Here is a 56988-nt window from a genome sequence, read left to right on the forward strand (position 1 = left end):
GACCCGCATGAACATGCGGGTCCGATCGCCCTGCGCCTTTCGGGTTTCCAGGACCGAGCGGACGCATACGGCCCTGGGGGCAAGGCCTGTCCCACTATTGAGCCGTTTTCTGGCCAAATCCTCACCGATGAGGGGGATATCCCCGGGCGGCGGGGAACCGGCGGACCCTTTTCCCCCTCTCTAGGGACGAGCGTCCGCACAGCGTCGTGCGGACGCCGTGATCCACGTATGCGCACCCCCGACCACCTGCCGGAACAAGGGCTTCATACCCTGTGCCTGGTCTTGCGCCGAGTGTCCCCTTCCTCATAGGTCACACCCGACCCTTCATCACCGCACAGGAGAGCCCCGTATGCCCAGTCGTCGCCGCTTCATCGCCGGGTCCGCCGCCGCGCTCGGCGTCACCGGGACGGCAGCGGCCTGCACCGCGGATGAGGGCGAGGAGAGCCCGGACGACGCGGCGAGACCACAGGCCGCGGTCCTGCCCGTGGCGCAGTCCCCCGCGAACGGGCTCAACTTCGTCGTGATCCTGGCGGACGACCTCGGCTACGGCGAAATCGGCGCGTACGGACAGAAACTGATCAGCACCCCGCGACTGGACGCCATGGCCGCCGAGGGCCTGCGCTTCACGGACGCCTATGCGGCCGCACCGGTCTGCGCCCCTTCGCGCTGCTCCCTGCTCACCGGTCTGCACAGCGGTCACGCGACCGTACGCGAGAACCCGTACGGACCCGGTGGCCAAGGCCGCCTCACCGACCGGGACTTCACCTTCGCCGAGGCGCTGCGGGCCTGCGGCTACCGCACCGGACTGATCGGCAAATGGGGCTTCGGGCCCGAGGAGCCGAATCAGCCGAGCCACCCCAACCACCGTGGATTCGACGAGTTCTACGGGTATATCTCGCACCGCCACGCGCACGACTACTTTCCGACGTATCTGTGGCGGAACGAGACCCGCGAGGAGATCCCCGGGAACAAGGACGGGGCCAGGCAGGTCTACGCCCCCGACCTCATTGAGCGCCGGTCCCTGGACTTCATCGACAGGCACAAGGACGAGACCTTCCTCCTCTACCTCGCCCCGACGGTGCCCCACGCGCCGAGTCGCGACCCGGAGCTCGGCGAGTACGCCGACCGTCCCTGGACGCACCCGAACAAGGCGCACGCCGCGCAGGTCAGCGGTTTCGACTCACTCGTCGGCAAGGTTGCCGACCGGCTGGCGGCGCTCGGCATCGCGGACCGTACCCTCGTGCTCGTCACCAGCGACAACGGCCCGCACGAGGAGGGCGGCACCGACCCCGACCTCTTCGACGGCAACGGCGAGTTGCGCGGCTACAAGCGCAATCTGTACGAGGGCGGCATCCGCGTCCCGCTCATCGCCTGGTCCCCGAAGCGCGTGCCGTCCGGCACCACGGACCGCCCGACACCGCACACCGACCTACTGCCGACGCTGGCCGAACTCGCGGGCGCGCCCGCCCCGTCGGACGTCGACGGTCTCTCCCTCGCACCGCTGCTGCGCGGCGGCACGAACGCCGCCCGCCACGACCGCCTGTACTTCTACCGCAACCACAACGGCATGACCCCGCGTGCCAACGCCGTCGACCAGGGCCGGGGCCGGCGGCTCGCGGAGGCGCTGCGCCGGGGCGACTGGAAGGCGGTGCGGTTCGCACCGGGCCAGAACCGGCGGGCGCCCGACGACCGCTGGGACGTCGAGCTGTACGACCTCGCCAGGGATCCCGGCGAGCAGGACGACCTCGCCGCCGCACGGCCCGCCGAGGCCGACGCGATGGTGAAGTTGATGCGCTCGTCGTGGGTGGACACCTATGAGCGCAAGCCTTTCGGCGTCACACTCGAAGTGACCCCCAAGGACGGCGAGTTCACCGTCACGGCCACCCTCGCGAACGGCTCCGCCAAGCCGTGGACCGCGGCCCGGCTCGTCCTCGAGCCCCCAAGTGGCTGGCGCGCGCGGGAACTTGACCCGGTGACCGCGGACCGTCTCGCCGCCGGCGCTCGCCTCACGGCGCGCTGGACGGTCACGCCAACAGGCAAGGGCGGTTGGTTCACCTGCCGTGGCACCGCCACCCACGTGGGCGCCACGGTGACGTACACGGCCCACGCGTCCGTCTAGGCCCTGACGTCGAACTCCCCTCCGACCACGATCCCGACTCCGACTCCGACCCCGAGCCCTCAGGACGGCTCGGGCTGCCACCCCAGCGCCCGTGAGATCCCGCGCGCCGCGAGCCGTACCGCCGGGATCAACGCCGGTGTCTGGGCGTCTCGTTCGGGCACCACGACCGAGACGGCCGCGATCACGGAGCCACCGGCCCCACGGACCGGTGCGGCCACCGACAGCGCGTCGTCGGTGACCTGGCGGCTGCTCACCGCCACGCCCGAGCGCCGGACCTCGGCGAGCACGCGGCGCAGGGTGGCCGGGTCCGTGATCGTGTGCGGGGTGAACCGGGCGAGCGGCTTGCCGCTGTACGTCTCCTGGAACGCCGCCTCGCTGTGCGCGAGCAGCGCGAGGCCCACCCCGGTGGCGTGCAGGGGCCAGCGGGCGCCCACCCGGATGTGGACGCCGACCGCCGACCGCCCGGAGATCCACTCGATGTACACGACCTCGGAGCCGTCGCGGACCGCCAACTGCACGTTCTCGTGCGTGGCTTCGTAGAGGTCCTCCAGATACGGGAGCGCGATCTGCCGCAGTGCGAGGCCGCGCGGGGAGAGCGCCGCGACCTCCCACAGGCGCAGGCCCACGTGGTACACCCCGGACGCGTCGCGCTCCAGGGCGCCCCAGTCGCTGAGCGCGCCCACGAGCCGGTGCGCGGTGGTGAGGGAGAGCCCGGCCCGGCGGCTGATGTCCGTGAGGGAGAGCGCCGGGTGGTCGTGGTCGAAGGCGGCGAGCACGGCGAGGAGGCGGTCGGGCGCCGAGCGCGCGGACTGCGGCGGAACGGCATCCGCGGTCATGGGCATGGCATCAGCTCAGCTCGGCCTCGGCGACCCGCTGCAGCAGGCCGTGCAGTACGTCCCGCTCGGCGGGGTCGAGGGGATGCAGCAGGTCGTTCGTCACGCGCAGGCCCGCCTCGTCGGTGTCCCTGAGGAAGGCGCGGCCGTCCTTGGTCAGGACCACTGTGCGGCTGCGGCGGTCGTCGGGGGAGGGGCGGCGCTCGGCGAAACCCAGCTTCTCCAGGTCGTCGACCAGGCCGACGATCGCACTCGGGTCGTAGCCGAGCCGCGAGCTCAGCTCCCGCTGGAGCGCGCCCTCCGAGGTGGCCAGGAAGCGCAGCAGCGCGTAGTGGCGCAGTCGCAGCCCCGACTCCTGGAGGAACGTGTTGAACAGCTGCCCGGAACGCAGCCCCAGCCGGTACATCAGGTAGCCGGTGTCCGCGTGCAGTCCGCGCATCCATGGCTCCTGGTCGTCGATGGGGGCAGGGCCCACGGCATTTTCTGTGGCGTGCTGCTGGCCTGCGATGACGGGCTCCCTGGGCCGGGCCCCGGGCGGGGCGGTTCGTACGTACTGAGCACAGCATGACGCACGGACGAGTGAGCAACAACTATTGACGTCAACAATTATTGTCCTTAGCTTCTATCTCAGGGTCGCGGCCATGTCGCGATTCGCAGCCGCATCTGCTGCTCGAAGTCCGCTTGAAGCCTGTTTGTCTGCTCGAAGCCTGTTTGAAGTCTGTTTCTCGAAGGGACACCGTCGTGCCCAGCATCGATCTCACCGGCAAGGTCGCCGTCGTCACCGGCTCGGGCCGTGGCCTCGGCCTGGCCTATGCGCACGCCCTCGCCGCCGCAGGCGCCTCCGTGGTCGTCAACGACGTGGACGAGGCCGTCGCCGAGCAGGCCGTCAAGGCGATCACCCAGGAGGGCGGCACCGCCGTGGCCGAGGTGGTCCCGGTCGGCACCAGCGAGGCCGCCGACCGGCTGGTCAACCGCGCGGTGGAGGAGTTCGGCCGCCTCGACATCCTGGTCACCAACGCGGGCATCCTCCGCGACAAGGTCCTGTGGAAGATGACCGACGAGGACTTCGACGCGGTGATCACCACCCACCTCAAGGGCACCTTCACCTGCGCCCGCGCCGCCGCCGTGCGCATGCGCGAGCAGGGCGAGGGCGGCACCCTGATCCTGGTCGGCTCCCCGGCCGGACAGCGCGGCAACTTCGGCCAGACCAACTACTCCGCCGCCAAGGCAGGCATCGCCGCCATGGCCCGTACGTGGTCGATGGAGCTGGGCCGCGCCGGCATCACCGTCAACGCGATCGTGCCCGTGGCCGCCACCGCGATGACCGAGACCATCCCGGCCTTCGCCCCCTACATCGAGGCCATGAAGCAGGGCGAGCCGCTGCCGGACTTCCTCCGCAAGGGCGAGGGCTTCGGCAGCCCCGAGGACTGCGCCGCACTGGTCCCGTTTCTCGCCTCCGAGGCCGCTCGCGGCGTGACAGGCCAGGCCATCGGCATCGGCGGCGACAAGGTGACCCTCTGGTCCCACCCCCAGGAGATCAAGGCGGCGTACGCTGACGGTGGCTGGTCCCCCGACACCCTCGCCGACGCCTGGCCGACCTCCTTGGGCGCCGAGCCGCAGACCGTCGGCATCCCCGCCCCGAAGTTCCCGGAGGCGTAAGCCATGACGACCCTCAACGTCGAGGAACTCGTCGCGATCGACGTCCACACCCACGCCGAGATCTCCTCCAAGGGCACGTCCTCGCTGGACGACGACCTGCACGACGCCTCCAGCGCGTACTTCAAGGTCGAGGGCAAGCGGAAGCCGACCCTGGAGGAGACGGCCGCGTACTACCGCGAGCGGAAGATGGCCGCCGTGATCTTCACGGTGGACGCCGAGTCCGCCACCGGTACCGAGCCCGTCCCGAACGAGGAGGTCGCCGAGGCGGCCGCCGCCAACCCGGACGTGCTGATCCCCTTCGCCTCGATCGACCCCTTCCGCGGCAGGGCCGGCGTCAAGCAGGCCCGCCGGCTGGTCGAGGAGTACGGGGTGAAGGGCTTCAAGTTCCACCCCAACATCCAGGGCTTCTTCCCCAACGACCGCTCGGTCGCGTACGAGCTGTACGAGGTGATCGAGGAGACCGGCACCATCGCGCTCTTCCACACCGGTCAGACCGGCATCGGCGCGGGTGTCCCGGGCGGCGGCGGAATCCGGCTGAAGTACAGCAACCCCCTGCACGTGGACGACGTCGCCGCCGACTTCCCGCATATGAAGATCATCCTGGCGCACCCGTCCTTCCCCTGGCAGGACGAGGCGCTGGCGGTGGCCACGCACAAGCCGGGCGTGCACATCGACCTGTCCGGCTGGTCGCCGAAGTACTTCCCGCCGCAGCTCGTGCAGTACGCGAACACGCTGCTCAAGGACAAGGTGCTGTTCGGCTCCGACTACCCGGTCCTCACGCCGGACCGCTGGCTGGCCGACTTCGCGAAGCTCCCCATCAAGGACGAGGTCAGGCCGAAGATCCTCAAGGAGAACGCGGCCCGTCTGCTCGGGCTGACGAAGGCATAAGGGGCACCCCATGTGCGACGAAGGACAGGGGCACGGACATGCGCAATGAGGGACTGGGGTCCTGGCCCGCTCGCCGGGCCCGAAAGACCCCGCAGCGCACCGCGCTGATCCACGGCGACACCACGGTCACGTACGCCCGGCTGCACGAGCGCACCACCCGCCTCGCGCACGCCCTGCGCGCGGCCGGTGTCCGGCGCGGCGACCGGATCGCCTATCTCGGCCCGAACCACCCCTCGTACCTGGAGACGTTGTTCGCGGCGGGCACCCTCGGCGCGGTCTTCGTGCCGCTCAACACCCGCCTGGTCGGACCCGAGATCGCCTACCAGCTCGCGGACTCGGGCGCGAAGGCCCTCGTGTACGCACCGTCGTTCGCGGGGCTCGTCGCGGGACTGCCGGGCAACAGCGATGTGCGTACGTACATCGAAGTGGGCGCCGACTACGAGGGGCTGGTCGCCGGAGCGTCGGCCGAGCCGATCGACCAGCCCGTCACCGCCGACGACACCTGCATCATCATGTACACCTCGGGCACCACGGGCCGCCCCAAGGGCGCGATGCTCACCCACGGCAATCTGACGTGGAACGCGGTCAACGTCCTCGTCGACCACGACCTGATCGCCGACGAACGCGCCCTGGTCTCCGCCCCGTTGTTCCACACGGCCGGGCTGAACATGCTCACCCTGCCGGTCCTCCTCAAGGGCGGCACCTGCGTCCTGGTCGAGGCCTTCGACCCGGCGGCAACCTTCGACCTGATCGAACGGCACCGGATCACCTTCATGTTCGGGGTGCCGACGATGTTCGACCAGGTGGCCCGCCATCCCCGCTGGGCCGACGCCGACCTGTCCTCGCTGCGCATCCTCACCTGCGGCGGCTCACCCGTGCCGACGCCGTTGATCACCGCGTACCAGGAACGAGGGCTCACCTTCCTCCAGGGGTACGGCATGACCGAGGCGGCGCCCGGCACGCTCTTCCTGGACGCCGAACACGCGGTCGCCAAGGCGGGATCGGCGGGCGTGCCGCACTTCTTCAGCGACGTACGCGTCGTACGGCCCGACTTCACGCCGGTCGAGGTCGGCGAGACGGGCGAAGTGGTCGTGCGCGGGCCGCACGTCATGCCCGGCTACTGGGGGCTGCCCGAGGAGACCGCCGCCGTGTTCGGCGACGGCTGGTTCCGCAGCGGGGACGCCGCCCGGATCGACGAGGACGGCTATGTCTTCATCGTCGACCGCATGAAAGACATGATCATCTCGGGCGGCGAGAACATCTATCCCGCCGAGATCGAGGACCAGCTCCTCGCCCACCCCGACATCGTCGAGTGCGCGGTCATCGGTGTCGCCGACGACAAGTGGGGCGAGGTGCCGCGCGCGGTCGTCGTGCCCCGGGAGGGCGCGGGCCTCGACCCCGACGAGGTCCTCGCGACGCTGGCCGGACGCCTCGCCAAGTACAAGATCCCGAAGTCGGTGGTGGTCGCGGACGAGCTGCCGCGCACGGCCTCCGGCAAGCTCCTCAAGGCCCGTGTCCGCAAGCGGTACGGCACCAGCTCCTAGCCCCGAACTCTCGGCCCCGAACGCTTGGCCTCAACTCCCATCTAAGGAAAGCCATATGAGCATCACCGTCAACGGCATCGACGAACTCAAGAAGCTCGCCGGCAGCGACCTCGGCACCAGCGAGTGGATCGACGTCACGCAGGAGCGCATCAACACCTTCGCCGATGCCACGGGGGACCACCAGTGGATCCACGTCGACGAGGAGAAGGCCAAGGAGGGACCGTTCGGGGCGCCCATCGCCCACGGTTACCTGACCCTCTCCCTCTTCATTCCGCTGTTCACCGAGCTGCTGGACGTCCAGGGCGTCACGACCAAGGTCAACTACGGGCTGAACAAGGTGCGTTTCCCCTCGCCCGTGAAGGTCGGCTCCCGCATCCGGCTGGTCGCGAAGCTGGTGGAGGTCGAGGATGTGAAGGGTGGCGTGCAGATCACGGTCGACGGCACGGTCGAGGTCGAGGGCGGAGCGAAGCCTGCGGCCGTGCTGCAGAGCCTGTCCCGCTTCTACGCGTAAGCGCTCCGCTGGTTCGCCGACTATGTCCGCGGGTTCGTTGTGGCTGGTCGCGCCCCGCGGCGGAGCCGCAAATGTCACAGCCCCGCGCCCCTTTCAGGGCCGTACCGGCACCAAGTCGAGAAGCCGTTCCGCCGACTCCCGCGCCAGCGGGGTCAGGCGGTCGTACACCGTCCGGAACGTCTTCTCGGCCTGCTCCGCGGGCCAGTCGTCCGGCAGATGCTTGACCGGCAGCCGCGGATCCTGCCGGATGACCTGGAGCCACTGGGTCGACAGGCGCAGCCGTAGCGCCAGCGCCTCGTCGGGCTCGGGTGTCGTCGTCTCCCAGTGTTGCCAGCCGCGCACGAACACCTCGTAGCGCGCGGCCAGTTCGCCCAGCTCCCAGGTCTCCTCGATCATCGCGCCGATGTCCATGCCCGCGTCCGCGTGGGCCCGGAAGACCTTCACATGGGCGGACAGACCGAGCTCGGCGACGAGCGTGGACACGTCGACCTCGCCGGGTGCGATCCACAGTCCGCCGAACAGCGGGCCGAAGCCGGTCCAGGTCAACTGCGCGCGCAGATCGTGCCGTTGACGCTGCCAGGACTCGGGCAGGGAGAAGCCGAGCAGCGTCCAGGTGCCGTCCCAGTGGCGGTTGACCGCCCCCGCCTCCCAGATCCGCTGCTCGCCGTCGCGCAGCACGGCCTCCGAGCGCTCGGTCAGTCCGAAGTACATGCGCCGCCCTTCGCGCTGCCGTCGCAGCAGGCCGCGGCCCACCATGCGGGTCAGCGTCGAGCGGGTCGCGTGTTCGCCGACGCCCGCGCGTCCGAAGACGTCGATGACGCTCCCGGAGTACACGCAGACGTCACGGCCGAGCACCTGGTCGCCCAGGAACGACAGCATGAGGGACTGGGGTCGCAGCGCCTCGTCAGTGGTCACCGTGGTCACCCGGCCCACGGTACGCCAGGCCGATCAGCTTGTGACCAGGAGGTACGGGCTCACATGCCGCTCCCGTACCTCCCTCACCGGCCTCGCCCGCACCCTTCTCAGTGGCCTCCCGCCACCTCCACGAACACGGGGTTCGAGTAGAACCAGGTGTCGATCCACGGGTCACCGTTCCCGGGCTCGTGCGCGATCGGCCCGTGGGGGTCGATCGAGGCACCCAGGTACCCGGCGCCGTGTCGGTTGCCGTCGCTGCCGCGCAGCCGCACGTAGAAGGATTCGTCGCCGGCGACCAGCGGAATGCGCAGGGTGTACGTGCCCTTGCGGCCGGACACGTCGGCCGTGTGCACGACCTTCGTGTCGGGCGCCCGCCAGTCGTCCCGGTCGGCGGCCGGTCCGCGTACCGCGCCGCGGATCACGTCGACGTGGGCGAGCTCGGGCAGGATGTCGTGCGGATTGGGGCGCGAGGCCGTGGTCACGGTCACGTTCAGGGTGAGCTTGTCCCCGGGGCGCACGCGCAGGCGGCCGCCCAGAGTGACGCCCGGGCCGACGTCGCGGGACCGCTTCAGCCGTACGTCGAGTCCGTCGAGCAGATGCCCGTGGTCGAGCCAGACCCGGCCCGCGCGCAGGCCCGCCATCACCGAGCGGTAGCCGTAGCGGGTCACGCCCACATGGGTGCGGCTGAACTGGCCGGGCCAGAAGTCGCCGCCCGGCTGCGGTTCGGTGGTGTTCACCGGGTCGGGCAGCCGGCCGGTGTTGTCGAAGGTCTGGCCGGGCAGCCAGTCACCGTTCTTCCAGGTGTCGAACACCACGCGGTGCACATCGGAGTTGGTGGTGATCGTGAACAGCTTGCCCTCGGCGAGCATGGCGTCCCACATGCCGCCGACGGTGGCCGTCATCCAGTCGAAGCCGCCGTACGTGAGGTACCCGTCCGTGGGGTAAGCGGGCCAGGAGTTCTCCGACGGCTTGTTCTCGTACTCGCCGCGTATCGACGTCGGACCGCGCCAGCCGGGGATGCCGCCACCCTGTGCTCCGGGCGCGCCCTCCATGCCGATCATGATCTCGGGGGCGGCGTCCCGCCAGCCCCGCATCTCGTGCGGGGAGTCGATGCCCAGGCGCATCGGGTGGTTGGCGAAGACCAGTACGTCGTCGACGTATCCGGTGCGGCGCTGTTCGGCGAGCCACTTGATGGCCTTGACGGCGTGCGCCTCGTTGCGCGGGGTGTCGGGGTGGCCCGGGCCACCCGCCGTGTAGCCCAGCAGCTTGCCGTCGTAGGCCAGCTCGAACTGGGTGAGGAGGTCGACCTCGTGGGGACCCGGCGCCGCGAAGATCGTGCAGTGCTCGGCGCCCGGGATGTACCACTCCAGGCCCTGGAAGATCAGCTGACGCGGGTTCGCGGCGCGCGCCTTGAGGATCTCCTCGTGCTCCGCCTTCGCCCCGAACTGGGCGTGCCCGAAGTTGGAGTGCTCGTTGAACACCATCCAGTCGAGGCCGTACTCGGCGGCCCCCTGGGCGATTTGGTCGAACGTGTACTTCGCGTCGTGGCTGTAGACGGTGTGGAGGTGGTGGTCGCCGACGAGGTAGGCGAGGCGGGGGTCGTTGCCGCCCAGGCGTGTGTCGCTCGCCGCCGCGGGTGCGGCGAGCGGGCCGACGGCGAAGGCGGCGCCGAACAGGCCCGCGCGGCGCATGAGCTGACGTCTGGAGAGGCCTTGCGGATCGAGGGCGGCGGGGGAGACGGACGGATCCGCCCAACTGGGCAGCTGCTGCTCGGACATGGGTGATCTCCTTCTCAAAGAGTCGGATACGCGTCGAGCATGGGGGGTGGATGGGGTTTGAGGGTGTTTCAGTGGTTCATGAACGCCGATATCGGCAGGGCCCGTTCGACGATGCGCACGTCACCGAGCCGCCCGTGCAGGATCTGGTCGATCTTTCCGCCGTACTCGTAGCCGCCGAGCAGCCACGGCAGCCCGACCGAGGTGAGCCCCACGGAGCGCGCGGTGGGATTGCGGGCGACCGGGCACCCCTGGACGTACAGCGTGGTGTGCGAGCCGTCGTTGACGACGGCGACGTGCCACCACACCTCCGGGCGCGTCTCGTCGCCCCAGTTGGTGGCGATGCCCTCCTGGTTGAGCGGCCGCACGGCCCACTGCGGGCCGGGGCCGTCGGAGAGCGACAGCGTGGCGAGCGGCTCGTCCGGGTCGCCCTCCGTCTTGCCCGCCGCCCCGCCCGTACCGGTGCGGCTGACCAGTCCGCCCCAGGCGTTGCGGGACGCGTCCCAGTCGGCGGGCAGCTGGTAGAAGGCCTCGAAGGTGTAACCACGGCTGAACGTCGCCGAGTTGAGCGGGGCGTTCTCGACAGTCCGCAGATAGGCGCCCCGCAGCGGCGACTTGTCGCCGTGGAAGAACAGGCTGCCGTGTCCCGGCTGGTCGGGGTGGTGCTCCGACGACCAGGTGAGGGCGCCGTCGGCGACCTTGACCACGGTCAGGTCGTTGCCGCGTCCCGACAGGTCGCGGACCGTGCCGTCCATGGCCGCGCCCTCGGCGTGCCCGTCGAAGCGCCAGTACGCGGCCGTCCCCCGCACCAGCATCTCGGAGACGGGCCGGGGCCCCCGCACGGGCACCGGGGCGAAGCCGGAGAAGCGCTTCTCGAAGTCGATGGCCACCGAGAACCGGTCCTCGGGGCCGGACAGTTCGATCTCCTCCCGCTCCAGCTCGTTGAGGCCGTCGCCGGCCCGGCCCAGGATCCACGGGGAGATCGTCTCGACGTCGATGGTGTCCCGGTCGAGGTCGAAGCGGTACAGGCGGATCATCGCGGCGCCGCCGTAGTACCGGTTCTGATAGTTCGTCAGGTGCAGGTGGACGTCGTTCCCGGCCGCGTTCTTGCGCAGGGCGCGGCCGGCCGGCCAGTTGTGCCCGTTGAGGGTGAGGAAGATCTGGTCGTGCTCCTTGACCAGCCGGTCCCAGAGCTGCTGTCCGTACGTGGAGAGGGTGTCGTCCTCGTAGAGCAGTTCATGGGTGGTGAGGATGACCGGCGTCTTCGGGTGCTGCGCGATGACGTCCTTGGCCCATGCGTACCCCTTCGCGGACAGCCGCCAGTCCAGGGCGAGGACGAGCCACTGCCGGCCGGCGGCCTTGAAGAGGTGGAAGGTGTTGTAGCCGTCCGGCGAGGCGCCGCCGAAGGTGGACTTGTCCTTGAACCGCTGCGGGCCGAAGGCCTCCAGGTACGGGGTCGGGCCCCGCTGGTCGTCGGTGGACGACCGGACGTCGTGGTTGCCCGCGAGCACGCTGTAGCCCACGCCCCGACGGTCGAGCAGCTCGAACGCCTTGCTCGCCGCGGCTACTTCGGCCTGCGCGCCGTTCTCGGTGATGTCGCCCAGGTGCGAGAGGAAGACGATGTTCTCGTCCTTCCCCTGCTCCAGGATGTAGCGCAGCGACGCCTCGATCGGGGCGGGGTTGATGCTCGGTCCGTCGAAGAGGTACTGCGTGTCGGGCATCACGACGAACGTGAAGCGGCTGCTGTCGGCGTCGGGTCTCCAGCGGACCTTCGAAGCGGGCGCCGCCTGTGGCGCCGCCTGGGCGGTGGCGGTCGGCAGCGCGACGGCCGCCGTTGCGGCGCCGATCAGCGCGGTCGCCCGCAGGAAGTTCCGTCTGCCGGCGCCGGCCTGCTCGGCCTCGGCCGCCGGGTCGTGCTCATGCGAATTGCACACGTCTGCTCCGTGAAGTGATATGCGCGGAAGGGGGCTTGAGGGGGGCGGCGTGATGAGGGAGGCGGCGTAAGCAGGGTTGCGTAACCGGGGGTCAGAGCACGCGCAGGGTCCAGACCCAGCGGTGGATGCCCGGCGCGACGAGATACCGCGCCGAGGTGTCGGGCCCGCACGACGCCGTGCCGAGCCCGCGGTGCGCGGCGTCGAGGTGCACGACACAGCCGGACCGCGCCGCCAACTCGTCGTGGTGCGCGACGGCGGCGAGGTCCTGCGCCCGGTAGCGGTTGACGGAGACCTGGCTCGGCGCCCCGAGCTCGACGGTGAGCCCCGTGGCGTCCGGCGCCGACAGCGTGAACCGGCGCACACCGTGCCGGCCGCCGCTCTCCTGCGGCCGCAGATAGGGAGTGAACAGCTTGTCCACGGCGAGCGAATGATGCCCCACGGGCGCGCCCGCGCTCCGGTCCGGGTAGGACTCCCAGGGCCCCTGCCCGTACCACTCCAGGACGTCGAGCCCGGCGACCGTCTCGAAGACCGTGCCGACCCGCGCCACGTCGTCGAGCCCGTCCGGAAGTTCGGCCGACTCCTCGATACGGAGCCCGCCCGCGACCGGCGTGAACACCTGCTCATGGCGCACGGGGCCGGCTCCGGTCGCGTACTCGGCGAGCACGACGACCCGCGCGCCCTCACGGCGTACGTCCAGGACCTTGCGTACGAGCGCGTCGAGTCCCCAGTCGCGCCAGCGGGCCGCCATGCCGCCGATGTCGTCGTTGTCGGTGGGCGCCCGCCACAGCGAGAGCACGGGCGCGGACGGCAGCAGCGGATGGACCAGCAGCGCGTCCTCGTCCAGGGTGACGGCCGCGTCGGAGGCGTGCTCGGGCGGTGCTTCGGCGACCGCCGCCGCCCGAAGCCGGACCTGTGGCAGGCACACCTCCGTGCCGCGCGGCGCCCACGCCTCGTCGTCCGCCGTCGTGACCCGCAGCGTGAGCCAGGCCTCGCCGTCGGGAAGCGCGAACGGCAGCGGAACCGCCGCCGACTCACCGGGGAGTACGTCCGGAAGCTCGGCCGGCACCGTCTCCGTACCGCCGTCCGCGCGCACGAGGTGCCACTCGGCGGTCAGCCACTCCAGGCCGCGGAAGTGCTGCCGGTTGTGGACCAGGAGGACTCCCTGGTCGTACGTGAGCCGCACCGGCGCGGCGATCTCGCGGTGCTCGTACATCACGGGCTTGGGCGTGCGGTCCGGGAACACCACGCCGTCGGCGATGAACGCCCCGTCATGGACCGTCTCGCCGAAGTCGCCGCCGTACGCCCAGCGAAGGCCGGGCGCGGCGACACCGTTGTCATAACGGCCGGTGCCGGCGCGTCCGGCCGGTCTTCCGTCGTTCACGATCTGGAGAATGCCGTGGTCCCAGAACTCCCAGATGAAGCCGCCCTGAAGTCCCGGGGTGGACTCGATGGCGGCCCAGGTGTCGGCGAGCGTGCCGTTGCTGTTGCCCATGGCGTGCGAGTACTCGCACTGGATGAGCGGCTTGGTCTGTGTCCCGGACAGGGCGTGGTCGACGCAGTCCTCGATCGGCGCGTACATCGGGCAGGCGATGTCCGAGGCGACCGTCGGGTCCGCCCAGCCGAGCTTGGCCGCGCCCTCGTACTGGATGGGCCGGGTCGGGTCGTGGCGGCGTACCCAGCCCGCCGCCGCGTCGTGGTTCGCGCCGTAGTCGGACTCGTTGCCGAGCGACCAGACGATGACGCAGGGGTGGTTCTTGTCGCGCAGCACCATGCGCGAGACCCGGTCCACGAAGGCGCCCAGATAGCGGGGGTCGTCGGCGATCTCGTGGGCGTGGTCGTGCGACTCGATGTTCGCCTCGTCCACGACGTAGAAGCCCAGCTCGTCGGCGAGGTCGAGGAGTGTCGGGTCGTTCGGGTAGTGGGCGGTGCGGATCGCGTTGAAGCCGAAGCGCTTCAGGACGACCAGGTCGGCGCGCATGTCGTCCGCCGTGACCGTGCGCCCGGTCAGCGGGTGGAAGTCGTGCCGGTTCACGCCCCGGATGAAGACGCGCTCACCGTTGACGAGCAGATCCCGGCCGCGGATCTCGACGTCCCGGAAACCGACGCGGTGGTGGGAGGTGTCGGCGACCGAGCCGTCGGCGCGGTGCAGCCGCACGGTCAGGCCGTACAGCTCGGGCGTCTCGGCGGTCCACGCGCGCACGTCCCGTACGGTCGTCCGCAGCCGGGCCTCGCCGAGGAAGTCGGACACCCGCTCGTCCTCGGCGTTGAGACGGTCGAACTCGGTGTCCTGGACGAGGAGTTGACCCTCCAGCGAACCGGTGACGTACCAGCCCTCGGGCAGCGGTCCCGACGCGTCCCGCACCTGGCAGTCGACCCGCAGCCGCCCGTCCCGCCACGCCCTTACGCTCACGTCGGCGAGATGCAGCGGGTCGGTGGCGTACAGCAGCACGGAACGGGTGATGCCCGCGTGCCACCACTGGTCCTGGTCCTCGATGTGCGAGGCGTCGGACCACTTGATGACGGTGAACCGCACGGTGGCGGGGTCCCCGGGGCGTACCAGGCCGGAGAGATCGAACTCGGCCGCGAGGTGGGAGTCCTTGGAGACGCCGACCGGCTTGCCGTTCACGTGGACGAGGAGCACGCTCTCGGCGGCGCCCACCTGGAGCACGATCCGGCGTCCGGCCCAGTCGGCGGGTATGTCCACCGAACGCTCGTATATGCCCGTCGGGTTCGCGGCGGGCGAGCCGGGCGGGAAGTCGCTCCACGGCATCCGGACGTTGGTGTACTGCGGCAGGTCGTCGGTGCTCTGCATCGTCCAGGCGCCCGGCACCTCGATCCGCGTCCACTCGCCGGAGCAGCCGCTGGGGGAGGACAGCAGCTGGAAGTGCCAGGAGCCGTCCAGGGACAGCGCGCCGGAGCGCCGGTCCACCGCGTTCATCGGCAGCCGCCCCCAGGAGGTCACCTCCGGTGTCTCCCAGGGGCGCAGGGCGATCAGGTGATCGCGTCGCATCAGCGGATGGCTCCCTTGCCGAGGTCCGCGATGATCTGCTTGGCGCCGATCGCGAACACGATGAGCAGGGGGATCAGCGCGAGGAGCGCGCCCGTCATGACCATTCCGTAGTCGGTCGTGCCATGGACACCGTTGAGTTGTGACAGTGCGACCTGAAGTGTCACGTTGTCCGGGTTGGTGAGGGCGATCAGCGGCCAGGCGTAGTCGTTCCACTGGCCCATGAAGGTGAAGATGCCCAGGAAGGCCAGACCCGGGCGGACCACCGGGAGCGCCACGTGCCAGTACTGGCGCAGGAAACTCGCCCCGTCGATCTTCGAGGCGTCAAGCAGCTCGTCGTGGATCGCGCCCTTCATGTACTGGCGCATCCAGAAGATGCCGAACGCGTTCGCCGCGGCCGGCACGATCAGCGCGGTCATGGAGCCGATCCAGCCCAGCTTCGCCATGATGACGAACTGCGGGATGGCCTGGAGCTGCGCGGGGACCATGAAGATCGCCATCATCCCCGCGAACAGCATCCGGCGGCCCGGGAACTGGAACTTGGCGAAGACGAACGCGGCCAGCGAGTCGAAGAACAGGACCAGGAAGGTCACCGAGGTCGCGACCAGCAGAGAGTTGAACATCGATCCGAAGAAGTCGATGTTGTCGAAGAGACTGCGGACGTTCTCCAGGAAGTGCGTGCCCGGCAGCAGCTTCGGCGGGTAGGAGAAGATCTCGGTCGACGAGTGCGTCGACATGATCACGGCCCAGTAGAACGGGAAGACCGAGAGCAGCAGGCCGATGATCAGCGAGAAGTGGAGGGCGATGCCCCTGCGCTGGTCGCCCTTGATGCCTTGGCCGGAACGTGTGCCGGATGCGCCGGAACGTGTACCGAATTTGATGGATGCCATGGTGACGGGGCCTCCCTAGTCTTCGCCCCGGCGCTGCACCAGGCGCCAGTTGATGATCGAGAAGATGATGACGACGAGGAAGATGCCCCAGGCCACGGCGGCGCCGTAGCCGAAGTCGTTGTTGTCGAAGGTCTGCTGGAAGAAGTAGAGGACCATGGTCTGGCCGGAGTGGCCCGGACCGCCCGCGAACGACGAGTTGTTGTCGGTGGTCTGCAGCAGCACCTGTGGTTCGGAGAACGTCTGCAGTCCGGTGACGGTCGAGATGACGAGCACGAAGAGCAGCACCGGACGCATCATCGGCAGCGTGATGCGGAAGAACGTCTGCACGGGCCCGGCGCCGTCCATGCGCGCCGCCTCGTACAGCTCGCCCGGGATCGTCTGGAGCCCCGCGAGGAAGATGATCGCGTTGTAGCCGGTCCACTGCCAGGTCATGAGCGTGGCGATGGCGACCTTGATGCCCCAGGGGGTGTTCAGCCACGCCACCTGGTCCAGGCCGACCGCCTGCAACAGGGCGTTCATCAGGCCGAAGTTGGTGGAGAAGACCGAGCCGAAGATGATCGCGACGGCCACGATCGAGGTGACGTTCGGCAGGAAGAAGGCGAAGCGGTAGACGTTCTTGAAGCGGACCGCCGAGTTGAGCATCACGGCCGTGACCATCGCCAGGAAGATCATCGGGATGGTGGCCAGTGCCCAGATGATGAGCGTGTTCCCGATCGAGTCCCAGAACTGGGTGTCGGAGATCAGATAGCGGTACTGCGAGAGACCGGCGAACTCCATCGAACCGAGCCCGTCCCAGCGATGGAACGACAGGTACAGCGAGAAGCCGACCGGGATCAGGCCGAAGGCCAGGAACAGCAGGTAGAAGGGGGAGATCGCGGCGTACAGCCGCCAGTAGCTCCGGATGCCCTTCTTGGGCTGGACCGCCGGCGGCTCGGCCACGGGCGGCGGGGGTGTCTCCAGCACGGGTGCGGTAGCCATCAGTAGCTCACCCCCAGGTGGTCGGCGATACGCCGGCACTTGCTCATGGCGTCCTTCCAGGCCTTCTCGGGGTCCTTGCCGAGGACGGAGAAGTTCTTCAGCTCGTCGTCGATCGGGGTCTTCAGCGCGACGTCGTACGGGCTGTTGTAGGCGACCGGGATCTTCTCCGCCGCCGGGCCGAAGACGTCCATGGTGATCTGGTCGCCGAAGAACGGGTCCGGCTCGCGCAGCTTCTTCAGGTCGTACGAGGCCGGGGTCGACGGGAACAGCACCGAGTCGACGAAGCCCTGGGCCTGGTTCTCGGCGTTGAGCATCCAGGTGATCATCTCGAAGGCCTTCTCCGGGTCCCGGCAGGCCTTGGTGATCGCCAGGAACGAGCCGCCGATGTTCGACGGGCCGCCCGGACAGTTGGCCACCCGCCACTTGCCCTTGGTCTTCGGCGTGTTGAGCTTGATGTCACCGGCCGCCCAGGAAGCGTTCAGCTGGCTGGGCAGCAAGCCTCGCTCCGTGGCCGAGATGTTGTCCGGCGTGCCGTTGATGATCTTCGAGACCAGGCCGCGGCGGGTGGCCTCGACGGCCCGGTCCCAGGCGATGCGCACATGCTCCTGGTCGCCGATGAAGTTCCGGTCCTTGTCGACGAACCGCTTGGTCGACTGGTTGACCGAGATGCCGTAGATGCCGAGGGCGTCCGTGAGGATGAACGACCCGGGGGCGCGCTTCTTGAGCTGCTCGCCGGCCGTCATGAACTTCTCCCAGGTGTCCAGCTCCCTGGAGACGTCCTCGGGCTCGTACGGCAGTCCGGCCTTATCGAAGGTGGCGGGCTGGTAGTAGTGCGCGACCGGACCGCAGTCGATGGGGAAACCCACCATCGAGCCGTCATCGGCGATGCCCTGGTCCCACTTCCAGGGCAGGTACTGGTCCTTGAGCTTCTCGGCACCGAGCGTGCGCAGGTCCACGAACTGGTCTGCGTTCGGCAGGTACTGGGCCATGTCCTCGCCCTTGAGCCCGGCGATGTCCGGGATGTGGGCGCGCCCGGTCATCGTGGTCATCAGCTTCGAGCGGTAGTAACCGCCGATCTGGATGGCCTGCAGGTTCACCGCGCTGTCGTAGCGGGCCTCGGCGTCCTGGACGACCTTGGGGCTCAGCCCGCCGCTCCAGTACCACAGCACCATGTTCCGGCCGGTCGAGCCGGTCGGAACGCCGCAGCCGGAGGTCAGGCCGCCGAGCGCGGTGGCGGCCGTGCCGGCCAGGCCCGCGCGCAGCAGGCCCCTTCGTGAGAGCCGCACAGCTCCCACCGCCTTTCGAATGTGTTCGGTCTTCGCGTGGGGGGAGATCAGTACTGCCGGGTGGGAGCCGGTGGGGTCACCGGGGCGTGGCGGGCCGGCGGTCCGGGGTCTGCGGGTATGCGGTCGGCGAGGAAGCCGTACGCGCGTCGCAGTTCCGGGTCTTCGACCGTCTGCCACCACTCGTGGACGCCGTACCAGCCGGGCGCGGCCAGCGCCCCGCCGTGCCGCTGGACGGAGAGTCCGGCGGCGAGCACCGCGAAGCGCAGCCGCTCCTCGAGCGGCCAGCCGTCGAGCGAGGCGGCGACGAAACTCGCGCCGAAGACGTCTCCGGCGCCCGTCGCGTCCAGGACGTCGATGTCCAGGGCGGGTACGTCGGCGTACTCGCCCGTGGTCTGGTCGACGGCCACCGCGCCGTCGCCGCCGCGGGTGACCACGGCCACGGGCACCAGGTCGGAGAGCTTGGCGAGCGCGTCGGCCGCCGTGTCGGTGCGGGTGTAGGCGGTCGCCTCGCCCTCGTTCGGGAGGAAGGCGTGGCACAGGGCGAGCTGGTCGAGGAGGTCCGAGGACCACTGCTGGGTGGGGTCCCAGCCGACGTCCGCGTAGATCTTCGTGCCGTTCGCCGCCGCCTTGGCGAGCCACTCGCGCGGTTCGGCCTCGATGTGCACGAGGGCCGTGCGCGCCGCCGGCGGGTCGCCCATCAGCGCGTCCTGCGAGTACGGGGGTTCCTGGCCGTGGGTGACCAGGGCCCGGTCGTGGCCGTACGCGAGCGAGACGGTGACGGGGGTGTGCCAGCCGTCCGCCGTACGGGACAGCGAGAGGTCGATGTGCTCCTGGCCGGCGAGGACGTCACGGCAGTACGCGCCGTAGTAGTCGTCGCCGAACACCGTGGCCAGGGATGTCTTCAGGCCATAACGTGCCGTGGCCACGGCCAGGTTCGCGATCCCGCCCGGGCTCGTGCCCATCCCTTCGGTCCAGATCTCCTCGCCGGGGGTCGGCGGCTTGCCGAGTCCGGTCAGGACGAGGTCGTAGAAGAGCAGCCCGGTCAGCAGGACATCGGGCCGTTCGTCGCCCACGAGCACAATCCTCTCGTCAAAACTCTTCAATTTCGTGGACAGGATCGTGCGCGCCTCTGGCTGATTTGGCAAGAGTCGAGCAGAACTGCGCATGGAAATGATTGGCAATGACGAGTACTGTTCACGTCGTGCTGGCAGAGCGACGACATCAACTCATCCTGCGGTCCCTGCGCTCCGGAGGCCCCGCGGCAGTGACCGACCTCTCGGAGCAGCTGGGCGTGAGCCCCGCCACAGTCAGGCGTGACCTGCTGAAACTGGAGGAGGAAGGCCTGCTCACCCGCGTCCACGGCGGGGCGGTCGCCGAGGAGGGCGACCAGCCCTTCGCCGAGGTCGCCGAGGTGCGCGTGGGCGAGAAGGACGCCATCGCCGAGCGTGCCGCCTCGATGGTCGAGGACGGCCAGTCGGTGCTGCTCGACATCGGTACCACCGCGTACCGGCTGGCCCGGCAGCTGCACGGCCGCCGGATCACCGTGATCACCAGCAACCTGGTGGTCTACGAGGAGCTCGTGGACGACGAGGGCATCGAGCTGGTGCTGCTCGGCGGCATGGTCCGCCGCGAGTACCGCTCCCTGGTCGGTTTCCTCACCGAGGACAACCTGCGCCAGCTGCACGCGGACTGGCTCTTCCTGGGTACCAGTGGAGTACGGCCCGGCGGGCAGGTGATGGACACCACGGTCGTCGAGGTGCCGGTCAAGCGGGCCATGATCAAGGCGGCCGACCGGGTCGTGCTGCTCGCCGACCGCGCCAAGTTCCCGGGGACGGGGATGGCGAAGGTCTGCGGGCCCGAGGAACTGGACGTGGTGGTGACCAACGGACCGGCGGACGCCGGGACGCGGTCCGCCCTGGAAGAGGCGGGCGTGCGCGTGGTGCTGACGTGAGCGGCGTGCGCGCCGGCACGAGGACCTCGATGACGTCGAGGACCCCGATGAACATCGAAAGGGCAGTTGCGTGAAGCTGACGATTCTGGGCGGCGGCGGGTTCCGGGTGCCGCTCGTGTACGGGGCGCTCCTCGGGGACCACGCCGAGGGCCGCGTCACCGACGTCGTGCTGCACGACCTGGACGCGGGGCGGCTGTCGGCCGTCGCCCGGGTCCTCGCCGAGCAGGCGGCCGGTGTCCCGGACGCGCCCGCCGTGACCGCCACCACCGACCTCGACGAAGCGCTGCGCGGCGCCGACTTCATCTTCTCCGCGATCCGTGTCGGCGGCCTCGAAGGCCGCGCGGCGGACGAGCGGGTCGCCCTCGACCAGGGCGTCCTCGGCCAGGAGACGGTCGGCGCCGGAGGCATCGCGTACGGCCTGCGCACGGTCCCGGTCGCCGTCGACATCGCGCGGCGGGTGGCCCGCCTCGCCCCCGACGCCTGGCTGATCAACTTCACCAACCCGGCCGGCCTGGTCACCGAGGCCATGTCCCGCCACCTCGGCGACCGCGTGATCGGCATCTGCGACTCACCCGTCGGACTCGGCCGCCGGATCGCCCGCGTCCTGGGCGCCAACCCGCGCGAGGCCTGGATCGACTACGTCGGCCTCAACCACCTCGGCTGGGTACGCGGCCTGCGCGTCGCCGGACGCGACGAGCTCCCGCGGCTGCTCGCCGACCCGGACCTCCTCGGCTCCTTCGAGGAGGGCAAGCTCTTCGGCACCGAATGGCTCCAGTCCCTCGGCGCGATCCCGAACGAATACCTGCACTACTACTACTTCAACCGGGAAACGGTCCGCGCCTACCAGGAGACCGAGAAGACCCGCGGCGCCTTCCTGCGCGACCAGCAGGCCCGCTTCTACGAGGAGATGCGCCGCGCGGACGCCTCCGCCCTGACCGCCTGGGACCGGACGCGCGCCGAGCGCGAGGCCACGTACATGTCCGAGAACCGGGACGCGGCCGGCGCGGGCGAGCGCGACGCCGACGACCTCTCCGGCGGCTACGAGAAGGTGGCGCTCGCCCTCATGCGGGCCATCGCCCGCGACGAGCGCACCACGCTGATCCTCAACGTCCGGAACCAAGGCACCCTCTCGGTGCTCGACACGGACGCCGTCATCGAGGTGCCGTGTGTCGTCGACGCCAACGGGGCGCATCCGGTCGCCGTCTCCCCGCTCCCGGACCACGCGACCGGTCTGGTGTGCGCGGTGAAGGCGGTCGAGCGCGAGGTGCTCGCCGCGGCCGAGTCGGGCTCCCGGACGACGGCTGTGAAAGCCTTTGCCCTGCACCCGCTCGTCGACTCCGTGAACGTCGCCCGTCGCCTCGTCGAGGGCTACACCGCCGCCCACCCGGGCCTCGCGTACCTGAAGTAGAGCCTCCTGAAGTTGATCCTCCCGAGGAGACCCGCACATGCATGACGAAAGCCGCCGGATCGAGGAGCGCGTCCAGCGCGTCCACGACCAGCGCATCAAGCCCGCCATCTACGCCGCCGCCGTACCGTTCGAGGTAGAGGCCTGGCAGGCGCCGGGGGAGCCGGTCTCCTTCGAGGAGGCCGCGTCCGCCTCGTACGCGCCCTTCGCCATGGACACCCCGTGGGGCCCGCCCTGGGGCACGACCTGGTTCCGGATGCGCGGACAGGTGCCCGCCGAGTGGGCCGGCAAGCGCGTCGAGGCCGTCATCGACCTCGGTTTCGTCGGCGACTGGCCCGGCAACCAGGCCGAGGCGCTCGTCCACCTCGCGGACGGGACGCCTCTGAAGGCCGTCAACCCGCTCAACCAGTACGTGGCGATCGCCAACCCCGCCACCGGCGGCGAGCAGATCGACTACCTGGTGGAAGCGGCCTCCAACCCGGACATCCTGGCCGACAACTTCTCGAAGACCACACCTTTCGGTGACATCCTCACCGCGGGCGACAAGCCGCTCTACACCTTCCAGCGCGCCGACATCGCCGTCCTCGACGAGGAGGTCTGGCATCTCGACCTGGACATCCAGGTGCTGCGCGAGCTGATGCTGGAGCTGGGCGAGCACGACCCGCGCCGTCACGAGATCATGCACACCCTGGACCGGGCCATGGACCTGGTCGACCTCGACGACGTCTCCGGTTCGGCGGCGGACGTACGGGCCGCGCTGAAGCCCGCCCTGTCCAAGCCCGCCAACGCCAGCGCCCACATCGTCTCCGGCGTCGGCCACGCGCACATCGACTCGGCCTGGCTCTGGCCGATCCGCGAGACCAAGCGCAAAACGTCCCGCACCTTCTCGAACGTCACCTCGCTCGCCGACGAGTACGACGACTTCATCTTCGCCTGCTCCCAGGCCCAGCAGTACGAGTGGGTGCGCGACAACTACCCCAAGGTGTGGGCCCGCATCCAGGAGTCGGTCAAGAAGGGCCAGTGGGCGCCGGTCGGCGGCATGTGGGTCGAGGCCGACGGCAACCTGCCCGGCGGCGAGGCCGTCGCCCGTCAGCTCATCCACGGCAAGCGGTTCTTCATCGAGCACTTCGGCGTCGAGACCAAGGGCGTCTGGCTGCCGGACTCCTTCGGCTACACCGCGGCCTACCCGCAGCTCGCCAAGCTCGCCGGCAACGAGTGGTTCCTCACTCAGAAGATCTCATGGAACCAGACCAACAAGTTCCCGCACCACACCTTCTGGTGGGAGGGCATCGACGGCACGCGGATCTTCACGCACTTCCCGCCGGTCGACACCTACAACGCCCGCTTCAGCGGCGAGGAGATGGCCCGCGCCACCCGCAACTACCAGGAGAAGGGCGCCGCCACACGCTCCCTGGCCCCCTTCGGCTGGGGCGACGGCGGCGGCGGTCCCACCCGCGAGATCATGGAACGGGCGCGCAGGCTCGCCGACCTGGAGGGCTCGCCGAAGGTCGTCGTCGAGCACCCCGACGAGTTCTTCGCCAAGGCCCGCGAGGAGTACCCGGACGCCCCGGTCTGGGTCGGCGAGCTCTACCTGGAGCTGCACCGCGCCACCTACACCTCGCAGGCCCGCACCAAGCAGGGCAACCGCAGGAGCGAACACAGGCTCCGCGAGGCCGAGTTGTGGGCCACGACGGCCGCGCTGCACGCGCCGGGCTACTCCTACCCGCACGAGAAGCTCGACCGGCTCTGGAAGACGGTCCTGCTCCATCAGTTCCACGACATCCTGCCGGGGTCCTCGATCGCCTGGGTGCACCGGGAGGCGGAGGCCGAGTACGCGAGGGTGGCGAAGGAGGTCGAGGAACTCACCGCGGAGGCGATCACCGCACTCGGCGCGGGCGGCACACGCGTCTTCAACACGAGCCCGGTGGAGCGCCGGGAAGTCGTACGGACCGCCGACGGCTCCCTGGCCCACACCGTCGTCCCGGCGAACGGCAGCGCGCCCCTCGGTGCCGGTGAGGGACCCCAGCCGGTGACGGTCGCCGGTCGCGTCCTCGACAACGGCCTGGTCCGCGTCGAGGTCGCCGAGGACGGCACCCTGGCCTCCGTACGCGACCTGCGGGCGGGCGGCCGTGAGGTCCTCGCCGACAAGGGCAACCTGCTCCGCCTGCACACCGACCTCCCGAACTACTGGGACGCCTGGGACGTCGACAAGCACTACAAGAACCGTTACACGGACCTGCTGGAGGCGGAGTCCGTGACGGTGGTCGAGGAGGACCCGCTGCGGGGCGCGATCCGTGTGGAGCGCTCCTTCGGCAAGGGCTCGCGCCTCACCCAGACGATCAGCCTGCGCGCGGGCAGCCCGCGCATCGACTTCGAGACGGACATCGACTGGCACGAGGCCGAGAAGTTCCTCAAGGCGGGCTTCCCGGTGGACATCCGGGCGGCCCACTCGTCCGCGGAGATCGCCTTCGGCCACATCCAGCGGCCCACGCACACCAACACGAGCTGGGAGGCGGCCCGCTTCGAGGTCTCCGGCCACCGCTGGGTCCACATCGGCGAACCCGGCTACGGCGTCGCGGTCATCAACGACTCCACCTACGGCCACGACGTGTCCCGCACGGTTCGGGAGGACGGCGGCACGACCACCACGGTCCGCCTCAGCCTGGTCCGCGCCCCGCGCATCCCGGACCCGGAGGCCGACCAGGGCAAGCACCGCTTCACCTACGCGCTGCTGCCGGGCGCCACCATCGCGGACGCGGTCGCGGAGGGCTACGCCCTCAACCTGCCGCTGCGCGTGGCGGACGCGGCGGGCACGCCTGAACCGGTCGTGTCCGTGGACGGCGAGGGCGTGACCATCGAGGCGGTCAAGCTCGCCGACGACGCCTCGGGTGATGTCGTCGTACGCCTCTACGAGTCCTGCGGCGGCCGGGCCCAGGGCGTCCTGCGCACCGGCTTCCCACTGGCCGGAGCGCAGGTCACCGACCTTCTGGAGCGGCCCCTCGCGGCGGCCGAGACGGACGGCGACACCGTGCGGGTGTCGCTGCGCCCCTTCGAGATCCAGACGCTCCGGCTGGCCAAGCGGAAGAACTGACCGCGATTTCCACAAAGAATTAAGGAATCGGTAAGAGCCCTGGTCACGGCGGGTTTCAGGCCCGCCGTGACCACGGTGCGTTCCCTGCTGGACACCTGCGGTTTGCCCGGTACCCCTGGGATGGCGCGGCAAGGCGTGAGAAAGAAAGAGGTGTCACCGTGCGGGACCCACGCATGTCCGCTATCGGCAAGGGGCTGAAGCGCCGCGGCCGACTGATGGCCCAGGCGGTGAGCCCGCCGCGCCGGAACCTCGACGGCATGCCCGCGCCCCGGCCCACCGAGGACCCGTACGTCGCCCCGCGCGCCCCGCGCCTGGTCGACTCGCCGGTCTTCATCCTCTCCTCGGTCCGCTCCGGCTCGACCCTCCTGCGGGTCCTGCTCAACAGCCACAGCAGGATCCGCGCCCCGCACGAGATGCATCTGCGCACGCTCCACGTCCACCTGGCCCGTGACTTCACGGCGGACGCCATGGAGGCCCTGGAGCTGGACAAGGACGAACTGGAGCACGTGCTCTGGGACCGGGTGCTCCACCTGGAGCTGGACCGCAGCGGCAAGGACATCATCGTCGACAAGACGCCGCCGAACACCCTCATCTGGCCACGGCTGCACCGATGTTGGCCCAACGCGCGCTACATCCTCCTGCTCCGGCACCCCGGCGCGGTCGTCGCGTCACTCACCGATCGCCGCACCGACCCGGACCACGAAGAGATCCGTGCCGAGGTCCTCGGCTACAGCGAGAAGCTCGAGGAGGCCCGGCACAACCTCGACACCCACGTGATCACGTACGAGGACCTGACCGCCGACCCCGAGCTGACCACCCGAGGCCTGTGCGAGTACCTGGGCGTCCCCTGGGAGAGCGCCATGCTCGACTACGGGAAGAAGGACCACGGAGCCTTCCGCCCCAAGCTCGGCGACTGGAGCGAAACCATCAAGTCGGGCAAGATCCAGTCGGCCCGCCAGGCCGACCCGACGGCCGAACTGCCGCCCCGGCTCACCGAGTTGGCGAGGGCGTGGGGGTACTCGGCCGACTGACGACCGGGCACCCCCACACTCGCGGCGTCAGCCGGTGAAGCCGACCGCGATGGACGAGAACCGCAGCTGGTGTGGACCGATCAGACTGTCAAGGGGCTGTCCGATGTCTGTGACGGCTGGGCCGACTCCGCCGCCGGTGTCGACTCCGCCACGACGACCGGCTCGGGCGCGGGCTCGGGTGCCGGCACGGGCAGGTCGGCGCGCTGTGGCGGCAGGGACAAGGGCCGCAGCGCACGCGGACCGGCGACCACCGTGTAGTCCGGACCCAGGAACGGCGGAACCACGTCACCGGTTTCCTCGCCGAGCGCCAACTGCACAGCCGCCCAAGGGGCGTTGACGCCGCAGAGGGCGAGTTGGTGCAGGCCGCCCGCCGGACGCGTGTTGACGTCCATGAGGACCGGCTCGTCCCCGAGCATCCGGAACTGAATGTTCGTCAGATAGTGCAGCCCGAACGATTCCGCGAGGAGCCGCGACGGCTCGATCCACGCGGGGTTCAGGGTGAAGCCGCGGCGCCGCCCGTTCTTGGTCCGGCCCACCGCCATCCGTACCCGTCCGTCAGGACCGGTGAGGCAGTCGACGGACACCTCCGGCTGCTCCAGACGTGGCATGACCAGCCAGTCGACGGGCTCGTCGGCGCTCCGCAGGGCTTCGGTGACCATGTCCAGCGGCACGTACGGGCTGGGGAAGCCGTTGAGATGCATGAGCGAGAAAGGCGCGCGCGTGATGATGCGGAAACCGACGCCGCCCGCCCCGGAGGCCGGCTTGAAGCACGCCTTGTAGCCGTCCGCCTCCAGCTTGTCGACGGCCTCGAGGAGCTCGTCCTCGGTCCGCACCCGCCACCACGGCGGCACCGGCACCCCGAGCTCCTTGACCGCCTCGTACGCGGTCACCTTGTCGTGGAAGGTGTGCACCGCCTCGACGGGCGGCGCCAGCAGGGCCGTACCGACCGCGGCGAACTCCTCGCGGTGCGCGGTCACGGTCTCCTGGTGCAGGACGGGCACGAACACGTCGATGGAGTGGCGGGCGCACTGGTCGAGCGCGTACTCGACGTACGCGGCCCGGGACAGTCCCTCCGGCTCCAGCGCGGCGGTGTCGGCGGCGGCCAGGATGGGCGAGTCGGCATCGCCGTGCGTCGCATGGATCTCGACCGCGCGGCCGCTGGGATTTCGCCGCAGCTGATCCATGAAGAACACGTTCTCCGCGTACGTGCGGTTGAGCCAGACGCGTACGCGAGAGACCATGCAGGCCACCTTTCAGGGTTCTCGGGCACGGCGCAGCAGGCCGTGCCCGGCCAAGGAGTAGGGAGGTACACAAAACCGCCGTTCGAAAACGGGGTTCGTGGCGGTTGTGTAGGGCCGATCATAGGGCTTCCGAAGCGCCGGTGCTGCTACGTGCGTGTTACGGATTCCCCGGACGTGCCCATCAGGGCTCCCGTGGCACGTCAGGACCCTTGAGCCCCCGCTTCCCTTGAAGGACTCGAGCCCTTCCTCGATCTCCGCGAGGACGTCCGCCGCCTCGGTGCCGTCGATGACGCGATGGTCGAACGTGAGGCTCAGAGGCATCACCGGGGTGACCGTGATCCGCCCGTCGCGCAACACCGGCCGGTCGGCGATGGCGCCGAGACCCAGTGTGATCGTGGTGCCGCCGACGGAGTGGAAGGCCTCCACGGGACGGTGGCCGAGCGAGGTCACCGCGAACGTGCCCACGATCTCGGCCCGCCTGCGGAGTGGGCGCGTGGTGACGCGGTAGGGGAGAGTCGTCGATGGAGTTCACGAGCCGTCGTTTCCCGGGGTCTCGGTGAAGGTGGAGATGGAGGCGGACATTGGGGTGGGGGTGGAGACGAAGTGGACGTGTGCGGGTTGGGCAGGGAGGTGCTCGAGGTCGTGCTCGTAGGTCGCGGTAGCGGTCGCGGCGTCGTACGAGCCTGTCGGGCAGTCGTATGTGCCGGTCGTGCCGTCGCTCTCGTACGCCCCGTCGTGCCGTCCTTCTCGTACGTGCCCGTCGTGCCGTTGTTCGCGCGCGTCCGTCTCGCTCCGTCGTCCGTGACCGGGGCGAAGCCGCTCCTCGGGGAGAAGTCCCTGACCTTCGTGTTCTTCGGGGTCGCGCGGTAAATCGCGCGCACCGCTCGGCCGCCCTGTGCGCGGGCGTGTCGAAGCATGACGGCGAGCACGGTCGGCTCGATGCCTCGGGGAACACCCGGCAGCTGAGCAGGAAATTGTCGATGTGCACGGTGTCACCGTGCCGGTGGGTGAAGACCGCGCCGACGATGCCGTTGTCACCGAAGCGATCGGCGGACCGGATGGCCCACACCCGTGCCGCCGGATCGTCGATGAGGGCGCGCACCTCGGCGGGCTGCAAGCGCCGGGTCGTCTGGTTGAACTGGTTGGTGCGCAGAGTGAGTTGGGAGATCCGGGCCACCTCGGCGGCACCGGCTTCGGTCAGTCGTACCTCGACCCGCAGCTCCGCCCCGCAGTCGAACAACATCCTCGGCGACCCCCCTGAAGCTGCTCTTGTACCGTGGAGGCCGAATGTGTTCTTGTGTTCACATCGCGGGTACGCCGAGAGGGCGCCCCGGCGCGCGGAAGGGGCGAGGGTGACGTCGACGGCTGACCGTCCAGGCCGGCTGCTGGCCATCAGCGACCTGCACATCGGATACGCCGAGAACCGCGCCCTCGTCGAGGAGATGCGCCCCGAGACGGACGAAGACTGGCTCCTGGTCGCCGGCGATGTCGCCGAGACCGTGGCCGACATCCGCTGGGCCCTGGAAACCCTCAGCGCCCGCTTCCGCAAAGTGATCTGGGCCCCCGGCAACCACGAGCTGTGGACCCACCCCAAGGACACCGTCACCCTGCGCGGCGTGGCCCGGTACGAGCACCTGGTGGCCCTCTGCCGCGAACTCGGCGTGATGACGCCGGAAGATCCGTACCCGGTGTGGGAGGGCCCCGGCGGCCCGGTCGCCGTCGCCCCGCTCTTCCTCCTCTACGACTACTCGTTCCTGCCCGCGGGCTGCGCGACCAAGGAAGAGGGCCTCGCGTACGCCCACGGGACCGGTGTCGTCTGCACCGACGAGCACGTGCTGCACCCCGACCCGTACCCGAGCCGCGAGGCCTGGTGCCGGGCCCGGGTCGCCGAGACCGAGCGCAGGCTCGCGGAGCTGCCCGCCGAGCTGCCCACGGTCCTTGTCAACCACTACCCGCTGGACCGGCACCCGACCGAGGTCCTCTGGTATCCCGAGTTCGCGATGTGGTGCGGCACCCGGCTCACCGCGGACTGGCACCGCAGATACCGCGTCGCCGCCATGGTCTACGGGCACCTGCACATTCCCCGCACCACCTGGCTCGACGGCGTCCGCTTCGAAGAGGTGTCGGTGGGCTACCCCCGTGAGTGGCGCAAGCGCCCGGAACCCCCGGGCAAGCTGCGCCGCATTCTGCCGATGGAGGTCGGATCCGGTGATCGAGGAGTTGCTCCCGGACTCGGTCGTGGCCGTGGAGGCACACGGTGACGAGCGGGCCGAGGGCACGACACTGTACCCCGAGCTGTATCCCGAGGAAGCGGCGCTGATCGCGCGCGCCGTCGAGAAGCGCCGCCGCGAGTTCACCGTCGTCCGCGGCTGCGCCCGCCGCGCCATGGAGAAGCTCGGCGTGGCCCCGCGGGCCATCCTGCCCGGTGACCGCGGAGCCCCCCAGTGGCCCGCCGGACTGATCGGCACCATGACGCACTGCGAGGGCTACGCGGCCGCGGCGCTGGCCCGCGCCACCGACCTGGCCTCGGTCGGCATCGACGCGGAGCCCCACCTGCCGCTCCCGGACAACGTGCTGTCCGCCGTGGCACTGCCCGACGAGGACCGCCGGCTGAGCGGCCTCGCCGGAGAGCACCCAGCGGTCCACTGGGACCGGCTCCTGTTCAGCGCCAAGGAGTCGGTCTACAAGGCGTGGTTCCCCCTCACCGGGAAGTGGCTCGACTTCGCCGAGGCGGACATCGACGTCTTCATGGACCCCGGACACACCACGTCCGGCGGCTTCCGCGCCGGACTCCTCGTCCCCGGCCCGGTGGTGGACGGCCGTCGCGTCGGCCACTTCGAGGGGCGCTGGACGGTGAGCCGGGGTCTCGTCGCGACCTCGGTGACCGTGCCGCTCCCCGGCCTGGGCTGAGCAGGCTTCCGGACGTCGGCTGACAGAGACTCACCCCGCCTCCGGCGGAGAGCTGACCGAGGCTCATCCGGTCTCCGGGCACCAGGTGTGGAGCAGCCGGAAGAACGCCTCCTCGTTGCCGGAGAGCCCCGCCGCGGCCAGCGCTCGCTCCGCCTCCGCGAGGGCGGCGGGCGGCACGACGGGGGCTCGGCTCGAACCGGGCGGGCCGTCCAGCGCGGCCCGTACCGTCTGCAACAGGCGCAGATAGGCCTGCACTGCGGTGCGTTCGTGATCGGTGAGTACGGCGGTCGGCATCGGACGGCTCTCCCGGTTCGGCTCGGCTGCGGCGCCACAGCGCCACAAGGTCAGCGGTTCCACGCCGCCGCACAGCGGTGGCGCTGGATCCAGCTTGCCGTCCGCCACTGACAATGCCCTTTCCGTACGTGTCGGTTCGCCCGGTTAGCGGAGGCGAAACCTCACGGAAATCCCTTGTGGGACAAGGGCCCTACGCTGGAACGAGCGCTTGGAGCCGCCTTTTGCGCGGCCCGGAACGGGAGGTGAGCCAGTGGTCGACGTCCCACGACAGCGCCCGCGGCGCATCAAGCGGCTGCGCCCGGTGGGCGACGGAGAACTACGGCTGCACCACCGCGTCGTGCACGGCTACCGCCGTGCCTACCGCATGGCCGGCCAGGGCCCGGTACTCGTCCTGATCCACGGCATCGGCGACTCCTCGGCGACCTGGGCCGAGCTCATCCCCGACCTCGCCCGCACCCACACGGTGATCGCCCCCGACCTGCTCGGCCACGGCGCCTCGGACAAGCCCCGGGCCGACTACTCGGTCGCCGCGTACGCGAACGGGGTGCGCGACCTGCTGTCCACGCTCGACATCGAACAGGCCACACTGGTCGGGCACTCGCTCGGCGGCGGCGTCGCCATGCAGTTCGCGTACCAGTTCCCGGAGCGCACCGAGCGGCTGATCCTGGTCAGTGCGGGCGGCGTGGGCCGCGAGGTGAATCCGGTCCTGCGGGCCGTGTCGCTGCCCGGCGCCCATCTGATGCTCTCCGCGCTGCGCCTGCCCGGCATGGGCGTGCAAGCACGCCTGTTCGCCCACCTGATGCGACTCCTCGACACCGATCTGGGCCAGGACGCACCGGAGTTGCTCACCCTCGTGGACGCGCTTCCCGACGGAACCTCGCGCAGCGCCTTCATCCGCACCCTGCGCGCCGTGGTCGACTGGCGCGGCCAGGTGGTGACCATGCTCGACCGCTGCTACCTCACCGAGGGCATGCCCACGATGCTGATATGGGGCGACCGGGACAGCGTGGTGCCCGTACGGCACGCGTACGGGGCGCACGAGGCGATGCCCGGCAGCCGCCTGGAGATCTTCGAGGGCGCCGGGCACTTCCCGTTCCACACCGACCCCTCGCGCTTCCTCTCCCTCGTCGAGGAGTTCACGAGCACCACCAGCCCGGCCGACTGGAGCCGGGAGAACTGGAGCGGACTGCTCCGCGCCGGGCGTCCGGGCAGCGCGGCGGGACAGCCGGACACCGCGCAGAACCGGGCCGTGGAGCGGGACATGAGAGAGGCGAGCGAGCGCAGCGCGACGTGATGCCGCGCCGGCCCGGTCCCCTCAGAGGGCGCTCTCCTCGAGAGGTGGGCGTTTCCTGACGCCTCGCGTCAGCCCTCCCGTGTTCCCGACGGTTCCGGCGCACCGAGGACCGCGTCCCGTTCCTCGTTCGTCAGGGGCGGCTCGGTCAGCGGGGGCCGGCGCGGCCCGCGTAGCACCGCGAGGACGATCTCGGGCTTGAGCAGGGCGGTGGTCGGCTGGGACAGTGTGACGACGCCGAGGAACTCCTTGGCGACCAGCGGACGTCCGGTCGCCGTCAGCATCAGGCGATTGACGTAGCGCCCGAGCAGTTTCTGTATGCCTCCGGGCTGCTTGCCGATGGCGCCGGGGTACCGGATGTCCGTGCTCGTGGCCAGTTCCCACGCCGTCGCCACCGGACGCGCCACGGCACGCTGCACCCGGCGCGCGAGCCCCGGCGCCGCGAGCCCGTACTCGGCCACGTGCTCACGCAGCGCCACCGCGCCCTGCGCGGCCACCGACATGCCGTGCCCGTAGATCGGGTTGTACGTGGCGACCGCGTCGCCGAGCGCGACGAATCCCTCGGGCCAGTCCTTCACCTTCTCGAAGAAGCGTCGCCTGTTGACCGTGCTGCGGGTGATGACGACGTCCGTCAGCGGCTCGGCGCGGGCGATCAGCTCGCCCACGAGGGGATGCCTGACGTCGCGCGCGAACGTCTCGAACTCCTCGGCGGAGCCGGTCGGTTGGCCGCCGCGCGTGCCCGACAGTGTCACCAGCCAGCGCCCGCCCTCGATGGGCACGATGGTCGCGCTCCGGGCCGGCACCGGATCCGCCGCGTTCGGCTGCACATTGACTACGGGATACTCCTCCGTGCCCTCGGGCGCGCGGAAGATCCGGCTGGCGTACGCGAGTCCGGAGTCGACCTCCTCCATCGGAGCCTGCGGGACGCCCAGCGCGTCGAGCCAGGAGACGGCCCGCGAACCACGCCCTGAGGCGTCCACCACGAGATCGGCTTCGAGGACGCGCTCCTCGCCCTCGGACGTACGGACGCGCACACCCGTCACCCTGGAGGCGCCGCCTTCCAGGCCCAGAAGTTCGGTGCGCTCCATGGCGGTGATCCGCGGCTCTCGGGAGATCCGGTCCCGGATGACCGAGTCGAGCAGATCACGGCTGCAGGCGATCATGAACTGCATCTCGGGCCAGCGCCGCAGCCAGCCGTGCGGCTGCAGGGTCACGAGACCGGTCGGCAGCGCGATACGCCGGGCGCCGGCGGTGAGCCAGGCGTCGGTCACTCCTGGCAGCAGATCCTCCATCGCGCGGACGCCGCCCGACCACAGGAGATGGGCGTGGCGGGCCTGCGGGAGACCCTTGCGGGGCTCGGGCCCCTCGGGGAGGGCGTCGCGCTCGATGACGGTGACGTCGGCGTACGCGTCCAGCGCGGCGGCGGCCAGCATTCCGGCCATCCCACCGCCGATGACGACGGCACGTCTGGAGGGCCCGGCCGGGCGGGTGCTAGCGGGTACGTTCATGGAAGTCGCTCTCTGAGCTGGTCGAGGCCTGCCCACGGGCGGCCGCGACGACGGCTGACTGACGCAGGGCGATGGAAATCCGTACGAGGTCGCGGGGACCCTCATGGGACGCGTACGGTGCGCCGGTTGTCGCCGAGCTGATGATCCTGCCCTCCGGGTCGGCGGCCCTGGCCCGCACCGCCGCGGTCACCATCGCCGCGTCGGCCTCCGCCTGAGCCTGGACGGCGTCGGAGCCCGCCGCCACGGCCGCGGCATAGGCGTTCGAACGCACCTCGGGGTCGAAGTAGGGGTACAGGCTGAGCATGCCGTCGTGGATGTCGGACTCCCGCTGGGTGACCTGGAGTTCGGCGGGGGACCACCAGGAGATGCGTACGGCTCGGTCCCCGCGCCCCGAGGCCGACCTCAGCTCGCGCCACAACGGCCCGAGCCGACGGTACGTCGACCAGGTGCTCCAGCTGTCCCCGATGCGCTGACAGGCCAGCGGTACACAGAAGCCGACCGCGCTGATCTGTGCGCCGGCGGAGGCCAGCACGGGCGCCACATAGGTGCTCAGGTCATCCAGGTTTCCGCCGTTCCACCGGGCGACCACGGCGATGAACTTGGTCACCGCGTAGGGAATGTTGAACAGGAAGCCGAGCGCGATGATCAGCAGTCCGACCCGCAGCCAGCCGTGCACCTGAAGTGCCCAGCGCCAGCACATGACGTTCATCGCGACACCCGCGACGGTGAGCGACGCGAGATAGAGCACGATCATCTCGCGGATGAACGGGGTCGTCGCGTAGTAGGTGTCGAGGTCCCGCAGCCGTTCGAGTGGCGCGTCCCCGAGGATGAAGAGCGTGTTCAGCGCGACGATCACCAGGCCGTATCCGGCGATCCAGCGGCGGGAGGCGCGTCGGGTCACCTCGGGCGGCCCGCCGCGCCAGTAGATGATCAGGACCAGACAGGCGGCGCTGAACGCGCTCAGCAGCGAGTAGACGAGAGGTGCCGATATGTTCGCGATCCCGGTGAGGCGGTTGACCTCGCCGATCGTCGGCGGGGCCGCGAACAGGAACACCAGGCACGCGAGGAGGAGCAGGACACACACGGCGCGCAGCAGCGGATCGCGCCAGGAGCGCAGCAGCGAGGGCGCCTTGACGGCGAAGGCGACCGCCATGGCGGCGGCCGGTACGTAGTAGCTGGAATCGTCCATGGCGGCCGCGGCTTCAGCTCCGCGGTCCGCGATAGCCCAGGGACGCCTCGATCCGGCCGGCGAGGCCGTCGCGCCGCACGGGGCCGCGCATCGCCGAACCGGCCAGCCAGCCGCGGCACTTGCTCGCCAGCAGCAGCCCGAAGCTCTCGGCGTCCTTCTCGTCGGCCAGGTCGAACCGCGTACGCGCCGCCACCTTCAGGACGGTCGCCTGCAGATCGGCGTCGTCGGACAGTAAGCGCGCGGCGACGGCCGCGCCCTCCACGTGATGGCTGCAGTGCCCGGCCTTCATGTGCCACAGCTCATGACCGAGTATCACCAACTGGTGGTCGGGCGCGGTGCGTTCCTCGATGACCACGAGGTCCTGGTCCGCCATGTCGAGCCACAGCCCGCTGGCGGTACCCGGCGGGAACGCGGCCGTACGGAACTGCACCGGGCGGCCACGTCGTCTGCTCATGGCGTCGCACAGAGCCGCGTAGAGGTCCGCGGGCTCCGCCGGTGCCGAGAGCGAGAGCTCGTCGATCAACTCGCCGCACAGGCGGCGCATGTCCTTTCCGATGCCCACAGTTCTCCCCCGGCTCACGACTCGGGCCGTTTGACGCTCTCCAAGAGCATGTCCAGCCACTCGGCGACCTTGTCGCGGTGCTGGTCGGTGGGCAGCTGCGCGGCTCGCCAGGCGATGCCGCGGACCCCGTGGTCCTGCAGCAGCCGCTCCAGCGGGTCGTCGGCGGCCGCCAGGGCCGCCTCGCGCTCCCGGTCGGCGAGCCGCTGGAGCAACTCCTGCTCGGTGCGCTGGAGAGCGCCCGCGAGCGCCTCGGGATCCTCGGCGGTGAGGAATCCGGCGTGCACTCTGAAGAAGCGCTGGATCGCGTCGCAGTGCTCCATGGTCGGGCGCCGGTCGCCGTTGATGAGGGCGCCCGCCTGCTGCCGCGACATGCCGGCGCCGTCGGCGATCTCCTGCTGGGTGTACCGGCGGCCGTTGGGCTTCAGACGGGTGCGGCGCAGCAGATCGAGGCGCTGCAGGAAGCGTGCCTGGAGGTCCGGCTCGCCGGCCGGCCGCCCGTTCAGCAGGGACCTGACCACGACCTCGGGGACGCCGGACGCGGCGGACAACCGCCGGACGTCGAACACCTCGTCGTGCGGTGCGCCGAGCCGGTCGGCGAGCGCGGTGACTCGGGCCACGACGGCCGGCAGCAGACCCGTCGCCGTGGCGCCCGGAACGTCGAAGCCATCCGTCACCGAGCGTTCTCCTACGTCTCTCTCGACTGCTCTGGGGAACCGGGTCCTCGGGATGTGAAGTCCCTGCGGGAATCCGGGAAGTGCGGCGTGAACTGCCCGAAGACCGGAGAGTAGCCCTTTGGGTGAACCACATCCAGGTGTCGCCACAACTGTGGCGGGATTCAGTCGTCAACAGGCGTCAAATGCCACGATAGTTGACACCGCTCCGCCAGGAGTAGCAGGATCACGACGCCGCGTGAAGGCCGCATAGGCAAGAGGGGTGGACCTCCCGATGGCGTACCAGGCAGGAGGGCCCCGGCCGCAGCCGCGACCCGTCCCCGAGAGTCTCGAGGCCCAGGCGTATCTCCAGGACTACGCCGCGCTCCTGGAGGCCGTCCCCTTTCCCTCCGTCGTCGTCGACCACCGCTGGGACGTAGTCCTGGCGAACGGTGCGTTCGAGACACTTTTCCGTGGCGTCGGCCCGCATCCGACTGCCATGCCGGGCGACAACTTCCTCCGGTTCGTCCTGTTCCATCCGGACGCGGGCACGGTCCTCGTCGAGCACGAGTCCAGCTGGTGCCTGCCGATGCTGGCGCACTTCGCCGCCGCCGTGGAGCGGCACGCCCACGATCACGGACTCCAGTCGATCCTCCGGGACATCGCCCAGGACCCGATCATGGACGCGGCGTACCGGCACGGGCTGCCGCACTGGATCCGCTCCGTCGGCCCGGACGCCGTCGAGCACGACGGCGCGGTCCGGCCGCTGATGCACCCCGACCCGCGCTGGGGGCGTACGGACTGCCGGATCGTCGGCGAGACCCCCAAAACCCTTCAGGACATGGGCTATACGCGGCTGACGCTGGTCCTCCGCGAGCCCCGTCGCCCGACCGCCGCCCGACGGGCCGGCCGGGCGGGGCGCACAGCGAGTCACCTCAGCGTGGTGCCGGCCGCGGAGGCGTGACACCGGCCCGTTCCGGTGTGACACGAGCGCTGTTCCGCCGCTGAACGGCCCCGCCGATCCGGGCTGATCGCAGGCCGGTTCAGTGGGGCGGAGGCGTATCCGAAACGACGTCCTTAACGACGTCCTTGTTCAGTCGGCCCCCGGCCGCCCCGCGCTTCGCCGCCTGGATCTGCTCGTACACATGGGTCCGCAGCTCGGCGAAGCGCGGGGCCACCCGGGTGTGCAACTGGTCGCGCTCGGCCGGGAGATCGACCTTCAGCTGCTCCTGGACGACGGTCGGGGAGGAGGAGAGGATCAGCACCCGTTCGCCGAGGTACACGGCCTCGTCGATGTCGTGCGTCACGAAGAGGATCGTGATGCCCCGCTGCCGCCACAGCCCGCGCACCAGGTCCTCGAGATCGGCGCGCGTCTGGGCGTCCACCGCCGCGAACGGCTCGTCCATCAGCAGCACTTCGGGCTCGTACGCGAGCGCGCGGGCGATCGCCACCCGCTGTTGCATACCGCCCGACAGCTGCCACGGGTACGCGCCCGCGGCATCCGTGAGACCGACCGACTCCAGAGCGTCGGCGACGAGCTCACGCCGCCTCACGCTGCTCAACTTCTTCTGCTTCAGCGGGAGTTCGACGTTCTCGCGCACCCGCATCCAGGGGAACAGACTGCGGCCGTACTCCTGGAAGACGACCGCCATGTCCGGTGGCGGGCCGGTCACGCGCCGGCCCCCGATCAGCACCTCGCCCGCGGTCGGCGTGAGCAGTCCGCCCACGCACTTCAGCAGGGTCGTCTTGCCGCAGCCCGACGGCCCGACGAGACAGACGAGTTCACCCGCGTCCACGGTGAAGGTGAGATCGCGTACCGCCTCCACCCGGCGCCCGGACCCCTCGTAGACCTTGTTGAGGCCGCGTACATCCAGCATGGGCTGACCTTTCGCGAGCGTCACGACGACCGCCGGGAGGCGTCGCGCTGACCGTGGTACCAGCCGAGCACCCGCCGCTCGACCAGCTGGAAGACAACCGAGAGCAGGAAACCGAGCAGGCCGAGCACCAGGATCCCGGTCCACATGTCGGGGATGGCGAAGGTCCGCTGAAACTGGACGATGGTGAAGCCGATCCCGTTGCTGGAGACGGACATCTCGCTGATGACCATCAGGATGATGCCGATGGACAGCGCCTGGCGCAGACCCGCGAAGATCTGCGGGCTCGCCGAGCGCAGGACCACGTGACGCAGCCGGGCGGCGCCGGTGATGCCGTACGAGCGGGCCGTCTCGGACATCACGGAGTCGACCGCCCGCACGCCCTCCACGGTGTTGAGCAGGATCGGCCAGACACAGCCGATCGCGATGACGGCGATCTTCATCGTGTCGCCGATGCCGGCGAACAGCATGATGACCGGGACGAGCACCGGCGGCGGCACCGCCCGCAGGAACTCCAGGACGGGCTCGCACACCGCCCGCACCCGGCGGTACGAGCCGATGACCGTGCCCAGCGCCACGCCCGCGACGGCGGCGCACGCGTAGCCGGCGCTCAGGCGCAGCAGGCTGGGCAGCACGTCCTCGCGCAGCCGCTCGCCCGTCCAGACGTCCGGGAACGTGGTGAGGATCGTGCGCAGCGGCGGCCAGTAGATGTCCGTGCTGCCGTCGGAGGCGAACCACCACCCCACGACGAGCAGCGCGGGCAGGGCGACGACGAAGAACAGCCGCAGCAGGAAGCGCCTCACACCGCCACCTCCCCTCGCACCGACTGGTGCCAGGCCAGCGCCCGGCGCTCCACCGTGCGCGCGCCCACGTTGATGATCAGCCCGAGCAGTCCGGTGACCACCACCAGCGCGTACATCTCCGGTACGGCCTGCGAGGTCTGGGCGACGGCGATGCGGGCGCCCAACCCCGGTGCGCCGATGACGAGTTCGGCGGTCACGGCGAGGATCAACGCCACCGCCGCGGCCAGCCGGACGCCCGTCATGACGTACGGAAGGGCCGTCGGCCACAGCACATGGCGGATCCGCGCCCAGGTGCCGAGGCCGTACGAGCGGGCCGTCTCCTCGGCGACCGGGTCGACGTCCTGGACGCCGTACATCACCTGGATCAGGACCTGCCAGAAGGACGCGTACACCACCAGCAGGAGGACCGATCGGAGTTCACTGCCGTAGAGGAGGACCGCGAGCGGGATCAGCGCGACCGAGGGGATCGGGCGCAGGAACTCGATCGTCGAGGCGGTCGCCTCGCGGAGGTAGGGAGTCACCGAGATCAGCACGCCCGCGAGGATTCCGGCGGTCACGGCGATCGCCAGCCCCAGCGCCCAGCCGGTGAGTGTGTCCCCGAGCGCCGTCCAGAACGCGTCGTCCGACAGCTCCGTCGCCAGCGCGTCGGCGATGCGGCTGGTCGGCGGGAAGTAGTCCTCCTTGACGAGGCCGAGCCGCGGTACCGCCTCGCCGAGGGCGAGGAAGACCGCGAGCCCGGCCGCGCCCAGGAGGGCGTTGGTGCCTTTCACGGCAGCAGCTTGTCCAGGTCCGGGGCCTTGTCGAACAGGCCGTCCTGCTCGCCCAGTTCGGCCAGCTTCTCGAGGGATGTGCGGTCCGCCTCGGCGGGCCAGCGGGGCAGGGTGAGTGTCTCCAGCAGGGTGCCCGGGATCTTCGTGTACGTGGTGATGATCTCGCGGACCTCGTCCGGGTGGCTGTCCGCGTAGGCGAGGGACTCGGCGGTCGCCTCCTGGAACTTCTTCACCATCTCCGGGTTCTTCTGGGCGTACTGCTGGGAGGTGAAGTACATCGCCACGGTGAGATCCGGCGACACGTCGACGAAGAGCGACGCGATGGAGGTGCCGCCCTTGGCCTTGATGGTGGCGAGTGCGGGCTCGACGACACAGGCCGCGTCCACCTGGCCGTTGTCGATCGCGGCCGGCATCTGGTCGAAGGGCATCTCCACGAACTGCACCTTGGACGGATCGCCGCCGTCCTTGCGGACCGAGTTCTTGACCGAGGTGTCACAGATGTTGTTGAGCGTGTTGGCGGCGACCTTCTTGCCCTCCACGTCCTTGGCGGACTTGAGCGGGCTGCCCTTCTTCACGGCGAGCTCCGCGAAGTCGGCCCCCTCCTTGCCGGTGGACGCGACACCGTTCACCACGGCTTTGACCGGCACGTTCTTGGACTGGGCGACCAGCAGAGACGTCGTGTTGCTGAAGCCGAAATCGAACTGGCCGGAGACGACACCGGGCACGATCGCCGCCCCGCCCTGCGCGCTCGTCAGGGACAACTTGATGCCGCGCTCGCTGTAGAAGCCCTTTTTCTGGCCCAGGTACATGGGGGCGACGTCGATGATGGGGATGACGCCGACCTTGACGGTGGTTGTACCGCCGGACGACGGTTCGTCCGACCCCGACCCCGACCCCGACCCCGACCCCCCGGAGTCGGATGAACCGCAAGCCGTCGCGGCGACGAACACCGCGCCGGTCGCGAGGCCGATGAGCAGACGACGCATGACTCCCCCTAGTGGGCCCAGCTCTGCGACAGGCTGTGCGTGGAACATGCTGTGCGCAGACCGCACAGCAGTGCTCAGCGTGAACGTAGAGGGCCGCCGTGTGGGGGTCAATGCCCTTGCCCCGCAAGGTCGTTGACAGTTGCCGAACCGTGCTCCTAGCGTGCGCAGAGCGCACTCCCGTGCGTGCCGTGGAGGCGATGATGCCTGCAGGAGCCCGCGAACCGCATTTCGTCCGGTCCTTCGAGCGCGGGCTCGCGGTCATCCGGGCCTTCGACGCCGACCATCCGGAGCTGACGCTCAGCGAGGTGGCGCGCGCCTGCGACCTGACCCGCGCGGCGGCCCGCCGCTTCCTGCTGACCCTCTTCGACCTCGGATACGTGCAGACGGACGGGCGGAAGTTCCGGCTGACGCCGCGCGTCCTCGAACTCGGCTACTCGTACCTGTCCAGTTTCACGCTGCCCGAGGTCGCCGAGCCGCATCTGGAGCAACTCGTCGCGCTGATACGGGAATCGTCGTCCCTGTGTGTCCTCGACGGCGACGACATCGTGTACGTGGCACGCGTCCCCACCCGCCGCATCATGACCGCGACGATCACCGTGGGCACCCGCTTCCCGGCCCATGTGACGTCCGTGGGCCGGGTGATCCTCGCGCATCTGCCGGACGAGGAGATCGACGCACGGCTGGCCCGCGCCGACCTGCGTCCCCTGACGGCCCGCACGATCGTCTCGGCCGACGTGCTGCGCGCCGAACTGCGCCGGGTACGCCGCCAGGGGTACGCCATCGTCGACCAGGAACTGGAGGAGGGGCTGCGCTCGGTCGCCGCCCCGGTGCGCGACCGGGACGGCGAGGTGGTGGCGGCGGTGAACGTTCCCGTGCACGCCGGCCGCAACTCCGTCGCGTCCGTGCGCTGTGACCTGCTGCCCCACCTGCTGGCCACGGTCGCCCGGATCGAGGCCGACCTGTGGGTCACAGGTCGAGCACGAGGCGCTTCCCGCGGCACCGGGACACACAGATGAGCATGGTCTCGCCGCTCTCCCGCTCCTCGTCCGTGAGCACCGAGTCACGGTGGTCCGGGGTGCCTTCGAGGACGTCCGTCTCGCAGGTCCCGCAGGTGCCCTCGGTGCAGGAGAAGAGCACCTCGACGCCGGCGGCTCGTACGGTGTCCAGCACGGAGACGTCCGCGGGGACGGTCAGCGTGTGGCCCGACCGTTCCAGCACCACCTCGAACTCCGTGTCGGCGCCCGTCTCCTGGACCTTGGGCTGGAAACGCTCGACGTGCAGGGCGCCCTTCGGCCACACCGCGCACCGCTCCTCCACCGCGTCGAGCAGCGGACCGGGGCCGCAGCAGTAGACGAGCGTGTCCGGCTCCGGCGTGCCCAGCACCGAGCCGAGGTCGAGCAGCCCGGCCTCGTCCTGCGGAGCGACCCGCACCTTGTCCCCGTACCGGCTCAACTCCTCGGTGAACGCCATGGAGTTACGGCTCCGCCCGCCGTACAGCAGCGTCCACTCGGCGCCCGCCGCCTCGGCGGCCGCCAGCATCGGCAGGATCGGGGTGATGCCGATGCCGCCCGCGACGAAGCGGTAGCGGGGGGCCGGCTGGAGGGCGAAGTGGTTGCGGGGACCGCGGACGCGGACCTTGTCGCCCGCCTCCAACTGCCCGTGCACATAGGCGGATCCGCCGCGTCCGTCGGGCTCCCGCAGGACGCCGATCCGCCAGGCGTGCCGGTCGGCCGGATCGCCGCACAGCGAGTACTGCCGCTCCAGATCCGGGCCCAGGACCACATCGATGTGGGCGCCCGGCTCCCAGGACGGCAGCTCCTCGCCCAGCGGATGGCGGAGGGTGAGGGCGAGCACGCCGTCGGCCGCCGACTCCCGCTGGGCCACGACGAGTTCGGCTTCGTACTGGGTCATCGTTCGTGTCCTCGGGCGTGCTCGGGGGAGTGGCCTTCCGGATGGCCGAGCATCCACTCCCACATCTCGATCGGGTCCTCCGACCTGTGCTCGGCTCCGCAATGGCAGGTGCCGTTCAGAACATCGGTGCCCGGCACCCAGTCGATGCGGTAGATCTCGCCGGTCGGTGTGGTCACTGGACCTTCTCCACGGGCTTCTCGCCCTCCTCGACCAGCCTGGCCAGAATCCGGCGGGCGGCGAGACCACCGGTGTCCAGGTTGATGCTCAGCTCCTGGTACCCGTGCCGCTCCGTGCCCAGCGTCTTCTGCAGCAGGTTGAGCGCGTCGACGTCCTGCATCACGACCGTGTGGTTGAAGTCGTGCAGGAACGTGGTGACTTCCTCGTCCTCGCGCGCGAAGTCCCGGGAGACCGCCCAGAAGTCGTACACCTTGCCGTCGCCGGACGGCGTGATGGCGTACGTGATCTCGGTGTGGAAGCCGTTCGGGTCGCTGCCGTCCGCCTCGGGCAGGACGCCGACCGGCGCGATGCGGCTGTGCAACAGGTAGAGGCACGGCGCGTGGTACTCGATGTCCTGCCAGCGGGTGATCCGGCCCTCGATGCCGGTCGAACGGGCGTAGAACGGCGGACACGCGGCGTCGGCCATGTGCCGGCTGACCCGCACGATGCCCGCGCCCTCGTCGACCTCGGTGGTGATCGGCGTCTCGGCGACCTCGGGCGTGCCGATGTAGCCGCCGTGCAGATACGTCTCGTGGGACAGGTCGAGGAGGTTGTCGACGAGCAGCCCGTAGTCGGCGTCGATCGGCTCCATGCCGCTGACCGTGGTCCAGTCGGGGGAGTCCATGTGACGGGCGCGCGGGATCGTCTGCGGGTCGGCGAGGGCGGGGTCGCCGATCCACACCCAGACGAACGCGTCCTGCTCGACCACCGGGTACGAGGCGACGCGGGCCGTGCGCGGTATGCGCTTCTGCCCCGGCACGTACACGCAGGTGCCTGTCGTGTCGTACGTGAAGCCGTGGTAGCCGCACACGATCTTGTCACCGTCGAGCCGGCTCGCCGAGAGCGGGAAGCGGCGGTGCACACACCGGTCGGACAGCGCGATGGCAGTCCCGTCGTCCTCGGTGCGGTAGAAGACGAGGGGCTCGCCGAGGATCGTCCGGCCGAGCAGCTCCCGCCCGACCTCATGGGTGTAGGCGGCGACGTACCACTGATTCCTGGCAAAAGCGGTCATATGAGGCATGGGCGGTCCCGTCCCGTTCAAGCGGGGCGCCATCGCCCCGCGCTGCCGTGTTGGGCACCACCCTCCTGAGGGAGGCCACGGCTCGGCAAGGCTGCTTCCGTCTGACGGAAGGCGTGGGGGGGGCGTACCTGCTCATGCCTGCTCAGGTACGGGCCGTCTCAGGTACGGGCCGTGCGTCTCGCGTATCGCCGCCTTCGCACTGGCAAGCCAGTCGTCGCGCTGCCCGCCGGGGAAAACGTGCGCCGATACTGCCCGCACCCGGCGAAGGCCTTGCCCGGCACATCGGTGCGCGGCGGGCGGGAGGGGCGGGGTGGTTCGTCCGCTCGCGTCGGGCAGGCGGAGGCGGTTGCCCCGCGACCGTCGTCGGGATGCGGAACCTCGGGTCGGTGATGCGAGAGATCGCGGCCCCTTGGCGCCTGCCGCGTTCGGCCGGAACACGTCGATCACGCTCTGGAACTTCTGGACCACGTAGAGGATCCTGCCCAGCAGCGCCATGAGGACGACACCGGGGCTCCGGCGGTCCGGGTCGCGTCTGCCTCAACTGCCTGCCGCCGCACGGCCGGTGAGGTCCCCGGGCAGGATGAGATGGGCCGCGACCGGAGCTGGATCACCGTGGAGGTGCCCCCGTGAGGTGCCGGCCGCGCACCTCACGTACCGCCGTCTTTCACACAGGCGTCATAAGACCCTTCCTTGACGTTTGTTGCTCCTGGAACACTCCTCTCGCACACGTTCCAGAAAGCACCCCCGGCAAGCGCCCGCCCCCCGCCCCGTCAGGACAAGAGGTCACCCAGCCATGCCCGAAGTCAACCGGCGTCGTTTCCTCCAACTCGCAGGCGGCACCGCGGCGTTCACCGCGCTGTCGGAAAGCATCGCCAAGGCCGCGTCGATCCCCGCGGGGTATCAGCGGGGCACCATCGAGGACGTCGAGCACATCGTCGTCCTGATGCAGGAGAACCGTTCCTTCGACCACTACTTCGGCGCTCTGAGAGGCGTCCGCGGCTTCGGCGACCCGCACCCGGTAACCCTGCCCAGCGGCAAGTCGGTCTGGCACCAGCCGGACGGCACCAAGGAGATCCTGCCCTTCCACCCGACGGCCGACGACCTCGGCATGCAGTTCCTGGAAGGACTGCCGCACGGCTGGAGCGACGGGCACGCCGCCTACAACGACGGCAAGTACGACCAGTGGGTCCCCGCGAAGGGCGCCACGACCATGGCGTACCTGACCCGCGAGGACATCCCCTTCCACTACGCGCTCGCCGACACCTTCACCGTCTGCGACGCCTACCACTGCTCGTTCATCGGCTCCACGGACCCGAACCGCTACTACATGTGGTCGGGCTACACGGGCAACGACGGCAAGGGCGGCGGCCCCGTCCTCGGCAACGACGAGGTCGGCTACGACTGGACGACCTACCCCGAGCGGCTCGAAGAGGCCGGGATCTCCTGGAAGATCTACCAGGACATCGGCGACGGCCTGGACAAGGCCGGCTCCTGGGGCTGGATCGAGGACGCGTACCGCGGCAACTACGGCGACAACTCGCTGCTCTACTTCAACAAGTACCGCAACGCCCAGCCCGGCGACCCGCTCTACGACAAGGCCCGCACCGGCACCGACGCCCGCAAGGGCGAGGGCTTCTTCGAGCAGCTGACGGCCGACGTGCAGGGCGGCAAGCTGCCGAAGATCTCCTGGGTCGTCGCCCCCGAGGCGTTCACCGAGCACTCCAACTGGCCCTCGAACTACGGGGCCTGGTACATCTCCCAGGTCCTGGAGGCGCTCACCTCCGACCCCGGGGTGTGGGCGAAGACGGCGCTGTTCATCACGTACGACGAGAACGACGGCTTCTTCGACCACCTCGTGCCGCCGTACCCGCCCGCGTCCGTCGCGCAGGGCAAGTCCACCGTCGACGTCGGCCCGGACATCTTCGACGGGAGCGCGACCCACGCCGCCGGCGTGTACGGCCTCGGCCCACGGGTGCCGATGCTCGTCGTCTCGCCCTGGAGCAAGGGCGGTTACGTCTGCTCGGAGACCCTCGACCACACCTCGATCGTGCGGTTCATGGAGCGCCGTTTCGGTGTGCGTGAGCCGAACATCTCGCCCTGGCGGCGCGAGATCTGCGGCGACCTCACCGCCGCGTTCGACTTCGCCCGCAAGGACACCAAGCCGGTCGATCTCCCCGACACCGACGGCTACGAGCCGCCGGACAACGACCGCCACCCGGACTACCGGCCCAAGCCGCCCGCGAACCCCGAACTGCCCCAGCAGGAACGCGGTCTGCGGCCCGCGCGCCCGCTGCCGTACACGCCGCTGACCGACGGCACGGCGGACCCGGCGGCCGGCACGTTCTCCCTCACGTTCGCCTCCGGCAAGAAGGCGGGCGCCTCCTTCTACGTGACCTCCGGCAACCGCACCGACGGCCCCTGGACGTACACCACCGGGGCCGGCAGGACCGTCTCGGACACCTGGAACTCCGCCTACTCGAACGGCTCCCACGACCTCACGGTGCACGGGCCGAACGGCTTCCTGCGGGTCTTCAAGGGCCCCGGCAAGGCGGCGGGACCCGAGGTCACCGCGCGGCACGTCGGTGACGACGTGCAGCTGACCTTCACGAACAAGGGCTCCGGCACGGTGAACCTGAAGCTCACCAACGGCTACGGCGGCAGGACCGAGTCGTTCAGGGTGCGGCCCGGCGCGACCGTGAAGCACACCGTGGGCCTGCGGGCGAGCAGGCGCTGGTACGACCTCACCGTCGTGTCCGACGGGGACAGTTCGTTCCTGCGCCGGTTCGCCGGTCACGTGGAGAACGGACGGCCCGGTGTCAGCGACCCGGCCATCGCCACCGCGTAGGAGATATCCAGGAGCTATCTGTGAGTCCCACATCACACGGACTGGTCATGTACCAGCCGGCCCGGGGTAGTGTGCCCCGGTGACCACGCATTCGAACACTCCTGCTGGCTGGTACCCGGACCCTCAGGGGGCGGCCCAGACGCTGCGTTACTGGGACGGCGCTCAGTGGACCCAGCACACCAACCAGGACCAGCAGCAGGCCCAGGCCGCTCAGCAGGCCCAGCCTGTGCAGCACGCTCAGCCTGTGCAGCAGGTACAGCACGCTCAGCAGGTCCCGCAGCACGCGCCCGGTTTCGACCCGCGCGTGCAGCAGCAGGTGCAGCAGCAGGCCGGGGTCACACCGAACGCTGCCGGTGGCGGCACGATGTTCACCGAGCCGGTCCTGGTGGTGAACCAGAAGGCCAAGCTGATCGAGCTCACCAACGAGTACAAGGTCATGGACCAGCAGGGCAACCAGCTCGGCTCGGTCGTGCAGGTCGGGCAGAGCGCACTGAAGAAGGTGCTGCGCTTCTTCGCCAGCCTCGACCAGTTCATGACGCACAAGCTCGAGATCCGCGACGCGTACGGCCAGCCCCAGCTGCTGCTGACGCGGCCCCGCAAGTTCATGAAGTCGCGGGTCATCGTGGCGCGTCCGGACGGGCAGCCGCTCGGCGAGATCGTCCAGCAGAACATGATCGGGAAGATCAACTTCGCGATCAATGCCGATGGTCAGCAGGTCGGCGCGATCAAGGCGGAGAACTGGCGGGCCTGGAACTTCGCGATCGTCGACCACGCGGACAACGAGGTCGCCCGGATCACCAAGACCTGGGAAGGCCTCGCGAAGACGATGTTCACGACCGCGGACAACTACGTCCTCCAGATCCACTACCAGCTTCCCGAGCCCTTGTTGAGCCTCGTGGTGGCGACGGCGCTGACCGTCGACACGGCGCTCAAGCAGGACAAGCGAGGGCTGGGCTGATCGACGGCTCGTCATGAGGAAGGGCGGCTGCGGGTTTTCCGCAGTCGCCCTTCCTCATGTATCGCGGCCCTATGGCCTCTGCCTATGCGTCCCGCAGCCTTTGCTCAGAGAGGCTCAGGGGGCTCAGGGGGGGCTCAGAGAGGGGTGAGCTGCCCCGGCTTCGGCTGCCGCGGCATCAACGAGGGTTCGCGCGACGCCGACTCGGGCTTCAACGCCAGGACCGCGGCCACCGGATGTTCCTCCACCGCCGCGGACTCCACCGTCATCGGCTCCATCGCCGCGAGTTCCACCGCCGGAGCGTCCGGAGCCGAGCGCGACAGCGTCACCACACCCAAGGCCGCGATCGCGGCCCCGGCCAGTGCCAGTAGCAGCCCCGCCGCCCCGCCCTGCAACCGCTCGCCGAGCAGCGAGAGCCCGATCACCGCGGCGGCGATCGGATTCGCCAGGGTCACCACGGCGAGCGGCGCTCCGAGGCCGCCCCGGTAGGCGGTCTGCGAGAGCAGCAGCCCGCCCGCCGCGAAGGCCGCGACCAGCAGGGCGACCACGATCACCTGTCCGCTGAGCAGCGGGCCCGAACGGTCCGTCACGGCGACCGTGACGGTCTGCGTGAGCGCCGAGGCGACGCCCGAGGCGAAGCCGGACGCGGTCGCGTGCCGCAGCCCGGGGCGCGCGCCCCGCCGGGCCAGTACCCCGATGAGGACCGCGGTCGTGCCGGCGACGCCCAGCGCCTGCGGGACACTCAGCACGTCGTCGGGCGCGGGCCCGGACGCCGTGACGAGCAGCGCGGCGAGCCCGGCCAGCGTGAGTGCGGTACCGCGCCACTCGACGGCGGTGACCCGCCGCCCCGCCACCCGCGCGCCCAGCGGCACCGCGGCGACCAGGGTCAGCGCGCCGAGCGGCTGGACCAGAGTGAGGGTCCCGTACTTGAGGGCGGCCACGTGCATCAGCGCGGCGGACGCGTTGAGGCCCACCGACCACCACCAGGCACCGCTGCCAAGCAGGCGCAGCACGCCGGAGTCGCCCGTCCGCGCGGCGAGCCGCTCCTGGGCCACCGCGGCGGCCGCGTACGCGACGGCCGAGAACAGGGAGAGGACGACGGCGACGAGAGTGGCGTTCATCGTCCGGCTCCCACGAGCTCCGGCGCGTCCGGCGCGTCGGGTACTTCCGATGTTTCCAGTACCTGCGGTGCTTCCAGTACCTGCGGTGCTTCCAGTACTTCCGATCCGGAGTGGTCGGCGCCGACGAGTTCCTTGGTGCTACCGGCGGTCGTCGCAGCCCGGTGCGGCAGGCGAACCACGGCGAGGGCGATGCCGAGGAGCGCGGCCGCGACGATCGCGTCGAGCCAGTAGTGGTTGGCCGTACCGACGATCACCAGCAGCGTGAGGAGAGGATGCAACAACCACAGCCAGCGCCACCGGGACCGGGTGGCGGCGATCAGGCCGACGGCCACCACCAGTGCCCAGCCGAAGTGCAGCGACGGCATCGCCGCGAACTGGTTCGACAGGGAGTCGGTCTCGGGCGAGGCGCCGTACACCGTGGGCCCGTACTCCTGCCCCGTGTCCACGAGGCCTGTCAGCGCGAGCATGCGCGGCGGGGCGAGCGGGAACGTGAGATGGACCACCAGGGCGGCGGCGGTGATCGCGGCGAGGACCCGGCGGGCCCATACGTAGTGCCCGGGCCGCCGCAGGTACAACCAGATCAGGAAGGCCGCGGTGGCGGGGAAGTGGACGGTCGCGTAATAGGTGTTGACGCCGTGCACGAGGGTGTCGCTGTGCAGCATCGCGGCCTGCACGCCGCCCTCGCCGGGCAGGTGCGCGAGCCGCTCCAGGTCCCACACCCGGCGCGCGTTGTCGAAGGCCTCCGCGGTGTGACCCGTGACCAGCTGCCGGCCGAGCTTGTAGACGAGGAAGAGTCCCGCGACGAGCAGGAGCTCACGGACGAGGGGCGGCCGCTGTATCGCGGCGGACCCCTTCTCTGCAGGCTCGGTTCGGCATTCCATCCCCCGGCCCTTTCGCTGAAGTTTGCGTGTGCGGGTGCGTGGTGGGCCCAGGAAAGGGTCCACTCGACAGAGGAGTGGGTCCGGTCCAAGGCCCATCGATACGCCAGTGTACCGAAACGATGGCGTTCCGGTACACTGGCGTATCGATAGGAGTTAGGACACACTGAGAACACGTACTGAAGAGCGGGCCACGGGCCGCGGAGACGAGCGAGGAGAAGACCCATGACGTCGCAGGCAGCGGACGGACCGGAGACGGTCGTCGCCTCGCGCCGCTCCAAGATCACGCCGGAGCGTGAGCTGGAGTTCTTCGACGCCGCGCTCGACCAGATCCGCGAGTGCGGCTATGACGCGCTGAGCATGGAGGGCATCGCCACCAGCACGCGGTGCAGCAAGTCCACGCTCTACCGGCAGTGGAAGACGAAGCCCCAGTTCGTGGCCGCCGCGCTGCGGGCCAAGCACTGTCCCAGGTTCGGCGGCATCGACACCGGCTCGCTCGCCGGCGACCTGCGCGCCGCCGCACGCGCCGCGGGCGAGCGGTCCGACGACGACACCCGACTGCTGCAGGCGCTCGGACCGGCCCTCATGCAGGACGACGAGCTGCAGCGCGCGCTGCACGACGTGCTCGTCGGACCCGAGCTCTGCGCGCTCCAGGCGATGATCCAGCGCGCGGTCGACCGCGGGGAGATCGCCGCCGACCATCCGGTCCTGGAGTTCGTACCGGCGCAGCTGCTCGGCATGGTGCGCGTCCGTCCCCTCCTGGAGCGGCGGTACGCGGACGCGGACTATCTCGAACGCTACGTGGAGGTGGCTCTGCTGCCGGCCCTCGGACTGTCGGAGGCCACCTGAGACCCAGGCCGCCGTCCACGGGATGACCGGACGGCGACCTGCTCGCGCCGCACCGTGGGGACGGGGAGCGGCGCGCACCCCCGGCCGGGTGGGGTACCTCTTGAGCGGAGAGGCTCCCCACCCGGCCGACCGGTGTCCGGACCCGTGCGGCGTGGGGGCCGTACGTTCCGTTACACGCTCTGCCCGTCGCCGCCGCCCGAGGACTCCTTGATGCCCTTGGTTATCTCGTCGATCACGGACTGCTTCGGTGCCTCGGAACTGACGTCGATGCCGAAGCGCACGACGACGAGCTGCCGGGAGTTGGCCGGCGAGGGGAACACGAGCGACTCGACGTAGCCGTCGTCGCCCTTGCTCGTGACGACCTTCCAGCGCACCGCGTAACCCTTCTCCCCGGCCACGGTGACCGCCTTGGAGAAGAGCTCGTCGTGCGAGGTGATCTTGCCGTAGCTCTTGCCGCCGTAGGACTCCTCCGCGTTCTTGGAGATGTCCTCCTTGGCGGCGGCCTCGGCCGTCGTGGCCTCGAGCTCCAGCGCGAGCGCGGGAGCCGAGTACGCGCCGCCGCGCTGGCAGTCCTTCGTGGTGTCGCCGGGGCACTTGTAGGTGCCCGGCGCCGAGACCTGGGCACCGATCTGGATGGATGCGCCGGACCAGCCGTCGGGTACGGGGAGGCTGATGCCGTTGATCAGGTCCGCGGCGTAGCCGTCCTCGGTCTGCTGCGGCCGCGGGACCGCGCTCTCACCGCCGTCCGGGCCACCGGGACCGCCCTGGCCGCCGCCGTCCTGCCCCTGCGGTCCGTCCGACCGGGTCGGCGCCGGCCGGGCGTTGTCCTGACCGCCGCCGTCCGAACCGTCGTTCGCGGTCAGCGCGTACACGCCGCCGCCGATGCCCGCGAGCACCGCCACGGCCACCGCCGCGGCAATGGCCGTGCGCACTCCGCGCCGCGGACCGCCGGGCTGCGCGCCCGGATACGGTCCGGCGCCCGGCGAATGCATCGGGGGACCCCATGCTGCGGCGGCCGACTCGGCGGGGCGAGTCTGGTCCGTCCACGTTCTACCGTCCCACCAGCGTTGCGTGGCGGGGCCGTTGTCTGTCTGCCCGGGGTCGGGGTACCAGCCGGGGGGAGTCGCCTGCGTCATGGGTCCACCGTATGAGGCGTGGGTGAAAGCCGGATGAGAGGACCCCGGTCGACTTCATTCCGGTTACCAGCCGAACCGGTTGTTTCCCACCCCGCGGCGGCCGCGGCGGCCCGTCCCGCCCCGGAGCGACCGAGCAGCGCAGAGAGCGGGCGGCGCCGGAGCCGTGCGCCGGGGTGTCCAAGCCGGTCCTCCCGCCGTCGCGGTGATGTCGGAAAGTCGGTTTCGGCTCAGGGTCGTTGACGGTCGACAGCCTTCACCCGTGCTGGTCCGCGGCACCCCGCGTCGTCTTCCGTCCACCGCCTTCACCCGTCCCGGCAACAGGTGTTCCGACCAGGCACCGCCGCGGCTGCCGGAGGGCTAGGCTCGAGGTCTGTACGTCGTTTGGGCGACCTGGGGAGGTAGCGGGATGACGGAGGCACGGCCGGGAACGGCCGCCTCGGCACCCCTCTGGGAGCGCGACGCGGAACTCGCCGCGGTCGCGGAGGCGGTCGACGCCCTGTGCGCGGGCTCCGCGGCGGGCAGCCTGCTGGTGTTCAGCGGTGAGGCGGGCATCGGCAAGACCGCACTGCTCGCCGAGGCGCGCCGCATCGCGGAGAGCCGCTGCACGGTGTGGTCGGCGCGCGGCGGCGAGACCATCACGTCCGTTCCCTTCAATGTCGTACGGCAGTTGCTGCAGCCCGCGCTCGTGGCGCTCATGCCCGACGAGGCGCGTGAGTACTTCGGCGACTGGTACGACATCGCGGGCCCCGCCCTCGGCATAGCGGAACCGGGCGCCCGCCAGGCCGACCCGCAGGGCGTGTGCGACGGCCTGGTCGCGGCGGTGCGCCGGCTCGCCCGACGCGACTGGCCGCTGGTGCTGCTCATCGACGACGCGCACTGGGCCGACCAGGAGACCCTGCACTGGCTCGCCGCGTTCGCGGAGCGCCTCGACGACCTGCCCGTCCTCGTCGTGGTCGCCCGCCGCCCCGGCGAGGCCACCGGCGAGAGCGCCCGCCACCTCGACGCGATCGGCAGGGCCGCCCGTCCGCTCGCCACCCTGCACTCGCTGACGCCCGACGCCACGGCCGGACTCACCCGGGCCGCCCTCGGCGCGCACGCCGACGCGCCGTTCTGCCGAGAGGTCTGGGCGGTCACCGGCGGCAACCCGTACGAGACCGTGGAACTCCTCGCCAAGGTCCAGGAGAGCGACCTCGAACCGGTCGAGGGCTCGGCCTCGGAACTGCGCGCCCTGAACCGCGCGGCGCGCGGCCGCGGCCTTGTCGACCGGCTCGAAGCGCTCGGCGTCGACGCCACGAGGTTCGCCTGGGCGGCCGCGATCCTCGGTACGCAGATCTCCCTCGACCTGGCGGCCGAGCTCGCCGGAATGCAGCGGGACGAGGCGCTGCGCTGCGCGGCCCTCCTGAGCGTGGCGCGCATCCTCACCGAGGCCGACCGGACGAACGGTCAAGCGGCCGAAGGGGACCTGGAGTTCGTCCATCCGCTGATCGCCACCGCCGTCTACCGCTCGATCCCGGACGGGCTGCGCACCGCGATGCACGGTGTGGCCGCCTCGGTCGTCACCGCGTCGGGCCTCGGTGCCGCCGCGGCCTCCCGCCACCTGCTGGAAGTGCACCCCGACGACGACCCCGAACTCGTCGAGCAGATGCGCGAGGCCGCCCGCGAGCACCTCGCCGTCGGCGCCCCGGACGCGGCCCGCCGCTGTCTGGAGCGTGCCCTGCTGGAACCGCCGCTTCCGGAGGTCCACGCGCGCGTGCTCTACGAGCTGGGCTGCGCCACGCTCCTCACCTCGCCCGCGACCACGATCGGGCATCTGCGGGAGGCGCTCACGCTGCACGGCCTGGAGGAGGACCTCCGCGTCGACGCGGTCTGCCGTCTCTCCTCGGCGCTCGTCCACAACAACCAGCTGGAGGAGGCCGTCCGCACGGTCGACGAGGAGACCGCCCGGCTCAAGCCAGGGCCCGCCCGGATGCGCCTGCAGGCCGTGCACTACATGTGGGAGGGCATGCACGCCGGCGAGGAGGACGCGCCCGGCCGCTCCCGCCGCCTCGCCCAGCTCGTCAAGCCGCTCGCCGGCCGCGACAACTCCGAGCGTGCCCTGCTCATCCTGCGCGCCTTCGACGCGATGACCCGCGGGGAGAACGCCGAGGAGGTCGTCGAGTTCTGCGACCGCGCACTGGTCAACGGCCGCCTTGCGCCCGGTCTCGGCTGGACCGACACCGAGTGGAGCTTCGAGCTCCTCATGATGCTGGGCATCTCGTACACGTACGCGGACCGCCTCGACCGCGCCGAGAGCCTCTTCAGCGAGGCCCAGCGGGCGTACGAGACCGCCGGGTGGAGCGGCGGTCATCTGGCCATCGCGACCGCCTTCGGGGGCTATGTGCACCGTAGACGGGGCCGCCTCACGGACGCCGAGGCGTTCCTGCGTGAGGCGCTGCGGCTGGCCGACCGGGTGGGTCGCGGACTGCCCATGCACTGGGCCGCGTCCTGCATGCTCATCGACACGCTGCTCGCCCGCGGCCATGTCGGCGCGGCCGAGGAGATCGCCGAGCGTTACGCCTTCGAGCCGCCCCACCCGTCCACGATGGTCCTGCCGGACACCCACTCGATAAGGGGCCGCCTGCTGATCGCCACCGGCCGCGTCGAGGACGGCCTGAACGAGTTGGAGACCGCCGAGAAGATGTCGGCGGCCCGCGGCGGCCACAACACGGTGATGGCGCCCTGGGCGGGAGACCTCGCCCGGACCCTCGCCGCCCAGGACCCGCGCCGTGCCGCCGAAGTCGCGGCCGACGCCCGAGCCCAGGCCGAACGTTTCGGCACCGACACGGCCATCGGCGAGGCCCTGCGCTGCACCGCCGCCCTGGAGACCGGCCAGCGCTCCGTCACGCTGTACGCCCAGGCCGTGACATACCTGGAAGCGTCCCCCTGTGCCTACGAACACGCCGCGGCCCGCGTCGAGTACGGCATTGCTGCCCGCTCCGTCGCGGAGCTCAACCGCGGCCTGACGCTGGCGCGTTCCTGCGGCGCGGACGGCTTGGTGGCCAGGGCCCGGGAGGTACTCGACATGGGACGCGGCCTGCGCTGACGGTTCGGCCCGACCCGGGATTTCGGCCGGCTCGGGGCGCGCACGCGTGCTCAGGCCCCGAGCAGCCGGTCCGTCACCGCCTCCAGGCGCTTCCACACATCCCGGTCGTACGCGTCCGAGTGGGCCTGCGAGGGACTCGTACCGTCGAAGTACCGGCCCGTCATGTCCTGGCCCAACTCGGTGGTGGCGAGGGCCAGTACACCGGCCGCCCCGTCGGCCACGGTGGACCAGGGCTCGACGTCGGCCTCGCGGACCATCGTGGTGTCCATGAAGGTGGCGGGGTGCAGCACGTTCACCGAGACACCGGTGCCGGCGAGTTCCTCGGCGAGGGCGAAGGTGTGCGCGGCGAGGGCGAGCTTGCTGCGGCGGTACGCCGTCGTGCCGTCGTAGTTCCGCGTCATCTCGATGTCGTCGAAGTCCAGGGGCTGCTGGCCCGCCGAGCCGACGTTGACGATCCGGGCGGGGGCGCTCGCGCGCAGCACCGGCAGCAGGGTGCGGGTCAGCGCGACCGGGGCGAGGTAGTTCACCGCCAGCCGCAGCTCGTGTCCGTCGGCGCTCTCCTCGCGCCCGCTCCCGGGCGAACCGAAGCCCACCCCCGCGTTGTTGATCAGCACATCGAGCCGGGGGTGCGCGGCCGAGACCCTCTCGCCCAGCTCTCGGACCCGCGGAAGGGACGCCAGGTCCGCGACGAAGCCGTGCGCTTCGCCCGCCGTACGCAACTCCGCGACCAGCCGCTCCGTACGCCCCGGGTCACGGCCGTGGGCGAGGACGACGTGTCCGGAGCGGACCAGTTCGAAGGCGACGTAGCGGCCGAGTCCGGAGGTGGCACCGGTGATCAGAACAGTGGGCATACATCCAGCCTAGGCACAGGGCGGACGCGTGTGCGAGGTGCTGCTGAGGCTACGACCGGCAGGGTCACCCTGTTGTGAACGACGGGGTCACTGGAATTCGCCTTGTGCGGCCTCGTCCTCCTCGGCGAGCACCCGTTGGGCGACGGCGAACGCCGAGTTGGCCGCCGGAACCCCGCAGTACACCGCCGTCTGCAGCAGCACCGCGCCGATCTCCTCCGGCGTGAGCCCGTTGCGGCGGGCGGCGCGGATGTGCATCGCCAGCTCGTCGTAGTGCCCGTGCGCCACCAGCGCGGTCAGCGTGATCATGCTGCGCTCGCGGCGTGCCAAGGTCTGGTCGGTCCAGATCTCGCCCCACGCGTACCGCGAGATGAAGTCCTGGAACCGCGCCGTGAACTCCGACTGGCGAGCCTGCGCCCGGTCCACGTGGGCGTCCCCGAGCACCTGCCGGCGTACCTCCATGCCCCGCTTCGCGCTCCCGTCGAAGTGCGCGCGCAGGGCGGTGAGCACGGCTTCCGGGCACTGGGCGGGCGCGAGGTGCGAGGCGCCCGGGATCTCGACGAGCGCGGCATGGGGCACCGCGTCCGCGATCTCGCGGAGATGCGCGGGCGGGGTCGCCGGGTCCTGGCGGCCGGCGACGAGCAGCGTGCGCGCGCCGATCCGCGGCAGCTGCTCGCGGATGTCGAAGGCCGCGAGCGCGTCACAGCAGGCGGCGTACGCGTCCGGATCCGCCGTCCGATGGTCCTCGACCAGCTCCGGAACGGTGAAACCGGCCGTGAACCAACGGGAGTCGGCGCTCTCGGCGAGCTTCGCCAGCCCCTCGGTACGCACGAGCGCCGCCCGCTCCTCCCACGGCTTGGAGCCGTTGAAGTGCGCCGAGGAACAGATCACGGCGAGCCTCTCGACCCGCTCCGGGTGGTGCACCGCGAGATGCAGCCCGACCGCACCGCCGAGCGAGACACCGGCGTACGAGAACCGGTCGATCCCGAGTGAATCGGCGAGGGCGAGCACCAGTTCGGCGAGGTCGGCGATGGTCGCGCCGGGGCCGATCAGGCCGGCGGAGGAGCCGCCGTGGCCCGGCAGGTCCCAGCGCACGACCCGGTGGGTGATGGAGAGTTCGGGCGCGACCTTGTCCCAGAGTGCCGTCGACGTGCCGAGGGACGGCCCGAGGAGAAGCGGGGGAGCGGTGACGGGCCCTTCGGCGCGATAGTGCGGCAGCTTGCCGCTCTTGCCGCTCTTGCCGCTCTTGCCGCTCTTGGCGTTCTTGCCGCTCACGGCGTTCCTGGCGTTCTTGCCGTTCGGGACGGTCGGCTGGGTGGTCAACGTCGCTCCAGGGCACGGTCGGTGAGGGTTCCGGCGGAGCCGGTGTACTGGGTGGGGTCGGTGAGGACTGCGATGTCCGGCAGGTCGAGATCCTTCAACTCCGGTTCGGTGGCGAGGAGTTCCGCGAGCGGTCGGCTCTCGGCGGTGGCCCGTCGCGCGGCCCGCGTGAGAAGTTCCTTGGCCTGGGCACGTCCGAGCACCGGCGCCAGCTCGGCGGACAGCCGCTCGGAGACGATCAGCCCGTGCGTGAGGCCCAGGTGCGCGCGCATCGCGTCCGTGTGCACCTGGAGGCCCTCGGTCAGCTCGGCCGCGTCGCGCGCCGCGCCGCCGACCAGCCGGAGCAGATCACGGAGGGGTTCCCACTCGGCGTGCCAGGCACCGGCGGGCCGTTCGTCCTCGGCGGCCAGGGAGCCGTACAGCGTCGCCGCGAGCTGCGGCGCACGGCGGGCCGCGGCGGCGACGAGCGTGGAGCGCACGGGGTTCGCCTTGTGCGGCATGGCGGAGGACCCGCCGCCCGAGCCCTCGCTCAGCTCGCGGATCTCCGTACGGGCGAGGGTGAGCACGTCAGCGGCCGCCTTGCCCAGGGCGCCCGCGGTGAAGGCGAGGGTCCCCGCCAGGTCGGCGACAGGCGTGCGGAGGGTGTGCCAGGGCAACACCGGAGAGGCGAGGCCGAGTTCACGGGCGTACGCCTCGACGAGAGCGCCGGTGTCCGAGGCGCCGTACGCGCTGAAGGCCGCCAACGTGCCGGCCGCGCCGCCGAGTTGGGCAGGAAGGCTGTCCCGTACCGTCTGGAGACGGTCCCTCGCGTCCAGTACCAGCGACCGCCAGCCCGCCGCCTTCAGCCCGAAGGTGGTCGGCACGGCGTGCTGCGTGAGGGTGCGTCCCGGCATCGCCGTGTCCCGGTGCTC

At 70.5% G+C, this 56988-nt stretch carries 50 protein-coding genes (1 of these 50 only partly in view); 20 read left to right on the forward strand and 30 right to left on the reverse strand.

What is annotated here, in order from left to right:
• The first annotated feature begins 349 nt into the window (after positions 1–349).
• The gene (locus ACTWQR_RS37455) at positions 350–2119 is read left to right on the forward strand and encodes a sulfatase-like hydrolase/transferase (protein WP_443231698.1); all 1770 of its coding nucleotides are present in this window, start codon (positions 350–352) and stop codon (positions 2117–2119) included.
• A 59-nt stretch (positions 2120–2178) separates the two neighbouring features.
• Here the strand turns inward: ACTWQR_RS37455 and ACTWQR_RS37460 are convergent, their stop codons facing one another.
• Both ACTWQR_RS37460 and ACTWQR_RS37465 read right to left on the reverse strand, forming a co-directional pair.
• Positions 2179–2955: an IclR family transcriptional regulator gene (locus tag ACTWQR_RS37460; RefSeq protein ID WP_443231753.1), complete on the reverse strand. Its 777-nt coding sequence runs from the start codon at positions 2953–2955 to the stop codon at positions 2179–2181.
• 10 nt (positions 2956–2965) lie between these two features.
• Complete coding sequence (locus ACTWQR_RS37465; RefSeq protein WP_443231699.1) at positions 2966–3427, reverse strand: MarR family winged helix-turn-helix transcriptional regulator; 462 nt, start codon at positions 3425–3427, stop codon at positions 2966–2968.
• 266 nt (positions 3428–3693) lie between these two features.
• On the opposite strand from ACTWQR_RS37465, the gene ACTWQR_RS37470 reads away from it, so the two are divergent.
• The 4 genes from ACTWQR_RS37470 to ACTWQR_RS37485 are packed head-to-tail and all read left to right on the forward strand — an operon-like array spanning position 3694 to position 7554.
• Entirely contained in the window at positions 3694–4611 is a 918-nt protein-coding gene (locus ACTWQR_RS37470; RefSeq protein ID WP_443231700.1) for an SDR family NAD(P)-dependent oxidoreductase, read from the forward strand.
• Positions 4612–4614: 3 nt separating this feature from the next.
• Entirely contained in the window at positions 4615–5499 is an 885-nt protein-coding gene (locus tag ACTWQR_RS37475) for an amidohydrolase family protein (RefSeq protein WP_443231701.1), read from the forward strand.
• A 38-nt stretch (positions 5500–5537) separates the two neighbouring features.
• Positions 5538–7043, forward strand: coding sequence for an acyl-CoA synthetase (locus ACTWQR_RS37480; RefSeq protein ID WP_443231702.1), 1506 nt, complete (start codon positions 5538–5540; stop codon positions 7041–7043).
• Between the two features lie 55 nt (positions 7044–7098).
• On the forward strand, positions 7099–7554 hold the full coding sequence (locus tag ACTWQR_RS37485; protein ID WP_443231703.1) for a MaoC family dehydratase: 456 nt from the start codon (positions 7099–7101) through the stop codon (positions 7552–7554).
• 93 nt (positions 7555–7647) lie between these two features.
• Here the strand turns inward: ACTWQR_RS37485 and ACTWQR_RS37490 are convergent, their stop codons facing one another.
• The 8 genes from ACTWQR_RS37490 to ACTWQR_RS37525 all read right to left on the reverse strand — a co-directional run bounded on the left by ACTWQR_RS37490 (position 7648) and on the right by ACTWQR_RS37525 (position 19412).
• Positions 7648–8469 (reverse strand): PaaX family transcriptional regulator, encoded by an 822-nt coding sequence (locus ACTWQR_RS37490; RefSeq protein ID WP_443231754.1) that lies wholly within the window; start codon positions 8467–8469, stop codon positions 7648–7650.
• Between the two features lie 107 nt (positions 8470–8576).
• Entirely contained in the window at positions 8577–10247 is a 1671-nt protein-coding gene (locus ACTWQR_RS37495; protein ID WP_443231704.1) for a PHP domain-containing protein, read from the reverse strand.
• 68 nt (positions 10248–10315) lie between these two features.
• Positions 10316–12178 (reverse strand): LamG-like jellyroll fold domain-containing protein, encoded by a 1863-nt coding sequence (locus ACTWQR_RS37500; protein ID WP_443231705.1) that lies wholly within the window; start codon positions 12176–12178, stop codon positions 10316–10318.
• A gap of 91 nt (positions 12179–12269) precedes the next feature.
• On the reverse strand, positions 12270–15188 hold the full coding sequence (locus ACTWQR_RS37505; protein WP_443231706.1) for a glycoside hydrolase family 2 TIM barrel-domain containing protein: 2919 nt from the start codon (positions 15186–15188) through the stop codon (positions 12270–12272).
• Positions 15188–16075 (reverse strand): carbohydrate ABC transporter permease, encoded by an 888-nt coding sequence (locus tag ACTWQR_RS37510; RefSeq protein ID WP_443231707.1) that lies wholly within the window; start codon positions 16073–16075, stop codon positions 15188–15190. Before ACTWQR_RS37510 ends, ACTWQR_RS37505 begins: the two co-directional genes overlap by 1 nt.
• A gap of 15 nt (positions 16076–16090) precedes the next feature.
• A complete protein-coding gene (locus ACTWQR_RS37515) occupies positions 16091–17053 on the reverse strand; it encodes a carbohydrate ABC transporter permease (RefSeq protein WP_443231708.1) in 963 nt (320 codons plus the stop codon).
• Positions 17053–18339: an ABC transporter substrate-binding protein gene (locus ACTWQR_RS37520; protein WP_443231709.1), complete on the reverse strand. Its 1287-nt coding sequence runs from the start codon at positions 18337–18339 to the stop codon at positions 17053–17055. Before ACTWQR_RS37520 ends, ACTWQR_RS37515 begins: the two co-directional genes overlap by 1 nt.
• A 47-nt stretch (positions 18340–18386) precedes the next feature.
• A complete protein-coding gene (locus ACTWQR_RS37525; protein WP_443231710.1) occupies positions 18387–19412 on the reverse strand; it encodes a carbohydrate kinase family protein in 1026 nt (341 codons plus the stop codon).
• A 128-nt stretch (positions 19413–19540) separates the two neighbouring features.
• On the opposite strand from ACTWQR_RS37525, the gene ACTWQR_RS37530 reads away from it, so the two are divergent.
• From ACTWQR_RS37530 to ACTWQR_RS37545, 4 genes are all read left to right on the forward strand, one after another.
• The gene (locus ACTWQR_RS37530) at positions 19541–20290 is read left to right on the forward strand and encodes a DeoR/GlpR family DNA-binding transcription regulator (RefSeq protein ID WP_443231755.1); all 750 of its coding nucleotides are present in this window, start codon (positions 19541–19543) and stop codon (positions 20288–20290) included.
• A gap of 70 nt (positions 20291–20360) precedes the next feature.
• Entirely contained in the window at positions 20361–21698 is a 1338-nt protein-coding gene (locus ACTWQR_RS37535) for a 6-phospho-beta-glucosidase (protein WP_443231711.1), read from the forward strand.
• Between the two features lie 37 nt (positions 21699–21735).
• A complete protein-coding gene (locus ACTWQR_RS37540) occupies positions 21736–24786 on the forward strand; it encodes an alpha-mannosidase (RefSeq protein ID WP_443231712.1) in 3051 nt (1016 codons plus the stop codon).
• 173 nt (positions 24787–24959) lie between these two features.
• Positions 24960–25817 (forward strand): sulfotransferase family protein, encoded by an 858-nt coding sequence (locus tag ACTWQR_RS37545; protein WP_443231713.1) that lies wholly within the window; start codon positions 24960–24962, stop codon positions 25815–25817.
• Between the two features lie 80 nt (positions 25818–25897).
• Here the strand turns inward: ACTWQR_RS37545 and ACTWQR_RS37550 are convergent, their stop codons facing one another.
• Entirely contained in the window at positions 25898–27058 is a 1161-nt protein-coding gene (locus ACTWQR_RS37550; protein ID WP_443231714.1) for an ATP-grasp domain-containing protein, read from the reverse strand.
• Between the two features lie 12 nt (positions 27059–27070).
• Positions 27071–27523, reverse strand: coding sequence for a 2-oxo acid dehydrogenase subunit E2 (locus ACTWQR_RS37555; protein WP_443231715.1), 453 nt, complete (start codon positions 27521–27523; stop codon positions 27071–27073).
• 270 nt (positions 27524–27793) lie between these two features.
• Between ACTWQR_RS37555 and ACTWQR_RS37560 the strand changes: the two genes are divergently transcribed.
• From ACTWQR_RS37560 to ACTWQR_RS37575, 4 genes are all read left to right on the forward strand, one after another.
• Positions 27794–27928 carry a hypothetical protein gene (locus ACTWQR_RS37560; protein ID WP_443231716.1) on the forward strand — a complete coding sequence of 45 codons (135 nt, stop codon included), beginning with the start codon at positions 27794–27796 and terminating at the stop codon, positions 27926–27928.
• Positions 27929–28040: 112 nt separating this feature from the next.
• A complete protein-coding gene (locus ACTWQR_RS37565) occupies positions 28041–28319 on the forward strand; it encodes a hypothetical protein (protein WP_443231717.1) in 279 nt (92 codons plus the stop codon).
• Between the two features lie 91 nt (positions 28320–28410).
• A complete protein-coding gene (locus ACTWQR_RS37570) occupies positions 28411–29319 on the forward strand; it encodes a metallophosphoesterase family protein (protein ID WP_443231718.1) in 909 nt (302 codons plus the stop codon).
• A complete protein-coding gene (locus ACTWQR_RS37575; RefSeq protein ID WP_443231719.1) occupies positions 29267–29968 on the forward strand; it encodes a 4'-phosphopantetheinyl transferase family protein in 702 nt (233 codons plus the stop codon). The genes ACTWQR_RS37570 and ACTWQR_RS37575 overlap by 53 nt, the downstream gene beginning before the upstream one ends.
• A 63-nt stretch (positions 29969–30031) precedes the next feature.
• Here ACTWQR_RS37575 and ACTWQR_RS37580 read toward each other — a convergent pair whose 3' ends face one another.
• On the reverse strand, positions 30032–30262 hold the full coding sequence (locus ACTWQR_RS37580; protein ID WP_443231720.1) for a hypothetical protein: 231 nt from the start codon (positions 30260–30262) through the stop codon (positions 30032–30034).
• A gap of 250 nt (positions 30263–30512) precedes the next feature.
• On the opposite strand from ACTWQR_RS37580, the gene ACTWQR_RS37585 reads away from it, so the two are divergent.
• Positions 30513–31556, forward strand: coding sequence for an alpha/beta fold hydrolase (locus ACTWQR_RS37585; protein ID WP_443231721.1), 1044 nt, complete (start codon positions 30513–30515; stop codon positions 31554–31556).
• 68 nt (positions 31557–31624) lie between these two features.
• Here the strand turns inward: ACTWQR_RS37585 and ACTWQR_RS37590 are convergent, their stop codons facing one another.
• Genes ACTWQR_RS37590 through ACTWQR_RS37605 form a run of 4 tightly spaced genes read right to left on the reverse strand, consistent with a single transcriptional unit; the run spans position 31625 to position 35486 of the window.
• A complete protein-coding gene (locus ACTWQR_RS37590; RefSeq protein WP_443231722.1) occupies positions 31625–33061 on the reverse strand; it encodes an FAD-dependent monooxygenase in 1437 nt (478 codons plus the stop codon).
• Positions 33045–34250: an MAB_1171c family putative transporter gene (locus ACTWQR_RS37595; RefSeq protein ID WP_443231723.1), complete on the reverse strand. Its 1206-nt coding sequence runs from the start codon at positions 34248–34250 to the stop codon at positions 33045–33047. Before ACTWQR_RS37595 ends, ACTWQR_RS37590 begins: the two co-directional genes overlap by 17 nt.
• A 13-nt stretch (positions 34251–34263) precedes the next feature.
• A complete protein-coding gene (locus ACTWQR_RS37600) occupies positions 34264–34794 on the reverse strand; it encodes a toxin-antitoxin system, toxin component (RefSeq protein ID WP_443231756.1) in 531 nt (176 codons plus the stop codon).
• 32 nt (positions 34795–34826) lie between these two features.
• The gene (locus ACTWQR_RS37605) at positions 34827–35486 is read right to left on the reverse strand and encodes a helix-turn-helix domain-containing protein (protein ID WP_443231724.1); all 660 of its coding nucleotides are present in this window, start codon (positions 35484–35486) and stop codon (positions 34827–34829) included.
• Between the two features lie 271 nt (positions 35487–35757).
• Here ACTWQR_RS37605 and ACTWQR_RS37610 point away from each other — a divergent pair, with 271 nt between their 5' ends.
• Positions 35758–36426, forward strand: coding sequence for an MmyB family transcriptional regulator (locus ACTWQR_RS37610; RefSeq protein WP_443231725.1), 669 nt, complete (start codon positions 35758–35760; stop codon positions 36424–36426).
• Between the two features lie 79 nt (positions 36427–36505).
• Here the strand turns inward: ACTWQR_RS37610 and ACTWQR_RS37615 are convergent, their stop codons facing one another.
• The 4 genes from ACTWQR_RS37615 to ACTWQR_RS37630 are packed head-to-tail and all read right to left on the reverse strand — an operon-like array spanning position 36506 to position 39895.
• A complete protein-coding gene (locus tag ACTWQR_RS37615; RefSeq protein ID WP_443231726.1) occupies positions 36506–37339 on the reverse strand; it encodes an ABC transporter ATP-binding protein in 834 nt (277 codons plus the stop codon).
• A 20-nt stretch (positions 37340–37359) separates the two neighbouring features.
• Entirely contained in the window at positions 37360–38139 is a 780-nt protein-coding gene (locus tag ACTWQR_RS37620; protein ID WP_443231727.1) for an ABC transporter permease, read from the reverse strand.
• Positions 38136–38909 (reverse strand): ABC transporter permease, encoded by a 774-nt coding sequence (locus ACTWQR_RS37625; protein WP_443231728.1) that lies wholly within the window; start codon positions 38907–38909, stop codon positions 38136–38138. Before ACTWQR_RS37625 ends, ACTWQR_RS37620 begins: the two co-directional genes overlap by 4 nt.
• Positions 38906–39895 carry an ABC transporter substrate-binding protein gene (locus tag ACTWQR_RS37630; RefSeq protein ID WP_443231729.1) on the reverse strand — a complete coding sequence of 330 codons (990 nt, stop codon included), beginning with the start codon at positions 39893–39895 and terminating at the stop codon, positions 38906–38908. The genes ACTWQR_RS37625 and ACTWQR_RS37630 overlap by 4 nt, the downstream gene beginning before the upstream one ends.
• A 200-nt stretch (positions 39896–40095) precedes the next feature.
• On the opposite strand from ACTWQR_RS37630, the gene ACTWQR_RS37635 reads away from it, so the two are divergent.
• The gene (locus ACTWQR_RS37635; RefSeq protein ID WP_443231757.1) at positions 40096–40911 is read left to right on the forward strand and encodes an IclR family transcriptional regulator domain-containing protein; all 816 of its coding nucleotides are present in this window, start codon (positions 40096–40098) and stop codon (positions 40909–40911) included.
• Here ACTWQR_RS37635 and ACTWQR_RS37640 read toward each other — a convergent pair.
• The 3 genes from ACTWQR_RS37640 to ACTWQR_RS37650 are packed head-to-tail and all read right to left on the reverse strand — an operon-like array spanning position 40862 to position 43043.
• Complete coding sequence (locus tag ACTWQR_RS37640; protein WP_443231730.1) at positions 40862–41806, reverse strand: PDR/VanB family oxidoreductase; 945 nt, start codon at positions 41804–41806, stop codon at positions 40862–40864. The genes ACTWQR_RS37635 and ACTWQR_RS37640 overlap by 50 nt on opposite strands.
• Complete coding sequence (locus ACTWQR_RS37645) at positions 41803–41982, reverse strand: hypothetical protein (protein ID WP_443231731.1); 180 nt, start codon at positions 41980–41982, stop codon at positions 41803–41805. Before ACTWQR_RS37645 ends, ACTWQR_RS37640 begins: the two co-directional genes overlap by 4 nt.
• Positions 41979–43043 (reverse strand): aromatic ring-hydroxylating dioxygenase subunit alpha, encoded by a 1065-nt coding sequence (locus ACTWQR_RS37650; protein WP_443231732.1) that lies wholly within the window; start codon positions 43041–43043, stop codon positions 41979–41981. Before ACTWQR_RS37650 ends, ACTWQR_RS37645 begins: the two co-directional genes overlap by 4 nt.
• 793 nt (positions 43044–43836) lie before the next feature.
• On the opposite strand from ACTWQR_RS37650, the gene ACTWQR_RS37655 reads away from it, so the two are divergent.
• A complete protein-coding gene (locus tag ACTWQR_RS37655) occupies positions 43837–45888 on the forward strand; it encodes a phosphocholine-specific phospholipase C (protein ID WP_443231733.1) in 2052 nt (683 codons plus the stop codon).
• Positions 45889–45967: 79 nt separating this feature from the next.
• Positions 45968–46846, forward strand: a complete 879-nt coding sequence (locus ACTWQR_RS37660) for a phospholipid scramblase-related protein (protein WP_443231734.1) — start codon at positions 45968–45970, stop codon at positions 46844–46846.
• 134 nt (positions 46847–46980) lie between these two features.
• Here the strand turns inward: ACTWQR_RS37660 and ACTWQR_RS37665 are convergent, their stop codons facing one another.
• Both ACTWQR_RS37665 and ACTWQR_RS37670 read right to left on the reverse strand, forming a co-directional pair.
• Positions 46981–47964: a DMT family transporter gene (locus ACTWQR_RS37665; protein WP_443231735.1), complete on the reverse strand. Its 984-nt coding sequence runs from the start codon at positions 47962–47964 to the stop codon at positions 46981–46983.
• Positions 47961–48845: a phosphatase PAP2 family protein gene (locus ACTWQR_RS37670; RefSeq protein WP_443231736.1), complete on the reverse strand. Its 885-nt coding sequence runs from the start codon at positions 48843–48845 to the stop codon at positions 47961–47963. Before ACTWQR_RS37670 ends, ACTWQR_RS37665 begins: the two co-directional genes overlap by 4 nt.
• A gap of 222 nt (positions 48846–49067) precedes the next feature.
• Between ACTWQR_RS37670 and ACTWQR_RS37675 the strand changes: the two genes are divergently transcribed.
• Entirely contained in the window at positions 49068–49691 is a 624-nt protein-coding gene (locus ACTWQR_RS37675) for a TetR/AcrR family transcriptional regulator (protein ID WP_443231737.1), read from the forward strand.
• A 170-nt stretch (positions 49692–49861) separates the two neighbouring features.
• Here ACTWQR_RS37675 and ACTWQR_RS37680 read toward each other — a convergent pair whose 3' ends face one another.
• Positions 49862–50827 (reverse strand): DUF2510 domain-containing protein, encoded by a 966-nt coding sequence (locus tag ACTWQR_RS37680; RefSeq protein WP_443231738.1) that lies wholly within the window; start codon positions 50825–50827, stop codon positions 49862–49864.
• 406 nt (positions 50828–51233) lie between these two features.
• Here ACTWQR_RS37680 and ACTWQR_RS37685 point away from each other — a divergent pair, with 406 nt between their 5' ends.
• Complete coding sequence (locus ACTWQR_RS37685) at positions 51234–53909, forward strand: ATP-binding protein (protein ID WP_443231739.1); 2676 nt, start codon at positions 51234–51236, stop codon at positions 53907–53909.
• A gap of 50 nt (positions 53910–53959) precedes the next feature.
• On the opposite strand, the gene ACTWQR_RS37690 is transcribed toward ACTWQR_RS37685, so the two are convergent.
• From ACTWQR_RS37690 to pcaB, 3 genes are all read right to left on the reverse strand, one after another.
• Complete coding sequence (locus tag ACTWQR_RS37690) at positions 53960–54760, reverse strand: SDR family NAD(P)-dependent oxidoreductase (protein WP_443231740.1); 801 nt, start codon at positions 54758–54760, stop codon at positions 53960–53962.
• A gap of 87 nt (positions 54761–54847) precedes the next feature.
• Positions 54848–55975 carry a bifunctional 3-oxoadipate enol-lactonase/4-carboxymuconolactone decarboxylase PcaDC gene (gene pcaDC, locus ACTWQR_RS37695; RefSeq protein WP_443231758.1) on the reverse strand — a complete coding sequence of 376 codons (1128 nt, stop codon included), beginning with the start codon at positions 55973–55975 and terminating at the stop codon, positions 54848–54850.
• A gap of 101 nt (positions 55976–56076) precedes the next feature.
• Positions 56077–56988, reverse strand: the 3' portion of a protein-coding gene (pcaB, locus tag ACTWQR_RS37700; protein ID WP_443231741.1) for a 3-carboxy-cis,cis-muconate cycloisomerase. 468 nt of this gene lie beyond the right edge of the window; only the last 912 of its 1380 coding nucleotides appear in the window; its start codon lies off the right edge, out of view; the stop codon is at positions 56077–56079.

Origin of the sequence: Streptomyces sp. 2A115, from assembly GCF_052245575.1 — a bacterium.
In the GTDB taxonomy this organism is placed as follows: Bacteria; Actinomycetota; Actinomycetes; order Streptomycetales; family Streptomycetaceae; genus Streptomyces.

Bases quoted from the DNA above. Each gene is read 5' to 3' on its own strand.
- ACTWQR_RS37590 (WP_443231722.1), bottom strand. From the start codon at position 33,061: ATGAACGTACCCGCTAGCACCCGCCCGGCCGGGCCCTCCAGACGTGCC.
- ACTWQR_RS37505 (WP_443231706.1), bottom strand. From the start codon at position 15,188: ATGCGACGCGATCACCTGATCGCCCTGCGCCCCTGGGAGACACCGGAG.
- ACTWQR_RS37580 (WP_443231720.1), bottom strand. From the start codon at position 30,262: ATGCCGACCGCCGTACTCACCGATCACGAACGCACCGCAGTGCAGGCC.
- ACTWQR_RS37665 (WP_443231735.1), bottom strand. From the start codon at position 47,964: ATGAACGCCACTCTCGTCGCCGTCGTCCTCTCCCTGTTCTCGGCCGTC.
- ACTWQR_RS37540 (WP_443231712.1), top strand. From the start codon at position 21,736: ATGCATGACGAAAGCCGCCGGATCGAGGAGCGCGTCCAGCGCGTCCAC.
- ACTWQR_RS37655 (WP_443231733.1), top strand. From the start codon at position 43,837: ATGCCCGAAGTCAACCGGCGTCGTTTCCTCCAACTCGCAGGCGGCACC.
- ACTWQR_RS37495 (WP_443231704.1), bottom strand. From the start codon at position 10,247: ATGTCCGAGCAGCAGCTGCCCAGTTGGGCGGATCCGTCCGTCTCCCCC.
- ACTWQR_RS37485 (WP_443231703.1), top strand. From the start codon at position 7,099: ATGAGCATCACCGTCAACGGCATCGACGAACTCAAGAAGCTCGCCGGC.
- ACTWQR_RS37640 (WP_443231730.1), bottom strand. From the start codon at position 41,806: ATGACCCAGTACGAAGCCGAACTCGTCGTGGCCCAGCGGGAGTCGGCG.
- ACTWQR_RS37545 (WP_443231713.1), top strand. From the start codon at position 24,960: ATGTCCGCTATCGGCAAGGGGCTGAAGCGCCGCGGCCGACTGATGGCC.
- ACTWQR_RS37650 (WP_443231732.1), bottom strand. From the start codon at position 43,043: ATGCCTCATATGACCGCTTTTGCCAGGAATCAGTGGTACGTCGCCGCC.
- ACTWQR_RS37455 (WP_443231698.1), top strand. From the start codon at position 350: ATGCCCAGTCGTCGCCGCTTCATCGCCGGGTCCGCCGCCGCGCTCGGC.
- ACTWQR_RS37675 (WP_443231737.1), top strand. From the start codon at position 49,068: ATGACGTCGCAGGCAGCGGACGGACCGGAGACGGTCGTCGCCTCGCGC.
- ACTWQR_RS37475 (WP_443231701.1), top strand. From the start codon at position 4,615: ATGACGACCCTCAACGTCGAGGAACTCGTCGCGATCGACGTCCACACC.
- ACTWQR_RS37685 (WP_443231739.1), top strand. From the start codon at position 51,234: ATGACGGAGGCACGGCCGGGAACGGCCGCCTCGGCACCCCTCTGGGAG.
- ACTWQR_RS37600 (WP_443231756.1), bottom strand. From the start codon at position 34,794: ATGCGCCGCCTGTGCGGCGAGTTGATCGACGAGCTCTCGCTCTCGGCA.
- ACTWQR_RS37680 (WP_443231738.1), bottom strand. From the start codon at position 50,827: ATGACGCAGGCGACTCCCCCCGGCTGGTACCCCGACCCCGGGCAGACA.
- ACTWQR_RS37510 (WP_443231707.1), bottom strand. From the start codon at position 16,075: ATGGCATCCATCAAATTCGGTACACGTTCCGGCGCATCCGGCACACGT.
- ACTWQR_RS37615 (WP_443231726.1), bottom strand. From the start codon at position 37,339: ATGCTGGATGTACGCGGCCTCAACAAGGTCTACGAGGGGTCCGGGCGC.
- ACTWQR_RS37635 (WP_443231757.1), top strand. From the start codon at position 40,096: ATGCCTGCAGGAGCCCGCGAACCGCATTTCGTCCGGTCCTTCGAGCGC.
- ACTWQR_RS37610 (WP_443231725.1), top strand. From the start codon at position 35,758: ATGGCGTACCAGGCAGGAGGGCCCCGGCCGCAGCCGCGACCCGTCCCC.
- ACTWQR_RS37690 (WP_443231740.1), bottom strand. From the start codon at position 54,760: ATGCCCACTGTTCTGATCACCGGTGCCACCTCCGGACTCGGCCGCTAC.
- ACTWQR_RS37515 (WP_443231708.1), bottom strand. From the start codon at position 17,053: ATGGCTACCGCACCCGTGCTGGAGACACCCCCGCCGCCCGTGGCCGAG.
- ACTWQR_RS37460 (WP_443231753.1), bottom strand. From the start codon at position 2,955: ATGACCGCGGATGCCGTTCCGCCGCAGTCCGCGCGCTCGGCGCCCGAC.
- ACTWQR_RS37550 (WP_443231714.1), bottom strand. From the start codon at position 27,058: ATGGTCTCTCGCGTACGCGTCTGGCTCAACCGCACGTACGCGGAGAAC.
- ACTWQR_RS37670 (WP_443231736.1), bottom strand. From the start codon at position 48,845: ATGGAATGCCGAACCGAGCCTGCAGAGAAGGGGTCCGCCGCGATACAG.
- ACTWQR_RS37630 (WP_443231729.1), bottom strand. From the start codon at position 39,895: ATGCGTCGTCTGCTCATCGGCCTCGCGACCGGCGCGGTGTTCGTCGCC.
- ACTWQR_RS37595 (WP_443231723.1), bottom strand. From the start codon at position 34,250: ATGGACGATTCCAGCTACTACGTACCGGCCGCCGCCATGGCGGTCGCC.
- ACTWQR_RS37480 (WP_443231702.1), top strand. From the start codon at position 5,538: ATGCGCAATGAGGGACTGGGGTCCTGGCCCGCTCGCCGGGCCCGAAAG.